This window comes from Pseudomonas sp. PDM15 (genome assembly GCF_014851565.1).
Taxonomy (GTDB): domain Bacteria; phylum Pseudomonadota; class Gammaproteobacteria; order Pseudomonadales; family Pseudomonadaceae; genus Aquipseudomonas.
In genome coordinates this window covers 669,736-725,836 of sequence record NZ_JACVAA010000002.1, presented here as the reverse complement: position 1 = coordinate 725,836, position 56,101 = coordinate 669,736, and the positions used below count along the sequence as shown (strand labels likewise).

The 56,101-nt window shown below is 65.4% G+C and carries 49 protein-coding genes (2 of these 49 running past the window's edge); 27 read left to right on the top strand and 22 right to left on the bottom strand.

The features are described 5' to 3' along the window. Nucleotides 1–172: the 3' portion of a putative signal transducing protein gene (locus tag IB232_RS07540; RefSeq protein WP_043308586.1), read on the top strand. 89 nt of this gene lie to the left of the window's left edge; the window shows 172 of its 261 coding nt (coding positions 90–261); its start codon lies off the left edge, out of view; the stop codon is at nucleotides 170–172. 42 nt (nucleotides 173–214) lie between these two features. Next, the gene (locus IB232_RS07535) at nucleotides 215–832 is read left to right on the top strand and encodes an SOS response-associated peptidase (RefSeq protein ID WP_192397888.1); all 618 of its coding nucleotides are present in this window, start codon (nucleotides 215–217) and stop codon (nucleotides 830–832) included. Between the two features lie 57 nt (nucleotides 833–889). Here the strand turns inward: IB232_RS07535 and IB232_RS07530 are convergent, their stop codons facing one another. After that, the gene (locus tag IB232_RS07530; protein WP_192397887.1) at nucleotides 890–1,798 is read right to left on the bottom strand and encodes a LysR substrate-binding domain-containing protein; all 909 of its coding nucleotides are present in this window, start codon (nucleotides 1,796–1,798) and stop codon (nucleotides 890–892) included. Between the two features lie 103 nt (nucleotides 1,799–1,901). On the opposite strand from IB232_RS07530, the gene IB232_RS07525 reads away from it, so the two are divergent. The 9 genes from IB232_RS07525 to rpoS all read left to right on the top strand — a co-directional run bounded on the left by IB232_RS07525 (nucleotide 1,902) and on the right by rpoS (nucleotide 9,451). Next, a complete protein-coding gene (locus IB232_RS07525; RefSeq protein WP_192397886.1) occupies nucleotides 1,902–3,014 on the top strand; it encodes an S-(hydroxymethyl)glutathione dehydrogenase/class III alcohol dehydrogenase in 1,113 nt (370 codons plus the stop codon). Between the two features lie 97 nt (nucleotides 3,015–3,111). Next, nucleotides 3,112–3,954 carry an S-formylglutathione hydrolase gene (fghA, locus tag IB232_RS07520; RefSeq protein WP_192397885.1) on the top strand — a complete coding sequence of 281 codons (843 nt, stop codon included), beginning with the start codon at nucleotides 3,112–3,114 and terminating at the stop codon, nucleotides 3,952–3,954. Next, nucleotides 3,954–4,205, top strand: a complete 252-nt coding sequence (locus IB232_RS07515; protein WP_192397884.1) for a hypothetical protein — start codon at nucleotides 3,954–3,956, stop codon at nucleotides 4,203–4,205. The genes fghA and IB232_RS07515 overlap by 1 nt, the downstream gene beginning before the upstream one ends. A 90-nt stretch (nucleotides 4,206–4,295) precedes the next feature. Beyond that, entirely contained in the window at nucleotides 4,296–4,769 is a 474-nt protein-coding gene (gene ispF, locus IB232_RS07510; RefSeq protein ID WP_192397883.1) for a 2-C-methyl-D-erythritol 2,4-cyclodiphosphate synthase, read from the top strand. Continuing rightward, the gene (gene truD, locus IB232_RS07505) at nucleotides 4,766–5,824 is read left to right on the top strand and encodes a tRNA pseudouridine(13) synthase TruD (protein ID WP_192397882.1); all 1,059 of its coding nucleotides are present in this window, start codon (nucleotides 4,766–4,768) and stop codon (nucleotides 5,822–5,824) included. Before ispF ends, truD begins: the two co-directional genes overlap by 4 nt. Then, nucleotides 5,812–6,561, top strand: coding sequence for a 5'/3'-nucleotidase SurE (gene surE, locus IB232_RS07500; RefSeq protein WP_192397881.1), 750 nt, complete (start codon nucleotides 5,812–5,814; stop codon nucleotides 6,559–6,561). The genes truD and surE overlap by 13 nt, the downstream gene beginning before the upstream one ends. 38 nt (nucleotides 6,562–6,599) lie before the next feature. Continuing rightward, a complete protein-coding gene (locus tag IB232_RS07495) occupies nucleotides 6,600–7,235 on the top strand; it encodes a protein-L-isoaspartate(D-aspartate) O-methyltransferase (protein WP_192397990.1) in 636 nt (211 codons plus the stop codon). Nucleotides 7,236–7,346: 111 nt separating this feature from the next. Continuing rightward, nucleotides 7,347–8,249, top strand: coding sequence for a peptidoglycan DD-metalloendopeptidase family protein (locus IB232_RS07490; RefSeq protein ID WP_412547718.1), 903 nt, complete (start codon nucleotides 7,347–7,349; stop codon nucleotides 8,247–8,249). A 197-nt stretch (nucleotides 8,250–8,446) separates the two neighbouring features. Beyond that, on the top strand, nucleotides 8,447–9,451 hold the full coding sequence (gene rpoS, locus IB232_RS07485; RefSeq protein ID WP_137971233.1) for an RNA polymerase sigma factor RpoS: 1,005 nt from the start codon (nucleotides 8,447–8,449) through the stop codon (nucleotides 9,449–9,451). A gap of 451 nt (nucleotides 9,452–9,902) precedes the next feature. Here the strand turns inward: rpoS and fdxA are convergent, their stop codons facing one another. Together fdxA and mutS are read right to left on the bottom strand one after the other, a co-directional pair. Then, on the bottom strand, nucleotides 9,903–10,226 hold the full coding sequence (gene fdxA / locus IB232_RS07480) for a ferredoxin FdxA (protein ID WP_137971234.1): 324 nt from the start codon (nucleotides 10,224–10,226) through the stop codon (nucleotides 9,903–9,905). A gap of 136 nt (nucleotides 10,227–10,362) precedes the next feature. Beyond that, complete coding sequence (gene mutS / locus IB232_RS07475) at nucleotides 10,363–12,930, bottom strand: DNA mismatch repair protein MutS (RefSeq protein ID WP_192397880.1); 2,568 nt, start codon at nucleotides 12,928–12,930, stop codon at nucleotides 10,363–10,365. Nucleotides 12,931–13,006: 76 nt separating this feature from the next. On the opposite strand from mutS, the gene IB232_RS07470 reads away from it, so the two are divergent. From IB232_RS07470 to recX, 3 genes are all read left to right on the top strand, one after another. Then, nucleotides 13,007–13,507 (top strand): CinA family protein, encoded by a 501-nt coding sequence (locus IB232_RS07470; RefSeq protein WP_192397879.1) that lies wholly within the window; start codon nucleotides 13,007–13,009, stop codon nucleotides 13,505–13,507. 87 nt (nucleotides 13,508–13,594) lie between these two features. Continuing rightward, complete coding sequence (gene recA / locus IB232_RS07465) at nucleotides 13,595–14,641, top strand: recombinase RecA (RefSeq protein ID WP_043308566.1); 1,047 nt, start codon at nucleotides 13,595–13,597, stop codon at nucleotides 14,639–14,641. 38 nt (nucleotides 14,642–14,679) lie between these two features. After that, entirely contained in the window at nucleotides 14,680–15,135 is a 456-nt protein-coding gene (gene recX, locus IB232_RS07460; protein WP_412547717.1) for a recombination regulator RecX, read from the top strand. A 49-nt stretch (nucleotides 15,136–15,184) separates the two neighbouring features. On the opposite strand, the gene IB232_RS07455 is transcribed toward recX, so the two are convergent. Beyond that, nucleotides 15,185–16,264 (bottom strand): LOG family protein, encoded by a 1,080-nt coding sequence (locus tag IB232_RS07455; protein ID WP_192397877.1) that lies wholly within the window; start codon nucleotides 16,262–16,264, stop codon nucleotides 15,185–15,187. Between the two features lie 206 nt (nucleotides 16,265–16,470). On the opposite strand from IB232_RS07455, the gene IB232_RS07450 reads away from it, so the two are divergent. Then, nucleotides 16,471–16,662, top strand: coding sequence for a hypothetical protein (locus IB232_RS07450; RefSeq protein ID WP_137971239.1), 192 nt, complete (start codon nucleotides 16,471–16,473; stop codon nucleotides 16,660–16,662). A 2-nt stretch (nucleotides 16,663–16,664) separates the two neighbouring features. Here IB232_RS07450 and IB232_RS07445 read toward each other — a convergent pair whose 3' ends face one another. Then, complete coding sequence (locus IB232_RS07445) at nucleotides 16,665–17,066, bottom strand: quorum-sensing-regulated virulence factor family protein (RefSeq protein ID WP_137971240.1); 402 nt, start codon at nucleotides 17,064–17,066, stop codon at nucleotides 16,665–16,667. 122 nt (nucleotides 17,067–17,188) lie between these two features. On the opposite strand from IB232_RS07445, the gene IB232_RS07440 reads away from it, so the two are divergent. Beyond that, complete coding sequence (locus IB232_RS07440; protein WP_192397876.1) at nucleotides 17,189–17,902, top strand: tRNA-uridine aminocarboxypropyltransferase; 714 nt, start codon at nucleotides 17,189–17,191, stop codon at nucleotides 17,900–17,902. A gap of 144 nt (nucleotides 17,903–18,046) precedes the next feature. On the opposite strand, the gene IB232_RS07435 is transcribed toward IB232_RS07440, so the two are convergent. Next, nucleotides 18,047–18,928, bottom strand: coding sequence for a DMT family transporter (locus IB232_RS07435; RefSeq protein ID WP_192397875.1), 882 nt, complete (start codon nucleotides 18,926–18,928; stop codon nucleotides 18,047–18,049). Nucleotides 18,929–19,052: 124 nt separating this feature from the next. Between IB232_RS07435 and erdR the strand changes: the two genes are divergently transcribed. Both erdR and IB232_RS07425 read left to right on the top strand, forming a co-directional pair. Further along, nucleotides 19,053–19,703 (top strand): response regulator transcription factor ErdR, encoded by a 651-nt coding sequence (gene erdR, locus IB232_RS07430; RefSeq protein ID WP_192397874.1) that lies wholly within the window; start codon nucleotides 19,053–19,055, stop codon nucleotides 19,701–19,703. Between the two features lie 69 nt (nucleotides 19,704–19,772). After that, complete coding sequence (locus tag IB232_RS07425; RefSeq protein WP_192397873.1) at nucleotides 19,773–20,138, top strand: diacylglycerol kinase; 366 nt, start codon at nucleotides 19,773–19,775, stop codon at nucleotides 20,136–20,138. 24 nt (nucleotides 20,139–20,162) lie between these two features. On the opposite strand, the gene IB232_RS07420 is transcribed toward IB232_RS07425, so the two are convergent. The 7 genes from IB232_RS07420 to IB232_RS07390 form a co-directional block, all read right to left on the bottom strand. Continuing rightward, nucleotides 20,163–21,494, bottom strand: coding sequence for a DUF58 domain-containing protein (locus IB232_RS07420; protein WP_192397872.1), 1,332 nt, complete (start codon nucleotides 21,492–21,494; stop codon nucleotides 20,163–20,165). A 10-nt stretch (nucleotides 21,495–21,504) separates the two neighbouring features. Further along, complete coding sequence (locus IB232_RS07415; protein WP_192397871.1) at nucleotides 21,505–22,575, bottom strand: AAA family ATPase; 1,071 nt, start codon at nucleotides 22,573–22,575, stop codon at nucleotides 21,505–21,507. Continuing rightward, complete coding sequence (locus IB232_RS07410; protein ID WP_192397870.1) at nucleotides 22,572–23,876, bottom strand: DUF4350 domain-containing protein; 1,305 nt, start codon at nucleotides 23,874–23,876, stop codon at nucleotides 22,572–22,574. Before IB232_RS07410 ends, IB232_RS07415 begins: the two co-directional genes overlap by 4 nt. Continuing rightward, entirely contained in the window at nucleotides 23,873–25,459 is a 1,587-nt protein-coding gene (locus IB232_RS07405) for a DUF4129 domain-containing protein (RefSeq protein ID WP_192397869.1), read from the bottom strand. The genes IB232_RS07410 and IB232_RS07405 overlap by 4 nt, the downstream gene beginning before the upstream one ends. After that, nucleotides 25,446–26,426: a stage II sporulation protein M gene (locus tag IB232_RS07400; RefSeq protein ID WP_192397868.1), complete on the bottom strand. Its 981-nt coding sequence runs from the start codon at nucleotides 26,424–26,426 to the stop codon at nucleotides 25,446–25,448. Before IB232_RS07400 ends, IB232_RS07405 begins: the two co-directional genes overlap by 14 nt. Then, nucleotides 26,423–27,145 carry an RDD family protein gene (locus tag IB232_RS07395; protein WP_192397867.1) on the bottom strand — a complete coding sequence of 241 codons (723 nt, stop codon included), beginning with the start codon at nucleotides 27,143–27,145 and terminating at the stop codon, nucleotides 26,423–26,425. Before IB232_RS07395 ends, IB232_RS07400 begins: the two co-directional genes overlap by 4 nt. 93 nt (nucleotides 27,146–27,238) lie before the next feature. Then, nucleotides 27,239–27,994 carry a hypothetical protein gene (locus tag IB232_RS07390; protein ID WP_192397866.1) on the bottom strand — a complete coding sequence of 252 codons (756 nt, stop codon included), beginning with the start codon at nucleotides 27,992–27,994 and terminating at the stop codon, nucleotides 27,239–27,241. Nucleotides 27,995–28,156: 162 nt separating this feature from the next. Here IB232_RS07390 and sbcB point away from each other — a divergent pair, with 162 nt between their 5' ends. Then, entirely contained in the window at nucleotides 28,157–29,596 is a 1,440-nt protein-coding gene (gene sbcB, locus IB232_RS07385) for an exodeoxyribonuclease I (RefSeq protein ID WP_192397988.1), read from the top strand. Between the two features lie 60 nt (nucleotides 29,597–29,656). Here sbcB and mvaT read toward each other — a convergent pair whose 3' ends face one another. Continuing rightward, a complete protein-coding gene (mvaT, locus tag IB232_RS07380) occupies nucleotides 29,657–30,034 on the bottom strand; it encodes a histone-like nucleoid-structuring protein MvaT (protein WP_192397865.1) in 378 nt (125 codons plus the stop codon). 314 nt (nucleotides 30,035–30,348) lie between these two features. Here mvaT and purU point away from each other — a divergent pair, with 314 nt between their 5' ends. Both purU and IB232_RS07370 read left to right on the top strand, forming a co-directional pair. After that, the gene (gene purU / locus IB232_RS07375; RefSeq protein WP_192397864.1) at nucleotides 30,349–31,200 is read left to right on the top strand and encodes a formyltetrahydrofolate deformylase; all 852 of its coding nucleotides are present in this window, start codon (nucleotides 30,349–30,351) and stop codon (nucleotides 31,198–31,200) included. A 16-nt stretch (nucleotides 31,201–31,216) separates the two neighbouring features. After that, the gene (locus tag IB232_RS07370) at nucleotides 31,217–31,402 is read left to right on the top strand and encodes a hypothetical protein (RefSeq protein ID WP_192397863.1); all 186 of its coding nucleotides are present in this window, start codon (nucleotides 31,217–31,219) and stop codon (nucleotides 31,400–31,402) included. Here IB232_RS07370 and IB232_RS07365 read toward each other — a convergent pair whose 3' ends face one another. Beyond that, on the bottom strand, nucleotides 31,403–33,277 hold the full coding sequence (locus IB232_RS07365) for a methyl-accepting chemotaxis protein (protein ID WP_192397862.1): 1,875 nt from the start codon (nucleotides 33,275–33,277) through the stop codon (nucleotides 31,403–31,405). 127 nt (nucleotides 33,278–33,404) lie between these two features. Between IB232_RS07365 and IB232_RS07360 the strand changes: the two genes are divergently transcribed. Continuing rightward, the gene (locus IB232_RS07360) at nucleotides 33,405–34,901 is read left to right on the top strand and encodes a helicase HerA-like domain-containing protein (RefSeq protein WP_192397861.1); all 1,497 of its coding nucleotides are present in this window, start codon (nucleotides 33,405–33,407) and stop codon (nucleotides 34,899–34,901) included. A gap of 45 nt (nucleotides 34,902–34,946) precedes the next feature. On the opposite strand, the gene IB232_RS07355 is transcribed toward IB232_RS07360, so the two are convergent. Next, nucleotides 34,947–35,141, bottom strand: coding sequence for a hypothetical protein (locus tag IB232_RS07355; RefSeq protein ID WP_192397860.1), 195 nt, complete (start codon nucleotides 35,139–35,141; stop codon nucleotides 34,947–34,949). A 252-nt stretch (nucleotides 35,142–35,393) separates the two neighbouring features. Here IB232_RS07355 and IB232_RS07350 point away from each other — a divergent pair, with 252 nt between their 5' ends. Continuing rightward, entirely contained in the window at nucleotides 35,394–35,558 is a 165-nt protein-coding gene (locus tag IB232_RS07350) for a rubredoxin (RefSeq protein WP_192397859.1), read from the top strand. Between the two features lie 33 nt (nucleotides 35,559–35,591). On the opposite strand, the gene cysN is transcribed toward IB232_RS07350, so the two are convergent. The 6 genes from cysN to IB232_RS07320 form a co-directional block, all read right to left on the bottom strand. Then, nucleotides 35,592–37,493, bottom strand: coding sequence for a sulfate adenylyltransferase subunit CysN (cysN, locus tag IB232_RS07345; RefSeq protein WP_192397858.1), 1,902 nt, complete (start codon nucleotides 37,491–37,493; stop codon nucleotides 35,592–35,594). Continuing rightward, on the bottom strand, nucleotides 37,493–38,392 hold the full coding sequence (gene cysD, locus IB232_RS07340) for a sulfate adenylyltransferase subunit CysD (protein WP_192397857.1): 900 nt from the start codon (nucleotides 38,390–38,392) through the stop codon (nucleotides 37,493–37,495). Before cysD ends, cysN begins: the two co-directional genes overlap by 1 nt. A gap of 142 nt (nucleotides 38,393–38,534) precedes the next feature. Further along, on the bottom strand, nucleotides 38,535–39,431 hold the full coding sequence (locus IB232_RS07335) for an alpha/beta hydrolase family esterase (protein WP_192397856.1): 897 nt from the start codon (nucleotides 39,429–39,431) through the stop codon (nucleotides 38,535–38,537). A 13-nt stretch (nucleotides 39,432–39,444) separates the two neighbouring features. Continuing rightward, complete coding sequence (locus tag IB232_RS07330; protein WP_192397855.1) at nucleotides 39,445–39,831, bottom strand: hypothetical protein; 387 nt, start codon at nucleotides 39,829–39,831, stop codon at nucleotides 39,445–39,447. 12 nt (nucleotides 39,832–39,843) lie between these two features. Beyond that, nucleotides 39,844–40,755 (bottom strand): sulfotransferase family protein, encoded by a 912-nt coding sequence (locus IB232_RS07325; protein ID WP_192397854.1) that lies wholly within the window; start codon nucleotides 40,753–40,755, stop codon nucleotides 39,844–39,846. Further along, nucleotides 40,755–41,591 carry a sulfatase-like hydrolase/transferase gene (locus IB232_RS07320; protein ID WP_192397853.1) on the bottom strand — a complete coding sequence of 279 codons (837 nt, stop codon included), beginning with the start codon at nucleotides 41,589–41,591 and terminating at the stop codon, nucleotides 40,755–40,757. Before IB232_RS07320 ends, IB232_RS07325 begins: the two co-directional genes overlap by 1 nt. A gap of 723 nt (nucleotides 41,592–42,314) precedes the next feature. Here IB232_RS07320 and IB232_RS07315 point away from each other — a divergent pair. The 4 genes in view from IB232_RS07315 to IB232_RS07300 are tightly spaced (each overlapping or abutting the next) and all read left to right on the top strand, a layout consistent with a single transcriptional unit that may run on beyond the window. Next, nucleotides 42,315–50,489, top strand: coding sequence for a type I polyketide synthase (locus IB232_RS07315; RefSeq protein WP_192397852.1), 8,175 nt, complete (start codon nucleotides 42,315–42,317; stop codon nucleotides 50,487–50,489). Then, nucleotides 50,489–55,075: a type I polyketide synthase gene (locus IB232_RS07310; RefSeq protein ID WP_192397851.1), complete on the top strand. Its 4,587-nt coding sequence runs from the start codon at nucleotides 50,489–50,491 to the stop codon at nucleotides 55,073–55,075. Before IB232_RS07315 ends, IB232_RS07310 begins: the two co-directional genes overlap by 1 nt. Beyond that, entirely contained in the window at nucleotides 55,068–55,364 is a 297-nt protein-coding gene (locus tag IB232_RS07305) for an acyl carrier protein (protein ID WP_192321644.1), read from the top strand. Before IB232_RS07310 ends, IB232_RS07305 begins: the two co-directional genes overlap by 8 nt. Next, nucleotides 55,361–56,101, top strand: partial view of an alkaline phosphatase family protein gene (locus tag IB232_RS07300; protein WP_192397850.1) — the start only. Its footprint extends 870 nt past the window's final position; the window shows 741 of its 1,611 coding nt (coding positions 1–741); the start codon lies at nucleotides 55,361–55,363; its stop codon lies beyond the right edge, outside the window. The genes IB232_RS07305 and IB232_RS07300 overlap by 4 nt, the downstream gene beginning before the upstream one ends.

Genomic DNA, 56,101 nt, shown 5'->3' with positions numbered 1-56,101 from the left:
CGGGCGGCATTTGCTCGGTGCGGTGGGGGAGCTGCCGGCGCTGGGCCTGCTGGGGCTGCTGGTGGAGGACGACGATGCTGAGCACGCGCGTCGGCTGATCGCCGCGTACAATGCCGCCGCGCCACTGCCGGGTGAAGAGCCCGAGGGTTTTCCCGGCGTGCTGCTCTGCTGACTGTTCCGTCGCCTTCTTCTGTTACTGGAAACACCGCTACCCATGAGTGGACGCTACGCCCTGTTTCGTTGGCCCCAGGCCGTGTCGAGCCTGCCGGGCTTTCCCGAAAGCTTTCCGCAGCGCTGGAATCTGTCGCCCGGCGCTCAGGTGCTGTTCATTCATCAGCCTGAAGGTGAGCTGCAGGCGGCGGCCGGGCGCTGGGGGCTGACGCCGGCCTGGCTCGATGACTTCAGCAAGGCGCCGGCCCATGCTCGCGCCGAGACGCTGGCCGAGCAGCCGATGTTCCGCGAGGCCTTCCGTCAGCGTCGCTGCCTGCTGCCGGCCAACGGCTTCTATGAATGGCGCGGGCAGGCCAACCACAAGCGTCCGTACTGGATGAGCAGCGAAGGGCTACTGTACTTCGCCGGTCTGTGGGAGGCCTACCCGACGGCGGGGCAAACCTACCTCAGCGTGGCGATGGTCACCTCGCCGGCCAATTACCTGCGCCGCCCGGTGTTGCTCGACCAGGCCGCTACCCGTGTCTGGCTCGATCCGCAGGCATCGATCGAGCAGCTGCAGGCAGTGTTGGTGGCGCCGCAGCCGCAGCTGCGCGAGCGGGGGCTGAGTACGCTGATCAACGATCCTGCCTTCGAGGGGCCGGAGTGTCTTACTCCGGGTTAGGCGGGATCGGCACCAGGGAGTGGATGGTGGACTGTTCGCTACGCTCCTGAGTCCAGCCTACGGGGTGGGGGCGCTGGCTTCGTGGTATTCCGGGCGTTGGGCCAGGCCTTCCTTTAATAGCTCCACCAGCAGGCGCACCTTGGGCGAGAGGTGGCGCTGCTGTGGGTACAGCGCCCATACGGCGGTGTGTGGTGGGCGCTGTTGCGGCAGTAGGTCGGCCAGCGCGCCGCTGCGCAGGTACGGTTGCACGTAGTAGTCCGGCAGCTGGCACAGGCCGAAGCCGCGTAGTGCGGCGTCGAGTACCGCCTCGCCGCTGTTGCAGCGCCAGTTGCCCTGCACCCGTTGGCTCAACTCGCGGCCGTCCTGCTGGAAACTCCACTGATCGCTGCTGCCAACCAGGCAGTTGTGCCGGCCCAGTTCGGACAGCGAGTGCGGCCGGCCATAGCGTTCGAGGTAGGCGGGCGCCGCGCACAGGTGCATGACCCGTGGTGCCAGGCGGGTAGCGACCAGTCGCGAGTCCTGCAGGCGGCCGAGGCGAATCGCCAGGTCCATGCTGCTGTGCAGCAGGTCGAGGGTCTGGTTGCTAAGTTCGATTTCCACGCGCAGCTGCGGGTGGCGCGCCATGAACTGGTTGACCAGCGGCACGATGAAGCGCTCGCCATAGGCCACCGCACAGGTCATGCGCAGCAGGCCCTTGGGCTCGTCGTTGAGGTCGCCGATGGCGCGCAGGGCTTCCTCGCGGGCGTCCTGCAGGCGCTGGCAGTGCTGCAGAAAGGTCTGCCCGGCCTCGGTCAGCGTCACCTTGCGCGTACTGCGGTAGAACAGGCGGGTCTGCAGGCGTTCCTCGAGGCGCGCCACCTGGCGGCTGACCTGCGAGGTAGATAGCCCCAGACGCTGCGCGGCGGCGGCGAAACGGCCGCATTCGGCGACGGCGACGAACTCGTCCAGGCCTTCCCAGTTGCTCATCGATTATCCCTAGTTGGCAATAATGTTTTGCTGATTGCCTGGATTATCCAGAAAAACGCGGGGGTCTACACTCTCGGCACTTTTTACTCGCTGGAGAGCGCCCATGATCAAGTCCCGTGCCGCCGTCGCGTTCGGCCCCAACCAGCCGCTGCAGATCGTTGAAGTGGACGTTGCTCCGCCTAAGGCCGGCGAGGTGCTGGTACGCATCGTCGCCACCGGTGTGTGCCACACCGACGCCTACACCCTGTCCGGTGCCGACTCCGAAGGCGTGTTCCCATCGATCCTCGGCCATGAAGGCGGCGGCATCGTCGAGGCAGTGGGTGAGGGCGTGACCTCGGTGCAGGTCGGCGACCACGTGATCCCGCTGTACACGGCCGAGTGCCGCGAGTGCAAATTCTGCAAATCCGGCAAGACCAACCTGTGCCAGAAGGTGCGCGCCACCCAGGGCAAAGGCCTGATGCCGGATGGCACCAGCCGCTTCAGCTACAACGGCGAGCCGATCTACCACTACATGGGCTGCTCGACCTTCTCCGAGTACACCGTGCTGCCGGAAATCTCTCTGGCGGTGATCCCGAAAGACGCGCCGCTGGAGAAGGTCTGCCTGCTCGGCTGCGGCGTCACCACCGGCATCGGCGCCGTGCTCAAAACCGCCAAGGTGGAAGAGGGCGCCACCGTGGCCATCTTCGGCCTGGGTGGCATCGGCCTGGCGGCGATCATCGGCGCCAAGATGGCCAAGGCCTCGCGCATCATCGCCATCGACATCAACCCGGCCAAGTTCGACGTGGCCCGCGAGCTGGGCGCGACCGATTTCGTCAATCCGAAGGACCATGCCAAGCCGATTCAGGACGTGATCGTCGAGATGACCGATGGCGGCGTCGACTACAGCTTCGAGTGCGTCGGCAATGTGCAGCTGATGCGCGCGGCGCTGGAGTGCGCGCACAAGGGCTGGGGCGAGAGCGTGATCATCGGCGTGGCCGGTGCCGGCGAGGACATCAGCACACGCCCGTTCCAGCTGGTGACCGGGCGCGTCTGGCGCGGTTCGGCGTTCGGCGGCGTCAAGGGCCGTACCGAGCTGCCGAGCTATGTGGAGAAGTCGCAGAAGGGCGAGATCCCGCTGGACACCTTCATCACCCACACCATGGGCCTGGACGAGATCAATACCGCCTTCGATCTGATGCACGAAGGCAAGAGCATCCGCACCGTTATCCACTACTGAGTCGTAGGGTGGACAACGCGGCCGTCCCGGTCGCTTGTCCACCTTGGCTGGTGGAAAACGCTTCGCGGTTTTCCACCCTACGTGGGGAGGAGTTCACTTGACCTTGGAAATCGTTTCCAGCAATAAAAGCTGCGGCGGCTGGCACAAGCGCTACCGCCACCGTTCCACTGCGCTCAACTGCGACATGGTGTTCGCCGTGTACCTGCCGCCGCAGGCGGAGCAGGGCGCCAAGCTGCCGGTGCTGTACTGGCTGAGCGGCCTGACCTGCACCGACGAGAACTTCATGCAGAAGGCCGGCGCGCAGAAGCTGGCCGCCGAGCTCGGCCTGATCATCATCGCCCCGGACACCAGCCCGCGTGGCGAAGGCGTGCCGGATGATGTGAACAAGGCCTGGGACTTCGGCCTCGGTGCCGGCTTCTACCTCAACGCCACCCAGGAACCCTGGGCGCGCCACTACCGCATGTACGACTACGTGGTGCAGGAGTTGCCGGCGCTGATTGAGGCCAACTTCCCGATCACCGACAAGCGCGGCATCGCCGGCCACTCCATGGGTGGCCACGGTGCGCTGATCTGCGCGCTGAAGAATCCGGGGCGCTACCAGTCGGTTTCGGCGTTCTCGCCGATCACCAACCCGCTCAACTGTCCTTGGGGCGAGAAGGCGTTCTCCAACTACCTGGGCGATGACCGTTCGCGCTGGCGCGAGTGGGATGCCTGCGTGCTGCTGGCCGAGGCCACGGAGAAGCTGCCGATCCTGGTGGACCAGGGCGACCGCGACGACTTCCTCGAAGTCCAGCTCAAGCCCCAGGCCCTGCAGGCCGCGGCCAAGGCAGCCGAGCATCCGCTGACCTTGCGTATGCAGCCGGGCTACGACCACAGCTACTACTTCATCGCCAGTTTCATCGATGACCATCTGCGCCATCACGCGGCGGCGCTGGCCTGATGAATCTGCGTGAAGGCCTAGGCCTGGTTCTGCTGCTGGCCGGAGTGGCGTTACTGCCCTTTGCCTGGTGGCTGAGTCGGGGCTGGCTTTTCGTCATCCTGGTGCTGATCGGCGTCGGCGGGCCGCTGTTCTTCACTGCGCGCCGGGCACGGCGCGTGGCGCAGACGGATGATCACTCGGGGCCGCTGGTGCTGGGTGAGGCGAAGGGCTTTGCCGGGTACCGTGCCTTCGACGATTCCGCCGACGACTGAGGGCTGGATGAGAAGGGTTCGCGGGGTGCCGGCCTGCGGTAGAATCGCGCCCTGATTTTTCTCTAGGCCCGGTTTTTCATGAGCAGCCCTATGCGTATCGGTCACGGCTACGACGTTCATCGCTTCGGCGAGGGCGACTTCATCACCCTCGGCGGCGTGCGCATCCCGCACGAGTTCGGCCTGGTCGCTCACTCTGACGGTGATGTGCTGCTGCATGCCTTGAGCGATGCGCTGCTCGGTGCCTGCGCGCTGGGCGATATTGGCAAGCACTTCCCCGATACCGACCCGACCTTCAAGGGCGCCGACAGCCGCGCGTTACTGCGCCATGTGGTCGGCTTGGTTCAGGCCAAGGGCTATGTGGTCGGCAACGTCGACGCCACCATCGTCGCCCAGGCGCCGAAGATGGCGCCGCACATCGACACCATGCGCGGGTTGATCGCCGAGGACCTGCAGGTGGACCTGGATGCGGTCAACGTCAAAGCCACCACCACCGAGAAGCTTGGTTTCACCGGCCGCGAGGAAGGCATCGCGGTTCACGCCGTGGCCCTGCTGGTAAAAGCATGACCGAGCTGGAACTGCTGGGCCCACGTGCCCATGGAGATGCCTGCGGCCAGGCCGTGCTCAAGGCTACCGCCGAGGACTTCCAGGTCGACGAGGTGCTGGACATTCCGTTGTCCGGCACTGGTGAGCATCTGTGGCTGTGGGTGGAGAAGCGTGGCCTCAATACCGAGGAGGCGGCGCGCCGTCTGGCCCGTGCGGCCGGGGTGTCGCAGCGCAGTATCAGCTACGCCGGACTTAAGGACCGCCAGGCGCTGACCCGCCAGTGGTTCAGCCTGCACCTGCCGGGCAAGGCCGATCCCGACCTGTCCGCCGCCGAGGGCGAGACCCTGGTCATCCTCAAGAGGGTTCGTCACTCGCGCAAATTGCAGCGCGGTGCTCACTCGGCCAACGGCTTCACCCTGCGCCTGACCGGCCTGCATGCCGACCGTGAGGCGCTGGAGCAACGCCTGCAGCGCATTCGCGAGCAGGGTGTGCCCAACTACTACGGCCTGCAGCGCTTTGGCTGGCAGGGCGGCAACGTCGGCGATGCACGTGCCTTCGCCGAGCGCAGCGAGTTGCCAGAGCAACGCAATACCCGTTCGCGCCTGCTCTCGTCGGCGCGCAGCTACCTGTTCAACCGGGCCCTAGCGGCGCGCGTGGCCGACGGCAGCTGGAACCAGGTGCGGGTCGGCGACCTGCTGGCCTTCACCGACAGCCGTAGCTTCTTTATGGCTGGGGAGAGCGAATGCAGCGACCCGCGCCTGGCGATTCTCGACCTGCATCCGACCGGCCCGCTGTGGGGCGAAGGCGTATCGTCGGCCGAGGGCGCCGCGCAGGCGTTGGAGCAGAAACTGGCCGCCGCCGAACCGGCGTTGGTCGCCTGGCTGGCGAAGGCGGGCATGGCGCACGAACGGCGCATCCTGCGCCTCCCCATCGCCGGGCTGACGTGGCATTATCCGGAGCCTGAGATAGTGCAACTGCAATTCGTCCTGCCGGCCGGATGCTTCGCCACCGCGGTGGTGCGCGAACTGGTCGATCTGCTGCCGGCGGGGCACACGGACTCCCCATGCGAATTCTGATCTCCAACGACGACGGGGTGATGGCACCCGGTATCGCCGCGCTGCATGGCGCGCTGCAGGACTATGCCGAGTGCACCATCGTCGCGCCCACCGAAGACAAAAGCGGTGCCAGCAGCTCGCTGACCCTGGACCGCCCGCTGCATCCGGCGACCATGCCCAACGGCTATATCGGCCTCAACGGCACGCCGACCGATTGCGTGCACCTGGGCCTCAACGGCCTGCTGGAGCAGGTGCCGGACATGGTGGTGTCGGGCATCAACCTGGGCGCCAACCTGGGTGACGACGTGCTGTATTCCGGCACCGTCGCCGCCGCGCTGGAAGGGCGTTTCCTGGCCAAGCCTGCGTTCGCCTTCTCGCTGGTGTCGCGGCGTACCGACAACCTAGCTACCGCCGCTTACTTCGCGCTCAAGCTGGTGGAGGCGCACGAACGGCTCGACCTGCCGCCGCGCACCGTGCTCAACGTCAACGTGCCCAACCTGCCGCTGGAACATATCCGTGGCATCCAGCTGACTCGTCTTGGTCATCGCGCCCGCGCCGCCGCGCCGGTGAAGATGGTCAATCCGCGAGGCAAGGAAGGCTACTGGATCTCCGTCTCCGGCGATGCCGAGGACGGTGGGCCGGGTACCGATTTCCATGCGGTGATGCAGGGCTATGTGTCGATCACCCCGCTGCAGCTCGATCGCACCCTGCACGAGGCGTTCGAGGGTATCGGCGGTTGGCTGGAGGGACTGGTCTGATGCGCGGCCAGGATCATCTGCAGCGCCAGGGCGTCGGCATGACCTCGCAGCGCACTCGCGAACGCCTGATCGAGCGGCTGTACGAGGAAGGTCTGTCCAACCCGCACGTGCTGGAAGTCATCCGCCGTACGCCGCGCCACCTGTTCGTTGACGAGGCTCTGGCGCACCGCGCCTACGAAGACACCGCGCTGCCCATCGGCCACAACCAGACGATTTCCCAACCTTATATAGTCGGGCGCATGACCGAGCTGCTGCTGGCCGGTGGCCCGCTGGACAAGGTGCTGGAGATCGGCACCGGCTCCGGCTACCAGACCGCCGTACTGGCGCAGCTGGTGGAGCGGGTATTCTCGGTGGAGCGCATTCAGTCCCTGCAGGACCGCGCCAAGGAGCGCCTCGTCGAGCTCAAGCTGCGCAACGTGGTGTTCCGCTGGGGCGATGGCTGGGAAGGCTGGAACGCCCTCGGCCCTTACAACGGCATCATCGTGACCGCCGCTGCCGCCGAGGTGCCGCAGGCGCTGCTGGATCAGCTGGCCGTTGGCGGCCGCCTGGTCATTCCGGTGGGCGCCGGGGAAACCCAGGAACTGCTGTTGATCGTGCGCGAAGAGGACGGTTATTCCCGCCACGTACTCGATCTGGTGCGCTTCGTACCGCTGCTCAACGGCCTTCTGGCCTGAGGCTCGGCGCGTTGTTGCGGCACAGTGCCAGCGCGAACACTGGCGATGCCGGATAATTCCGGCACAATGCGCGGCATCTATCTACAAGAAACACCGGCAGGGGAGCACGGGGTGAGTCTCACGAGCGGACAGCAGCGAAAGCGCCTGGCAGGCCTCGGCCTGGGGGCAGCAGTCTTCGCAGCAATACTGTCGGGCTGCAGCAGCTCGCCTTCTACATCGCCGCAGGTGGTGGACCGCACCCACGGGGGCGGCAGCACCGTACCGGCGCGCCCGCAGACCACTGCTGGTCAGTATGTGGTGCAGCGTGGCGACACTCTCTACTCGATCGCCTTCCGCTTTGGCTGGGACTGGAAAGCCCTGGCCGCGCGCAACAATATTCCCCCGCCCTACACCATTCGCCCGGGGCAGCGCGTGCGTTTCGATCTGCCGCAGCAGGGCAGTGCGCCAGTGGTGGCGCAGCCGAGCCGGCCACCGGTAACCCGCGTGCCGAACACTCCAGCGCAGACCGCTTCGCGTCCGCCGGTTACCACGCAACCTCCGGTGGTGATCGCGTCTCCGCCGCAGCAGCCTGTCAGCCAGCCACCCGTAGCCACCAGCGGCACACCGGCAACACCCGGCAAAGTGCAGCAGGTACCGCGTTCGGCGAAGGGCTGGGCCTGGCCTTCTGCGGGCGTGCTGATCGGCAAATTCTCGTCAAACGGGAGTTTGAATAAAGGAATTGATATCGCTGGGGAATTGGGCCAGCCTGTTTTAGCTGCGTCTGATGGTTCCGTGGTGTACGCCGGAAGTGGTTTACGGGGCTACGGCGAACTGGTGATCATCAAGCACAGCGATGCCTACGTAAGCGCCTACGGACATAACCGCAGGTTGCTGGTGCGGGAGGGACAGCAGGTCAAAGTCGGACAGCATATCGCCGAGATGGGATCCACGGGCACTGATCGGGTGAAGCTCCATTTCGAGATTCGCCGCCAGGGCAAACCGGTAGACCCCCTGCAATATCTGCCTCGTCGTTGACTCTGCCACCATCCTGTTCCATGCGTGGGAGGAGCGGGCTTTGGTGTTGCCAGGGAGTCATCCAGCTATTCATCAGGTGCGCCATGAATCGGCGGCAGGTCAGCTTTGTGCTGACTTGGGGGGCCGGTTCTCCCTGATGCGGAACTGGATTGGGTGCCGCCAAGGCTTGTTGTCGAACTCAGCACAGGACAACAACAATGGCACTCAGCAAAGAAGCGCCGGAGTTTGACGTCGACGATGAGGTTCTCCTGATGGAGCCCGGCATCGTCCTGGAAGACATGACAGAGGAAGCCGAGCTGTCTCTTTCCAGCGCCAAATCCAAGAACTCGACCACTACTCTCAAACAGCACAAGTACATCGATTACACCCGGGCGCTCGACGCGACCCAGCTGTACCTCAACGAGATAGGTTTCTCCCCCCTGCTGACCCCTCAGGAAGAAGTGCACTTCGCGCGCCTAGCGCAGAAGGGCGACCCTGCCGGGCGCAAGCGCATGATCGAAAGCAACCTGCGCCTGGTGGTGAAAATCGCCCGACGCTACGTCAATCGCGGACTTTCCCTGCTGGATTTGATCGAAGAGGGCAATCTCGGCCTGATCCGCGCCGTAGAGAAGTTCGATCCCGAGCGCGGCTTCCGTTTCTCCACCTACGCCACCTGGTGGATTCGTCAGACCATCGAGCGGGCGATCATGAACCAGACCCGCACGATTCGTCTGCCGATTCATGTGGTGAAGGAGCTCAACGTCTACCTGCGCGCCGCTCGCGAGCTGACTCAGAAACTGGATCACGAGCCTTCGGCCGAAGAGATCGCCAATCTGCTGGAGAAACCGGTGGATGAGGTCAAGCGCATGCTCGGCCTCAACGAGCGAGTCACTTCGGTGGATGTGTCCCTCGGCCCGGACTCTGATAAGACTCTGCTCGATACCCTCACCGATGACCGCCCCAGCGATCCTTGCGATCTGCTGCAGGACGATGATCTGTCCGAAAGCATCGATCAGTGGCTATCCGAGCTGACCGACAAGCAGCGCGAAGTGGTGGTGCGGCGTTTCGGCCTGCGCGGCCATGAGAGCTGCACGCTGGAGGAAGTCGGCCAGGAGATCGGCCTGACTCGCGAGCGGGTACGGCAGATACAGGTCGAGGCTCTCAAGCGCTTGCGCGAAATCCTGGAAAAGAATGGCCTGTCCAGCGACGCTTTGTTCCAATAGTTCAGCGAAGCGGATTCCCTGCACCAACAAGCCCGGCACCAGCCGGGCTTTTTATTGCTTGCCCATGTAAGTCATTGCTTACATGGCGTGTAAGAGATAGCAGGAAAAATGCATTGGTTGCGATGCATTCTTATCTGTGGATTCTGGCTAAGCTACTGATTTTAAAGCGTTTAAAATTTTATTCTGAGCTATGGCGAGGGTGTTTGCTGGCCGAGGGAGGCCTTGCTCGGCTGCGGTGAAACGCTAATATGAAGCCGTGCCTAGGGAGAAGGCACGGGAGCCAGGACGGCGACCAGGGAGCCACTGCAGGATGCAGTTCATCAGGATGATGAAAGGATTCTCAGGGAGTAGGGAAGAAAGAGCGGGCGGCTAATCACCGCCCCTTTTTTTGCCTGTAGAAAAGGCAGAAACGAAAAGGCCCGCATGCAGCGGGCCTTTTGCGTTCTGGGGCTTAGCGCTCCAGTTGCGGCAGCTTGTCCTTCACGCCATCCCATTCCTCGGCGTCCGGCAGCGCTTCCTTTCTCTCGGTGATGTTCGGCCAGACTTCCGCCAGCTCGGCGTTGAGCTCGATGAACTCCTGCATGTTCTCCGGTACCTCGTCCTCGGAGAAGATGGCCTGGGCCGGGCATTCCGGCTCGCACAAGGCGCAGTCGATGCACTCGTCCGGATGGATCACCAGAAAGTTCGGGCCTTCATAGAAGCAGTCTACCGGGCAGACTTCCACGCAGTCGGTGTATTTGCACTTGATGCAGTTGTCGGTAACGACGAAGGTCATCTCTGATTCTCTCCTCGGGCGGCGGCCTGACCCAATCTGTGCGGGTTTGCAGGCGCTCGGTATTGGCCGCGGCTCAGGCTGTAAACCGGGCAGTCGTAAAAATGCGCGCGATTCTAACAGCTTGAGCCGGCGGGCGTTAGCTGCGCGTCTTCCATGTATATATCAGCTCCAGGGCGCGGCGCGGTGTCAGATCATCGGGATTGATCTTGCCCAATTCCTCCAGAACCGGGTGGGGTAGGGCGGCGAACATGTCGCTCTGCATCGGTGCGCCTGGTTGGCCGGGTTCGCTGCGTGGTAATTCGTGGGGCAGGCTGGTGGTCTCCAGACGAGCCAGATGCTGGCGGGCGCGCTGGATCACAGGGCCGGGTACGCCGGCCAGTTGTGCCACTGCCAGGCCGTAGCTCTGGCTGGCCGGGCCAGGCAGTACGTGGTGGAGGAAGACGATGCGCTCGTTGTGCTCGGTGGCGTTCAGATGCACGTTGGCCACCACCGGCTCGCTTTCCGGCAGTACGGTCAGCTCGAAGTAGTGGGTGGCGAACAGCGTCCAGGCGCGCAGCTTGGCCAGGTGCTCGGCGGCCGACCAAGCCAGCGACAGGCCGTCGAAGGTACTGGTGCCGCGGCCCACTTCGTCCATCAGCACCAGGCTGCGGTCTGTGGCGTTGTGCAGGATGTTGGCAGTCTCGCTCATCTCCACCATGAAGGTGGAGCGTCCACCGGCCAGGTCGTCGCTGGAGCCGATACGGGTGAAGATGCGGTCCACCAGCGACAGCTCGCAAGCGGCCGCCGGCACGTAGCTGCCGATATGGGCCAGCAGTACGATCAGGGCGGTCTGGCGCATGTAGGTGGACTTACCGCCCATGTTCGGGCCAGTGATGATCAGCATGCGGGTGCCGTCGTCGAGGCCGAGGTCGTTGGCGACGAACGGCGTCTCCAGCACCTGCTCGACCACCGGGTGACGGCCCTGGTCGATGCGCATGCAGGGCTCATCGACGAAGCGTGGGCGATTGAGGTCGAGATTCAGGGCGCGCTCTGCCAGGTTGGCCAGCACATCCAGTTCGGCCAGTGCGCCGGCGGTGTCCTGCAGCGGCGCCAGTTGGGCGATCAGCAGCTCCAGCAGCTCCTCGTACAGCTGCTTCTCGCGGGCCAGGGCGCGGCTCTTGGCCGACAGCGCCTTGTCCTCGAAGGTCTTCAGCTCCGGGGTGATGAAGCGCTCGGCGCCCTTCAGAGTCTGGCGGCGGATGTAGTCGGCCGGGGCCGACTCGGCCTGCTTGCTGGGCAGCTCGATGAAGTAGCCGTGCACGCGGTTGTAGCCGACCTTGAGGTTGGCCAGGCCGGTGCGCTCCTTCTCGCGCGCCTCCAGGTCCATCAGATACTGGCCGGCGTTCTCGCTGATCGACTGCAGCTCGTCCAGCTCGGCGTCGTAGCCGGTCTTGAGCACGCCGCCGTCGCGGATCACCGCCGGCGGGTTGTCGATGATGGCGCGGGCCAGCAGGTCGGCCAGTTCCGGGTAGGTGCGGATGTTCACCGCCAGCTCGGTCAGGTGCGGGGCATCCAGTTCGGCCATCGCGCTTTGCAGTTGCGGCAGCGCAGCGAGGGCGTCACGTAGACGTGCCAGGTCGCGTGGGCGGGCGTTGCGCAGGCCGATGCGGGCTAGGATGCGCTCGACGTCACCGATGTCCTTGAGTTGCGGCTGCAGCAGTTCGAAGCGATAGCGGTCGAGCAAGCAGGCGATAGCTTCCTGACGCGCTTCCAGCACGTAACGGTCGCGAAGCGGACGATTCAGCCAGCGGGTCAGCAGGCGCGAGCCCATGGCGGTCTGGCAGCGATCGACCACCGACTGCAGGGTATTGTCGCGGCCACCGGCGAGGTTGGTGTCCAGCTCCAGGTTGCGCCGGCTGGCGCCGTCGAGGATGACGGTATCGTCCAGACGCTCATGGCGCAGGTTGCGCAGGTGTGGCAGGGCGGTGCGCTGGGTCTCCTTGGCGTAGACCAGCAGGCAGCCGGCGGCGCCGATGGCCAGGGTCAGGCCTTCGCAACCGAAGCCCTTGAGGTCCTGCACTCCGAACTGTTGGCACAGGCTCTTGCGCGCGCTGTCACGCTCGAAGTCCCAGGGCGCACGACGGCGTACGCCGCGACGCTTCTCGATCGGCAGGCCCTGGGGCCAGTCGTCGGGGATCAGCAGCTCGGCCGGGCTCAGGCGCTCCAGTTCGGCCAGCAGGTTCTCCCAGCCTTTCATCTCCTGCACGCTGAAACGGCCGCTGGTGATGTCCAGCACGGCCAGGCCGAACAGCTTCTCGTCGCCGAGGATGGCGCCGACCAGGTTGTCGCGGCGCTCGTCGAGGAAGGCCTCGTCGCTGATGGTGCCGGGGGTGATGATGCGCACCACCTGGCGTTCAACCGGCCCCTTGCTGGCGGCTGGGTCGCCGATCTGCTCACAGATCGCCACCGCCTCGCCGAACTTCACCAGACGAGCCAGGTAGCCTTCGGCCGAGTGGAAGGGGATGCCAGCCATGGGGATCGCCTGGCCGGCCGACTGGCCGCGGGCGGTGAGGGTGATGTCGAGCAGGGCCGCGGCCTTCTTGGCGTCCTCGTAGAACAGCTCGTAGAAGTCGCCCATGCGGTAGAACATCAGCATGTCCGGGTGCTGGTTCTTCAGCTTCCAGTATTGCTGCATCATCGGTGTGTGGGCTGACAAATCGCTCATGCTGTTCGGTCCGGCTGAAATCGCAAAAGCGCGTAGTGTAGGGTATCGCCCTTGCCCGTTTCACCCCGGAGAACATATGGATTCCATCACGCAGTTGGCCGAGCGGCTGGGCGCAGCGCTGCAAGGGCTGAGAGCTCAAGTGAGCACCGCCGAGTCCTGTACCGGTGGCGGCATCGCCGAGGCTATCACCCGCATTGCCGGCAGCTCGGCCTGGTTCGAGGCCGGCTACATCACCTATTCCAATACGCAGAAGACCGCGCAGCTGGGCGTCTCGCCGGAGTTGTTCGTGCGCGTTGGCGCGGTAAGCCGCGAAGTGGTGGAGGCCATGGCCGCTGGCGCCCGGCAGCGCAGCGGTGCGCGTTTTGCGGTGGCGGTCAGCGGTGTTGCCGGCCCCGGTGGCGGTTCGCCGGAGAAACCGGTCGGTACCGTGTGGCTGGCCTGGGCCGATGGTGAACGGTGCTTCGCCGAGCGCTGCCAGTTCACCGGTGACCGCGAGTCCGTGAGGCGGCAGACGGTGCAATGGGCCCTGGAGGGATTGCTCCGACTGGCGGCAGGAGAAAATCCCGAGCGGGGGTAGGCGAGCGACTTGCCTTATGGAATACTACTGTCTACTTATACAGTTGTTGGCGAGCGAACGGCTCCCTTTGATCACGTGAGGATGGAAATGGACGAGAACAAGAAGCGCGCGTTGGCGGCAGCCCTGGGTCAGATCGAGAAGCAGTTCGGCAAGGGTGCCGTGATGCGCATGGGCGACCACGAGCGCCAGGCGATTCCAGCCATTTCCACCGGCTCCCTCGGCCTGGACATCGCGCTCGGCATCGGCGGTCTGCCGAAGGGCCGTATCGTCGAGATCTACGGTCCGGAATCCTCGGGTAAGACCACACTGACCCTGTCGGTCATCGCCGAGGCCCAGAAGGCCGGCGCCACCTGCGCCTTCGTCGACGCCGAACACGCGCTGGACCCGGACTACGCCGGCAAGCTGGGCGTCAATGTCGACGACCTGCTGGTCTCGCAGCCGGACACCGGCGAGCAGGCTCTGGAAATCACCGACATGCTGGTGCGCTCCAACGCGGTTGACGTGATCATCGTCGACTCCGTGGCTGCCCTGGTGCCCAAGGCCGAGATCGAAGGCGAGATGGGCGATGCCCACGTCGGCCTGCAGGCCCGCCTGATGAGCCAGGCGCTGCGCAAGATCACCGGCAACATCAAGAACGCCAACTGCCTGGTCATCTTCATCAACCAGATCCGCATGAAGATCGGTGTGATGTTCGGCAACCCGGAAACCACCACCGGCGGTAACGCCCTGAAGTTCTACGCCTCCGTGCGCCTGGATATCCGCCGTACCGGCGCGGTGAAGGAAGGCGACGAGGTGGTCGGCAGCGAGACTCGCGTCAAAGTGGTGAAGAACAAGGTGGCTCCGCCGTTCCGTCAGGCCGAATTCCAGATCATGTACGGCAAGGGCATCTACCGCACCGGCGAGATCATCGACCTGGGCGTGCAGCTCGGTCTGGTGGAGAAGTCCGGTGCCTGGTACAGCTACCAGGGCAACAAGATTGGCCAGGGCAAGGCCAATGCCGCCAAGTACCTGGAAGACAATCCGGAAGTGGGCGGCGCCATCGAGAAGATCATCCGCGAGAAGCTGCTGGTCGATTCCGCCGCCCGTGGCGCGGTCGAGGCGGATGCCGACGAAACGGCTGACCTGGACGCCTGATCAGGCTCGTCTGAGTCATGGAACGCTCCGTGAGTGGCATGCTCGATAACCCGGTCGCCGTGCGCCGGGTCGCCATGGACCTGCTGGCCCGCCGGGAGCATGGGCGGGTCGAGCTGGTGCGCAAGTTGCGCCAGCGCGGCGCGCCGCAGGAGCTGATCGACAGCGCCCTCGACCGTCTGACGGAGGAGGGATTGCTGTCAGAGGCCCGCTATCTGGAGAGTTTCGTCGCCAGCCGTGGCCGCGCCGGTTACGGCCCACTGCGCATCCGCGAGGAGCTGGCTCAGCGCGGCCTGCCCAGGCCCGATATCGAGCAGGCGCTGAGCGAGACCGGTGTCGATTGGGGCGAGCAGCTGCGTGAGCTGTGGCAGCGCAAGTTCGCCGGCCAACTGCCGGTGGATATGCGCGAGAAGGCCAAGCAGGCGCGCTTTCTCGCCTACCGTGGTTTCTCCCAGGAACAGATTGGTCGCCTGCTACGCGGCGCCAGTCTCGACTGACTTCCCCTTGAGCCCGGAGTTTTCCCCTCTCCGGGCTCCGTTTTTTCGTTCAGCCGTTCTGGGCCCAGTTCTGTGGCAGGTTGATGAAGTCCACCAGCTCGCGCAGGCGCCCATGGTCGCGGGCGTTGAAGTGGAACGCCAGGCGGCGCAGGTCGAACAGTTCCGGCTCGTCGCGCTCCTTCTCACTGGCCGTCTGCTGCTGGTAATCACCACTTAGGCACAGATCGGCGAACTCCTTGTTCAGCACCCGCATGGCGGCTTCGCTAAGTGGGTGGTTCATGCGGATCACGAACTGGCCCTTGAGCCAGCGCGAGGAGTGATAGTTGCGGTAGAAACGGGCGATCTCCTGGCCGGCCTCTTCGGCGCTGTGCACCAGGCGCACCAGATGCATGTCGCTGGGCAGGATGTAGTGGCGCTCCTGCAGCTGGTCGCGGATGACGCGCAGCAGCTCGCCCCAGTAATTGCTGTCCGGCTCGTCGAGCAGAACGATGGGCACCAGCGGGCTCTTGCCGGTCTGCACCAGGGTCATCACTTCCAGCGCTTCGTCCAAAGTGCCGAAGCCGCCGGGGCAGAGCACCAGGGCGTCGGCTTCCTTGACGAAGAACAGCTTGCGCAGGAAGAAGAAGTGGAACGACAGCAGGTTGCCGGTGCCATGCACGGTGGCGTTGGCGCCCTGCTCGAACGGCAGGGTGATGTTGAAGCCCAGGCTGTTTTCCAGCCCGGCGCCTTCATGGGCGGCGGCCATCACGCCGCCACCGGCACCGGTGACCACCATCAGGTCGAGGCGTGCCAGGGTGCGGCCCAGATCGCGGGCCAGGGTGTAGACGGGGTGGTCGGTCGGTGTGCGGGCCGAGCCGAAGACCGTGACCTTGCGGCGGCGCTTGAACTGTTCGAGGGTGCTGAAGGCCAGCTCCATCTCGCGCAGGGTCTGCAGCATGATCTTGGCGTCCCATCTATTGCGATCGGCCTGGGCCATGCGGATCACGGTGGTGAGCATCTCCTGGTAGAGGGGCAGGTTGGGACTGTTCGCGGGAACCACGAGGGCGGCCAGCTCCTCCACTTTGCTGGTCAGGTCGATACCGCTGGTATGGAAGTGCCGGGACAGGTAGTCATCCGGTTCATAAGGCATAGACATCTCCTTCTGCTGAGGCAGGCCCGCTGCTACTCCCTGTGGCGCAAGGCCCTGCTGAGAGTATGGCCCGTGGCATGACGCTTTGACGGGCAAAGCGCGTGGCGCCGTTCGTCCGTTGAGAGTGAGCGGCGATGCGCCTCTGATTTACTTGCAGGTAGCGATGCATGCGCCGGGTACGGCGCCTGGAAAGGGGAGAGGCAGGTATGCCCAAGCTGACGCTGGAGGTGGATCTGGAGCTGTACCGCATGCTGGTGCGGGCGGCGCAAACCAACGATCTGAGCCTGGAGGAGGAATGCTTGCGACGACTGGAGGGCGGTGTGCGCCGCTCCAGCTATATGCAGGCGCTGTTGGCCGAGCTCAGGGCCGACGGCGAGCAGCGGCGCAGCAAGGGCTGAGGTTACTGCAGGCCGCAGTCGGCCTTGGCGAAACGCTCGACGGCGACCGGGCGGTTGCTCTTGTATTCGCTGAACTGGTAGCGCAGGACCGCACCACTGCCCAGCAGGCGCAGGTAGCCCTGGTTGTTGCACACGCTGGCTGCCAGTTGCTGGCGCACCGTGTCCGGATTCGCGCGCATCTGCTGGGCGTGGCCCTGGCGCACGCTGAGATGGTTGACCAGTTCGTTGCCTTCCACCGTATAGCCCTGGTCGAGGATGTCCTCGTTGATCGCCCGTGGCGTGCCGGCGCTGCTCTCTTTGGCCACCTGCTCGAGCATCTTGGTCAGCTCGTGTTCCTGCAGCGAGGCGGCTTGGGCGGCGGGCAGGAAAGCGGCGAGGGCGAACAGGGCGATAAGGCGGGGCATGGTGATCTCCAGATAAACGATGCTGCCTTCGACCGGCGCTCCTTGCCCCGGTTCAGCAGGCGCCCATCTTACCCCGTGCCGACGGCGAGAGTAGACTGCGCGCCTTTCCCGTGGAGTCCGTCATGAGCCATGCCGTCGCCCGCCTGCGCGCCGAGCGCCTGGCGCGAAGCCTCAAGCCCTTCGTGTCCCGTGGCTCGCGCTCCGAGCGTTGCCCCGGCTGCCGGGTGATCCCCAGCTACTGCCTGTGTGCCTGGCGGCCCAAGGTCGAGGTGCAGGCCGGTGTGTGCCTGTTGATGTACGACGTGGAGGCGTTGAAGCCGAGCAATACCGGCTGGCTGATAGCCGATCTGGTGGCCGACACTCATGCTTTTGGCTGGCAGCGCACCGCGGTCGATCCGCGTCTGCTGGCGTTGCTGGACGATCCGCAGTACGCACCCTGCGTGGTGTTTCCCGGCGAGTACGCCGAACCCGAGCGGGTGATCGAGGAGTTGCCGCCGCTGGCGACAGGCAAGCGGCCGCTGTTCATCCTGCTCGACGCCACCTGGACCGAGGCGCGCAAGATGTTCCGCAAGAGTCCCTACCTGAACCGTTTCCCGGTGCTCAGCCTGAGGCCGGAACAGCTGTCGCGCTATCGCCTGCGCCGCTCCAAGCGCGAGGAGCACCTGTGCACCGCCGAGGTGGCCGCGCTGTGTCTGGAACTCGCCGGCGAGCCGCAGGCAGCGGTGGCGCTGGATTCCTGGCTGGACCTGTTTACCGAGCACTACCTGGGTGCCAAGCACCGCCGCGTGCTGGACGAGCAGAGCCCGGCACACCAGGCGCTCAAGCCCTTCCTGTAGAACCCTCGGACCTGTAAGGCCTCGCGAGCTAGAGCCAGGCTAGGTGGAGAAGGGACGAGGACGCGGAGTTTACATAGGGTAAACGAGCGCCCGAGCCATTCTCCAACAACGCATGGCCGACGCGCAGCAGGCCTTGGAAGGTTCTCAGGCCCTTTTTGGCCACAGCTGGGCGAGCAGCATGCCGGCGAACATCAGCGCGCAGCCGAAGTAGCCCTTCAGCGCCAGCGCCTCGCCGAGCAGCAGGGCGCCGGCGATGGCGGCGAACACTGCCTCCAGCGAGAGGATGATGGCGGCGTGGGAGGCGATCGCGTGCTTCTGCGCCACCACCTGCAGGGTGAAGCCGACGGCCACGCCGAGCAGGCCGCCATAGAGGATGGCCGGGCCGGCGGCGAGAATCGCGTCCAGGCGGATTTCCTCGAACACCACCGCCAGGATCAGACTGAGTACCGCGCAGGTGGCGAACTGCAGCAGGGCCAGGCGCAGCGAGTCATGCCGACTGGCGAAGAAGCTCACCAGCAGTACGTGCACACCCCAGACGAAGGCGCCGGCCAGTTGCAGCCAGTCGCCGGAAGCCACCTGGAAACCTTCGCCGACGCTGAGCAGAAACATGCCCGCCACCGCCAGGCCGGCCCCCAGCCAGGTACCGGTGCCGGTGCGATGGCCGATGAACAGACCGAGCAGCGGCACCACGATGACGTAGAGTCCGGTGATGAAGCCGGAATTGGTGACGCTGGTGAACAGCAGGCCGACCTGCTGCAGGTTGATCCCCAGCGACAGCGCCAGGCCCATGGCCAGGCCGCCGAGCAGCAGGCCTCGATTGAGCGGGGCGGGCTTGTGGGCGCTATCGCGGCTGCCCAGCCAGAGCACCAGCGGCAGCAGGGCCAGGGTGGCGAGGGTGAAGCGCAGGCCGGTATAGAGGAAGGGGCCGATGGCATCCATGCCCAGGCGCTGGGCGACGAAGGCGGAGCCCCAGATCATCGCGGTCAGCAGCATCAACAGATCGGCGCGCAGGGCTTGGCTTCGCATGGTGCATCTCGGCAGGAAAAGCTGGCGACTTTGCCGCAAAGCACGGAACTTGACCACCCCGTCACGGCTCGGCATGCTGGGCGCCGCCTCGCTAGCCCGCTCGACAACAACAACAGGAAAGCACATGGCCGCTTACGAGATTCTCATCGCCGACGACCATCCCCTGTTTCGCAGCGCCCTGCAGCAGGCGCTGACCCTGGGCCTTGGTCCCGAGGTACGTCTGGTCGAGGCGGCCAGCATCGCCGAACTGGAAGCCTGCCTGGGTGAGAAGAGCGACTGGGACCTGGTCCTGCTCGATCTGAACATGCCGGGCGCCTACGGCTTTTCCGGGCTGGTGCTGCTGCGTGGCCAGTACCCGCAGATCCCGGTGGTGATGATCTCGGCCCAGGAAGAAGCGGCCGTGGTGGCGCGCTCCCGCGAGTTCGGCGCCAGTGGCTTCATCCCCAAGTCGAGTTCGCTGGAGACCATTCAGCAGGCCGTGCGCCAGGTGCTCAACGGCGATGCCTGGTGGCCGCCGCAGGCGTTCGCCGCGGTCAGCGTGTCGGCGGAGGCCAAGGCGGCCAGCGCCGGCCTGGCCAGCCTGACGCCGCAGCAGTTCCGCGTACTGACCATGGTCTGCGAGGGGCTGCTGAACAAGCAGATCGCCTTCGAGCTGAGCGTGTCGGAGGCCACCATCAAGGCTCACGTCACCGCCATCTTCCGCAAGCTGGGCGTACGTACCCGCACCCAGGCGGCGCTGTTGCTGCAGCAGATGGAATCGATTCCCGGGCAATAGCCCTTCACGCATTTTTGACGGCGCGGCCTCTAAGGTGCCGACCTTCATTGCACAGGACAGTAGTTCTTCATGTCGCCATTCAAGGGCCAGACCGGCCTAAAACGTATCCTCAACGCCGCCGGCTATTCCTTCGACGGCCTGCGCGCGGCCTTCATCGGCGAAGCCGCCTTCCGCCAGCTGGTACTGCTCAACGTGGTACTGGTGCCGCTGGCCTTCTGGCTCGACGTGAGCCCCGTGGAACGGGCGCTGATGGTGGCGGTGAGCATGCTCTCGCTGATCGTCGAGCTGCTCAATTCGGCGATCGAGGCGGCTATCGACCGCATCTCCCTGGACCGCCATCCGTTGTCTAAGAACGCCAAGGACATGGGTAGCGCCGCGCAGCTCACCTCCCTGGCGGTGATCACCCTGGTCTGGGCGATCATTCTGATCGGCTGAGGCCGATCTCCGCCCTGGTCCGGGCTACAGAACCCCGGCCTTCTTCCAGGCCAGATAACGCCCGACCAGTTCCGGCCCCAGCTCGTTCGGCCTGGCATCCAGCACCGGCACGCCGTGAGCCAGCAGGCGCTCGTGCAGGCCGGCGCGGGCATTCAGGTAATCGATCGTGCCGCAGTAGGCCAAGGCCTGCTCGTAGTCCTGCACCTGGGTGTGGCGCAGGCGATCCAGCACTTCTTCGCGCAGGCTGGCGATCAGCACGCGATGCTGGCGGCCCAGGCGCTTGACTGCACCGAGCAGCTCCTCATCGTCCTCGTCGCGCAGGTTGGTCACCAGCACTACAAGGGCGCGGCGGCGCTGGCGGGCGAGCAGGGCGTTGATCGCCGCCGCGTAGTCGGCCGGGCGTCGGGTGCTATCGAGGGCGTACACGGCGTTGAGCAGGCTGCTGATATGGGCCTGACCCTTGACCGGTGCGACGTACTGGTCCTGATCGCCGGCAAAGGTCGCCAGACCCACCGCGTGGCCCTGGCGTAGGGCCACGTAGCTGAGCAGCAGGCAGGCGTTGAGGGCGTGGTCGAAGTGCGACAGCTCGTCGTCCTGGCTACGCATGCGCCGGCCGCAGTCGATCAGGAAGACGATCTGCTGGTCGCGCTCGTCCTGATACTCGCGGGCGATTGGTGTGCGCTTGCGCGCGGTGGCTTTCCAGTCGATCTGGCGCAGGGTGTCGCCATCACGGAATTCGCGCAGTTGATGGAACTCCAGGCCGAGGCCACGGCGCTGGCGCTGGCGCACGCCCATCTGGCTGAGCCAGTCGTCCACCGCCATCAGCTGGGCGCCGTAGAGACGGGCGAAGTCCGGGTAGACGCGGGTCTCGCTGACCTGGTCGATGAAGCGGCGCGACTGCCACAGGCGCAACGGGCTGGGTAGCAGCAGTTCGCAGCGCGGGAAGCGGAAGTGCCCGCGCTTGAGCGGGCGTACCCGGTAACCGAACTCGGTCTGCTCGCCCGGATGCAGCTCCACCTGCTGTGGCAGGAACTCGAAGTCCATGTGCTCGGGCAAATGATCGAAGGCCTGCACGGCCAGCGGCTGGCGATAGTCGTGGTGCAGGGTCAGGCGCACCTCGCTCCAGCGGCCCAGTGGCAGGTTACCGGGCAGCTGGCGCTCCAGGCGCGGCGACGGTAGGCGGCGCAGCCAGGCGGCGTCCAGGCCGGCGATCAGCAGCAGCGCCAGCAGCAGGCCCCACCACAGCGGCTGCAGGGTCTGCGGCAGCTTGATGCTGAGCTGTGGCAGGCTGCCGAGGACAATGGCCAGGGCCAGCAGGGCGCCGAGCAGGCCGAGGAACAGGCGGGATGGCTTCATGCGTGAGCGATCACAGGCGCGGCGCCGGAACCTGGTCGAGCAGTTGCTGCAGCACCTGATCCAGCGACAGTCCCTCGATGTCCAGCTCCGGCGCCAGGCGCACGCGGTGGCGCAGCACGGCTAGGGCGCAGGCCTTGACGTCGTCCGGGACCACGAAGTCGCCGCCGCGCAGCAGGGCGCGGGCGCGGCCACCGCGTACCAGAGCGATCGAGGCGCGTGGGCCGGCGCCCATGGCCAGGCCTGGCCAGCTGCGGGTGGCGCGGGCCAGGCGTACGGCGTAGTCGAGCACCTGGTCGTCGATCGGCAGATCGCTGGCGATCTTCTGCAGGGCCAGCACGTCCTTGGCCGACAGCAGGGTACGCAATGGCGCCACTTCGAGCATGTCGGCCTTGGCCGAGCGGGTCACCTGGCGTACCAGGCTCAGCTCCTCGTCGGCCTGCGGATAGTCCATGCGCAGCTTGAGCATGAAGCGGTCCAGCTCGGCTTCCGGCAGCGGGTAGGTGCCTTCCTGCTCGATGGGGTTCTGCGTGGCCAGCACCAGGAACGGCTGGGGCACCGGCATGGCGCGGCCCTCCAGAGTGATCTGGCGCTCCTGCATCACTTCCAGCAGGGCGGCCTGGGTCTTGGCCGGCGCGCGGTTGATCTCGTCCGCCAGCAGCAGGTTGGTGAAGGCTGGGCCCTTGCGCAGCTTGAACTGCTCGCTCTGCAGGTCGTACACGGCGTGGCCGGTGACGTCGCTTGGCATCAGGTCGGGGGTGAACTGGATGCGTGCGAACTCGCCACCGAAGCACTTGGCCAGGGCGCGCACCAGCAGGGTCTTGCCCAGGCCGGGCACGCCCTCGACCAGCACGTGGCCGCCGGCGATCAGCGCGGTGAGCACGTCGTCCACCACCGCGCGCTGGCCAACCACGGCCTTCTGCAGCTCCAGGCGCAGGGCCTGGAGCATCTGGCTGGCGCGCTGGCGCTGCTGGCCGGCAGAGTTGGCGGGAGCCGCGGCGGCTACGGCCGGTGTGACAGGGGCCTCGACCGGAGCGGCGGGGGCTTCGGGATTGGTGCTGGGTTGCTGCGGAATTTCGCTCATAGGGCATTCCTGAGAGTTTGCAGGTTGGCGACCTGGCGGGTGAAGTCGGCGGCGGACAGGCGCTGTGTCGGCAGCGGGCGCATGGCTGCGCTGATGGCGCCGCTAGGTAGACGGGTGAGACGACCGAGCACCTGCCACTGTTCGGCGACGGGCAGGCGTTCGAAGCTGGGATGGCGATGGCGCGCGCGGCGCAGGATGTCGCGTTGCAAGTTGCTCAGCAGGTGTTGCTGGCCGGCGCGTCGCAGCAGGAAGTCGGCGGCGGCGCGCAGGTGTTCTTCGAGCTGGCGGCGGGTATGGGTGGGGGCAGCCAGCAGCGGGCCATGGCGCATGCCGACATGCCACAGCAGCAGGGCGATCAGCAGGGCCAGGGCGGCGAGGGTGGCGGGGTAGTGCTTGAGCAACTGGCTGAACAGGTCGGCGCGCTCGGTACTGTAGACCAGGGTCACGGCGCTGTCCTGGCTCAGGTACCAGAGCAGCCAGGCGTTGTCGTAGTCGCCGATGCTGTGGTTCTGCCACAGCCAGGCATCCGTCACCACGGTGACCAGGCCCTCACCATGCTCCAGTTGCAGCATGTGGGTGGCGTCGCCACTGTTGGCCCAGGCATAGGCGCGGTTCTCGGTGTCCAGCAGGTGGAAGCTGCTGTCGAACTCGACGTAGGCCGGCGCTTCCTCGTTCTCCAGGTAGATCTTGGTCAGCTCGGGGTAGCGATTTTCCTCGGTCTCTTCTTCGCGGGCTTCGGACTGTTCGGACTGCTCGTCATCGGCGGCATCGACATCGTTTTCCAGTTCGACTTCGGCGTCGGCTTCGACATCCAGTTCCTCGTCGTCGACAGAAGCTTCATCGCTGGCTTCGGCGTCCTCGCTGTCCTCGTCTTCCTCTTCTTCGTAGGTGCTGCTCTGCTGCACACCGAGGCTGTCCAGCAGCAGGTCGCCACTGCGACCCTCTTCCTCGTCCCAGACTTCCTCGGCGACGAACACCAGGTGACCGCCCTTGGCCGCCCAGTCCAGCACCAGCTTGGTCTGGCGTGGCGTCATGTTGTGGCGTGGGCCGAGCAGCATCAGGGTCTGCCCGGCCGAGGGCAGGCCGTTGAGCGCATCCAGGCCGTCGGCGCGTTTGACGCTGATCTTCTGCTGGCGCAGGAACATCTCCGCGGCCAGGTAATCGTTGGCGCGGGCCTCGGGAGCGGGGCCGTGTTCGAGGGTTTCCTCGTAGGGCTGCAGTTGCTGCACGGCGAGCAGGGCGAGCCAGCCGAGTGCGATCAGCAGGATGCCACCGAGGGCAATCTTCAGCGGGCGGCTCATGCGGCGGCCCTCTGGGCGAACAGGCGGCGCCAGCCCTCGCAGAGGCCGCGCTTGAGATTCTCCGGCGGCAGGCGGTGACCGTAGGCGAGGTTTTGCCAGTGGCGGGTCAGTACCTGGCTGAAACGGCTCAGCTCCTCGCGCTCCAGGCGCTCGACCAGTTGCAGCACTTCGCCCTCGGTGTGCGAGCCCTTCAGCGGCAGGCGGAAATCATGCAACAGGCGGCTGAGCAGGGCACGGTAGAGCAGGCCGAGGGCCTCGCGCGGTTGTTCAGCCCAGAGTCGCTCGGCCTCGCCGGCCACATCGTCGGGCAGGCTTTCCGGGGCGAGCTCCAGGCCGAACAGCTGGCTGGGCATCTCGCGCACGCGGCGCTGCGGCAGGCCGAGGCGGCCGACGAAGGTTTCCAGCCACTCGCGGTAGCGCCACAGTAGCAGGGCAATGGCCAGGACCAGCAGGGCCCAGAGCACGACCTCGAAGGCCAGGGCGACCACGTCGAGCTTGCGCCACCATTCGCCGAGCTTGAACAGCTTCTTGATCAGCTCGGCGAAGCTCTTCGCGTCTTCCTCTGAAGGCTCCTCGGCCTTCTTCTCGTCGCCGAAGCGCCAGCGAGTAACGGTCTCGCGGTTCTCGAAGGGGGCAGCGTCCAGCAGCTTGGTGATGCTGTCCCGGGCGGCCTGGCTGCTCAGCGGCTGATTGAGCAGGCGTTCGGCGTCGGGGCCCATGGGGTCGTCGAAGGGCACCGGGCAGGTGCCGGTGGGCTCGTCGGCCAGGGCATCCCCGGCCGGCAGCATCAGGGTCAGGGTGGCGCAGGCCAGCAACAGGGCGTAGGCGCTGCCGATCAGGCGCTGGCGCAGGCGGCGGAAGGTCAGCTCGATGTCCCAGGCTTCCAGGTCGGTGCGCCGGTTGAGGTAGAGGGTGAAGCCGCAGGCGACGTAGATCGGTTCCCAGAACACCAGAATCAGGGCGTAGACCAGGTTGGAGACATGCTCCAGCCACAGCCATTTGCCGCTGCTGGCCTGGATCAGGGTGTCCCAGTCCAGCTGGGTCTCAATCTGTTGCGGCACCATGAGCCAGATCAGCGTGGCCATGCCCATCCACAACAGCATCTCCAGATGGACGCCGAGGATGGTCAGCCAGGCGGCACCGCCCGAGTGGCGCTGGCCGAGCACGGTCAGGCGCTTGCTGCGGGCATCGCCGCCGAGGCCTTCGAGTTGCAGTACCGGCAGATCGAAGCTGCGGGTCGGGCTGAAGCGGCGCCAGGTCAGGCTGGCGAGCAGCTGGGGCTTGAGCAGGCGCGGCAGGGCTTTGAGCGACTCCTTCAGAGTCGGTGTGTCGCCGAACAGCGAGCGCGACAGGATATGCAGCGGCAGGCGCTCCCAGGCCGGCTTCAGCCACCAGAACAGCAAGGCGGCGATGGTCGGGTACTGCCAGAGCAGGGCGGTGAGCAGGACGAACAGCGGCAGGGTCACGGCGGCCCAGCTGGCCATCAGCAGGCCGGCATGGCGACGAGCCAGGAGCACGCCGAGGTCGATGGCCTCCCAGGCAGTACGCGGGCGGATGGCGACGCTGGCGTCAGTCAGGCGCATGGCGGGTCCGTCCGGCGAACAGGAAGTAGGCGATCACCAGCGACCATAAACCGGCCCCGACCCCGTATTTGGTGGCGGGCGTGGCGTAGGTCATGGACGACCAGTAGGCCTCGACGAAGGCGGCGATCAGCAGGAACAGTATGACCCCGGCGACCAGCTGGATGGCCTTGCCGGCGGCCTGACGCAGGGCTTCGCCGCGGCCGAGACGGCCGGGGGCGAGCAGGGCCCAGCCGAGCTTGAGGCCGGCGGCGCCGGCGAAGGCGATCGCGGTGAGCTCGAAGGCACCGTGGCCGATGACGAAGGACCAGAAGGTCTCGCTGTAGCCGATGCGGGTCAGGTGGCCGGCAACGGCGCCGATCACCAGGCCGTTGTAGAGCAGGAAGAACAGGCTGCCGAGGCCGAAGATCAGGCCACTGGCGAAGGTCTGAAAGGCGATGCCGATGTTGTTCATGATGTAGAAGCCGAACATCATCCAGTCGTCGCCGGAGTCGCGTTCGGCGAAGCGGCCGATGCGCCGGGCGGCCGGGTCGTACATCTTCTCCATCTCCCGCACCTGCTCGGGATCCATCACGCTATAGATCATGTCCGGGAACAGCCAGGTGAGCAGGCCCATGCCGATCAGCGCGCCGAAGAACAGCAGGGCGCCGGCCAGCACGGCGCGCCATTCGCGGCGTACCAGCTGCGGAAAACCGGCGATGACGAAACCGATGATCTGCGCGCCCAAGTGGCTGCGGTGACGGTAGAACTGCTGGTGGCCGCGCATGGCCAACTGCTGCAGCTGGTCGATCAGATGGCTGCTGTAGCCGCGCTCCTGGGCGAGGGCCAGGTGCTGGCATAGATGGCGATAGTCGGCGGCGAAGCTCTCGCAATCCTGACGCTCGACCTTGCCTTTTTCCAGACTGCTCAGACGCGCCTCGAAGCGTTGCCAGTCGCCGTTATGGCGTTGTTCGAACAGGTGCTGTTTCATGTCGAGCCCACCAGGCCGCGGGCGATGCCGTGCAGGCGCGTTTCGGCATGTTCCGGCAGGCTTTCCAGGGGCTCAGCGAGGATGCCGGCCAGTTCGGCGCGGCGCGCGCTGGAGAGGCTGGCGCGGCGCTCGGCGAAGTCCAGCACGGCGCGTTGCTCCGCCAGGTTGAGGGGGAAGGGAGCACGCTCGGCATCCGCCTCGGGAATCTGTGGGCGTTTCAGTTCCTCGTCGCGGTAGACCACCAGGGTGCCGGCGGCGAGGTCGCCAAGACGCTTGAAGCTCGGATGGCTGAGGCTGCTGACGGCGCCGACGCAATAGGCGAACGGCAACATGTCCACGGCTCGTAGCAAGTTGCGGGTCAGCGATGCCGCCCAGCCAACCGGGGTGCCGTCGTCGTGCACCACGCGCAGGCCCATGGCTTTCTTGCCGGGGGTGCGGCCCTGATTCAGCACTTCGAACAGCACCGGGTACCACCAATTGACCAGGAAATAAAGGATGGTGCCCAGGCCCGCGCCGAATTGGCCGAGGATACCGAGAATGACGAAGGCGGCCACCAGAATGGCGCCGCGGATCAGCAGGTCGATGCCGAAGGCCAGGGCACGCGGCATCAGGCCGGCGGGTCGGAGGATCAAATCGATGCCTTCCGGCGTTTCCACCAGGCGGCGGGTATCCAGAAGGGGGAAGTCGGGGAGTTCCGGCTGGGGGCGATTAGGCTGCATCGGTCGACTGCATCGAAGAAAGCCTGATGCTAGCCAGCAGCAGGACGCTAAAGCAATCGGGCCGCCAGAGGCGGCCCGAACTTCTGGACTGGATCAGTTGGCCGGCGGCAGTACGCCGAAGATGGTGCGGTACAGCACGCCCATGCTGATGATGAACAGCGGGATGGTCCAGATCAGGCCGATGCCGACCGGGATCATGCTCAGGCCCATGATGATGCCGAGCAGCAGGAACAGGCCGAAGACCTTGAACCAGTGCTGGCTGATGGCCTTGCGCGAGGTTTCCAGTGCCTGCCAGGGCGACAGGCCGCGCTCAACCACCAGGGGGATGGCCAGCATGTAGGCGACGCTCAGGTAGATGCCGGGGATGATCAGCAGGAGCATGCCGACGTAGACCAGAATCATCATCACGACGGCAGTGATCAGCAGCGGCACCAGGCGACCGAAGTGGCTGAAGATCTCGTTGAAGCTGACCGGCTGGTCGGCAGCTCGGCGGATGCCGACCATGTTGAGACCGGCTAGGAACGGATAGGACAGAGCTGAGGCCAGTACGGTGATGATCAGCTGGGCGATGATGATGCCGGCGATGTTGTCTTCGCTCGCCAGGCCACCAAAGATGAAGCCGAGTACCGCGGTGGCGGCGAACAGGGCAACGTAGAAGACGATGAAACCGCCGATGATGATGCCTTTGGTGCCTTTGACACGCTGCCAGGCTTCGCTGAGCAGATCGCCGATATTGAAGTCATAGCCACGGCTGAGCGCTTCGGCGATGGTCGGCACCTGACCGCTGTGAGCTTCCTGCAGGTTGCTGCTCGGCGCGGCGTAGGGGTTGGGAGCGGTGGATTCACTCATGACTACTGTCCTTGTGGGTGGGAAATTCCTGATCCGGTCATCCTATAGGCGCACCGGGTCAGCGACAAGTCGGGCAGCGTGAGCGATTTCAAGCTTTCGCGGCGGCTGGTTGGATTCGGACGGATGCTAGACTGCCGCGGCGATATTTCCGGGGAAAGCATCTTGTCTTCGAGCATCTTCTGGTACGACTACGAAACCACCGGTATCAACCCGCGCTGTGATCGCCCTCTACAGGTGGCGGGCATCCGTACCGATGAGCAGCTCAATGAAGTCGGCGAGCCGCTCAATATCTATTGCAGGCCATCTGATGACATCCTGCCGCACCCGGCGGCTTGCCGTATTACCGGAATCACTCCACAGATACTGGCCGAAAAAGGCCTGGTGGAAGCGGAGTTCATGGCCCGGGTGCATGCCGAGCTGGCGCTGCCTGGAACCTGCGGCGCGGGCTACAACAGTCTGCGTTTCGATGATGAGGTGACCCGCTACAGCCTATACCGCAACTTCTACGACCCCTATGCCCGTGAGTGGCAAGGCGGCAACAGTCGCTGGGATCTGATAGATCTGGTGCGGGCGGCGTATGCTTTGCGTCCGGAGGGCATTGAGTGGCCGCAGGACGAAGAGGGTAGGGTCTCGCTCAAGCTGGAGCGGCTCACTGTGGCCAATGGCATCGCTCATGGCCAGGCTCACGACGCGTTGTCCGACGTGCGTGCGACCATAGGTCTGGCACGCCTGCTCAGAGACAGGCAGCCGCGCCTATACGACTTCCTCTATCAGCTGCGCAGCAAGGCCAAGGTGGCCGAGCAGATTCGTCTGTTGCAACCGCTGGTGCATGTTTCCGGGCGCTTTGCCGGCAGTCGGCATTACCTGGCAGTGGTGCTACCGCTGGCCTGGCATCCGCGCAATCGCAATGCGCTGATCGTCTGCGATCTGCAGTCCGATCCGCAGCCTCTGTTCGACCTGGATGCCGATGGCTTGCGCAGACGCCTTTACACCCGGCGTGACGAGTTGGCCGAGGGTGAGCTGCCGGTGCCGCTCAAGCTTCTGCATATCAACAAGTGCCCAGTAGTGGCGCCGCTTAAGGTGCTACGCCCTGCCGACATCGAACGCCTGCAGATCGACTTGGCGCAATGCGAGCAGCGGACTTCCGCACTTGGTGAGCAGCAGGCGTTGTGGCAGAACAAGTTGGCCGATCTGTATGCGGCGGACGACTTCGAGCCGCTGCATGACCCGGAACAGCAACTGTACGCGGGTTTTCTCGGTGATCGCGATCGTCGACTGTGCGAGCAAGTACGCCACTCCTCTGCTGAGCAATTGGCCCGGGATAACTGGGCATTCAGTGATGAGCGATTGCCCGAGTTGCTGTTTCGCTATCGCGCGCGGAATTTCCCGGTCTCATTGACTAGTGCCGAGCAGCAGCGCTGGCGAGAGTTCTGTCGTGATCGGTTGAGCAATAGCGCGATGGGTGCACCGAATACCTTGGCCAACTTCGAACTGGCGTTGCAAGCGGAGTTGCCATTGTCGTCGCCAGCACAGCAACAGGTGCTGCAGGCCTGGCAGGAACATGCCCGGCTGCTGGGTGAGCGCTATTGCGTTGTGGGCTAGAAAAAGAGAGAGGAATAAAAAATGCCGGCAATTGCCGGCATTTTTTGGTTTTCGTCGAAATTAACCGAGCAGGGTGGCCCAGCTTTCAACGGTGTCGGCGCCCCACTTGGCTTTCCACTCTTTCAGAGTCTTGTGGTTGCCACCTTTGGTTTCGATCACTTCACCGGTGTTCGGGTTCTTGTATTGCTTGACCTTGCGGGCGCGTTTGCCGCCAGTCGGCTTGGCTGGGCGAGCGGTCTTGCCGCCTTTGGCACCCTCCGGATCGAGCAGGGCGATGATGTCGCGCAGGGACTTCTGGTATTCGCCCATCAGAGTGCGCAGTTTGCCTTCGAACTCCAGCTCTTTCTTCAGCTTGTCGTCTTGCGACAGATTCTTCAGACGCTCTTGCAGCTCTTTGATGGCTTCTTCAGTAGCGCGGTATTCGTTGATCAGAGACATGTTGTTTTCCCAATGGCCAGTTGCAGTAGTCAGTAGGGCAATAATAGACAGCGGTAATGGGCAAGTAAACAAGTCGGAAAAGTTTTGCGGGAATTATCTGCGGGTATCTATTCGATCAATGTGCTGCAGCGGCAAATAACGCTAGTTTGTTTCATCATTTGTGCAGCCACGTGACCATCAACATGGCGCCCGGCAATAGTGACCGCTGCGCAAGTTATGGCTCAGTCGACTGGTGCTATGCCGGCGAGGTAAGTACTGAAAGTTCACCCGGCTGCGGCTAGAATGGCGCCTCGCAAAGTTCTGGAGTTCCCCACATGCGCACTTTTCGGCTGGTGATCGCCTGCCCGGACCGCGTTGGCATCGTCGCCAAGGTCAGTAATTTTCTGGCTACCTACAATGGCTGGATCACCGAAGCCAGCCACCACTCGGATAACCAGAGTGGTTGGTTCTTCATGCGTCACGAGATTCGCGCCGACTCTCTGCCTTTCGACCTGGAAGGTTTTCGTCAGGCATTCGGTCCCATCGCCCGTGAATTCTCCATGGAGTGGCGGATCACCGATTCCGCGCAGAAGAAACGCGTGGTGCTGATGGCCAGTCGCGAGTCGCACTGCCTGGCCGACCTCCTGCACCGCTGGCACAGCGATGAGCTGGACTGCGAGATTCCCTGCGTGATCTCCAACCACAACGACCTGCGCAGCATGGTCGAGTGGCATGGCATTCCTTTCCACCATGTGCCGGTCGATCCCAGGGACAAGGCCCCCGCCTTTGCCGAGGTCTCGCGCCTGGTCGGCGAGTACCGGGCCGACGTGGTGGTGCTTGCCCGCTACATGCAGATTCTGCCGCCGCAGCTGTGCCAGGAATACGCCGGGAGGGTAATCAACATCCACCACAGCTTCCTGCCGTCCTTCGTCGGCGCCAAGCCTTACCACCAGGCCTCGCTGCGTGGCGTCAAGCTGATCGGCGCCACCTGTCACTATGTCACCGAAGAGCTGGATGCCGGCCCTATCATCGAGCAGGACGTGGTGCGGGTGACCCATCGCGACAGCATCGAAGACATGGTGCGCCTGGGCAAGGACGTGGAGAAGATGGCGCTTGCCCGTGGCCTGCGTTATCACCTGGAAGACCGGGTGCTGGTGCATGACAACAAGACGGTAGTCTTCGACTGACCGTCAGGAGGCAAGGATGAAACGAGGTACGGCTACGCCGCCGCCCACCTTGGGGGAGGGCTGTCTGCAGCGTTACGATCCCGATGCCTTGAGAGAAACCGACGGCACCGAGTTTCCCGATGCCGCCGAACTCTGGCAGCGCCTGCAACAGGCGCCGGAGGGTGAAGATGAATCGGCGCAGGAGATTCCCGCGCCGGACTGATCAGATACGGAAGCTGTCGACAAGCTGCTTCAGGCGCGAGGCCTGTTGCTCCAGGTCGCCGCAGGCGCGCAGGGTGGCCTGCAGGTTCTCCACACCTTCCTGGTTGAGGGTGTTGATCTCGGTAATGTCCATGTTCAGCGAGTCGACCACGGCTGTCTGCTCCTCGGTGGCGGTGGCCACTGACTGGTTCATGCCGTCGATCTCGCCGATGCGCTGGGTCACGCTGCCCAGGCGCTCGCCGGCCTGATTGGCGATGGTAACGCTCTCCTCGCTGTAGCGCTGGCTCTCGGTCATGGTCGACACCGAGTCGCGGGCGTCCACCTGCAGGCCTTCGATCATCTTCTGGATTTCCTGGGCCGACTCCTGGGTGCGATGGGCCAGGTTACGCACCTCGTCCGCCACCACGGCGAAGCCACGCCCGGCCTCGCCGGCACGTGCGGCCTCGATGGCGGCATTGAGCGCCAGCAGGTTGGTCTGCTCGGAGATGCTCTTGATCACTTCGAGGATCTGGCCGATATCCACTGTCTTGCTGTTCAGCGTCTCGATGTTGCGGCAGGAGGCGCTGATTTTTTCCGACAGCTCGTTCATCGCCACGATGGTCTTCTGCAGTACCTGGCTGCCGTCCTCGGCCAGATGGCGGGCATCGGAGGCCTGGTGCGAGGCGTCGGCGGCGTTGCGCGCGATCTCCTGGGCGGCGGCGCCCAGCTCGTTGATCGCCGCGGCCACGCTGTTGGTGCGGCTGGCCTGCTCGTCGGAGTTGGCCATCGAAGAGTTGGAGGCGTTGACCACCAGCTTGGCCACTTCGTTGAGCTGCTGGGTGGCCGAGGACACCTCGCGGATCGAGCCATGAATGCGCTCGACGAACTGGTTGAAGGAGGTGGCCAGCTCGCCGAATTCGTCGCGACTCTGCACGCTCAGGCGTTTGGTCAGGTCTCCCTCGCCCTGGGCGATATCGCGCATGGCCTTGCCCATCACCAGCAGCGGCTGCATCAGCACGCGGATCAGCATGCCCAGCAGGAACATGATGATGACCACGGCGATGATGGTGGCGATGATCGCCGAGGCGCGGAATTCGTGCAGGGTGGCGTAGGCCTTGTCCTTGTCGATGGACAGGCCGACGTACCAGGTCACCGAGGGCAGGCCCTTGACCTGGGTGAAGGTGAGCAGGCGCTCGACGCCGTCCAGTTCGGCCTCGGACAGCTCGCTGCGGATCTGCGGGGTGTTCTGCGGATAGACCTCGCGCAGGGTCTTCATCACCAGGTCTTTGTTGGAGTGGACCAGGATCTTGCCGTCGGCGCTGACCAGGAAGGCATAGCCCAGGCCGCCGAAGTCCAGCGAGTTGATGATCTGCACCAGGGTATCCAGGCTCAGGTCGCCGCCGACCACGCCACTGCTGCCCGCCGGGGTTGCGATGGTCATGATCAGCTTGCCGGTGGCGGCGTCCATGTAGGGTTCGGTCAGGGTCGAACCGCCAGCAGTCATGGCGTCCTTGTACCAGGGGCGGGTGCGCGGGTCGTAGTCGGCCGGCATCTCGCTTTCCGGGCGCATGGTGAAGGTGCCGTCTGCCGAGCCCAGGTAGGTGAAGTCGAAAGTCGCGGCCGGCGCCTTGCGTTCCAGGGTACGGGCCAGCGTCTCGGGAGTGTCGTCCTGCACGCTCTGGGCGACGTTCTCCACCAGCAGGATGCGACCGGACAGCCAGTTCTGAATGTTGCTTGCCGTCACTTCGCCCAGGCTACGCAACTCGTCTTCCAGGTCCGCGCGGATGGCATTGCGTTGCAAGTAGTCGTTGTACAGGGTGAACAGGGAGAAGGCGGCAATCACCACCAGTGAGGCGGCAAGCAGGATCTTGTGGCTGAACTTCAGATTCTGGGTCATGGTCACTTGCGTCCGGTAATGTCTGGCAGCAGTCTTATTGGGTGGCTGTGCGAAGACGCACGAGCGCTTAGTTACACCACCTATAGCGACATAACTGCAGTAAAGCTTTAGCCCGAGGGATGGCAAGATGCCGGTAGTCGATTCTTTTGTTCTTGGCGCGGACCCTCAGGGCCAGCCGATTGCCCAGGCGCTGCGCCTGGCCAACCGTCACGGCCTAGTCGCAGGCGCGACGGGTACCGGCAAGACGGTGACCCTGCAACGCCTGGCCGAGGCGTTCAGCGATGCCGGTGTGGCGGTGTTCGCTGCCGATATAAAAGGCGATCTGTGTGGTCTAGGGGCGCCGGGCAACCCCCAAGGCAAGGTGGCCGAGCGAATCGCCGGCATGCCCTGGCTGAACCACAGCCCCCGGTCCTACCCGGTGACCCTGTGGGACGTGGCGGGCAAGAGCGGCCATCCCCTGCGCACCACCCTGAGCGAGATGGGGCCGCTGTTGCTGGGCAACCTGCTGGAGCTGACCGACAGCCAGCAGGCTGCCCTGTATGCTGCCTTCCAGGTGGCCGATCGCGAAGGCCTGCTGCTGCTCGACCTGAAAGATCTCAAGGCCCTGCTCAATCACCTCAAAGACCATCCCGAGATGCTCGGCGAGGATCGCGCGCTGTTTGCCGGCGCTTCCTCCCAGGCGCTGTTGCGCCGCCTGGCGACCCTCGAGCAGCAAGGCGCCGAGGCGTTGTTTGGCGAGCCGGCGCTGCAGCTGGAAGACATACTGCATCCCGATCGCGACGGCCGTGGGCGCATCCATCTGCTGGACGCCAGCCGTCTGGTGCATGAGGCGCCCAAGGTCTACGCGACCTTCCTGTTGTGGCTGCTGGCCGAGCTGTTCGAGCAGTTGCCGGAGCGTGGCGATGCCGACAAACCGGTGCTGGCGCTGTTCTTCGACGAGGCGCACCTGCTCTTCGCCGATACGCCCAAGGCCTTGCAGGAGCGCCTGGAACAGGTGGTACGCCTGATTCGCTCCAAGGGCGTCGGCGTCTACTTCGTCACCCAGTCGCCCAGCGATCTGCCGGATCAGGTGCTGGCCCAGCTCGGCCTGCGCATCCAGCACGGCCTGCGCGCCTTCACCGCCAAGGAGCAAAAATCCCTGCGTGCCGTGGCCGACGGCTTCCGCCCCAACCCGGCGTTCGACAGCCTGAGCGTGCTCACCGAGCTGGGCATCGGCGAGGCGCTGGTCGGAACTCTGGAAGAGAAGGGCACGCCGGCCGTGGTCCAGCGTGTGGCCATCGCTCCGCCGCAATCGCGTATCGGCCCGCTGAACGAGCCCGAACGGGCAGAGCTGTTGCGCACCTCGCCCCAGGCGGGTCGCTATGATCGGCCGATGGATCGCGAGTCGGCTTATGAGCTGCTTATGGCCCGTGCCGCCCAGGCGCCAGCAGAGGCCCCTGTCGGTAAAGCCGGCAAGGAGACCCAGGTGGAGGAGGGCGGGTTGGGTGGCATGGCTGGAGAGCTGCTGGGCAGTCTTGCCAGCCAGGTAATGAAAACCGCGGTACGCCAGGCTGCCAATCAGATCGGCCGGCAACTGGTGCGCGGTTTGATGGGGTCCCTGTTGGGTGGGAGTCGACGTCGCTGAATAGTGGCGCCGCCGTTCAGGCTTAGTCTGAACGGCGGATATCGCTTATTCCGCTTCGCGGGCCCGCTCGATCTTTTGCAGTTCCTGTTGGAACGCCTGATCCAGCAGGCTCTGTTTCTTGCGCCAGGGCTTGCGCTCGGGGTCCGGTTGGGCCGCGTAGGTAATCACCTCGCCGCCATAAACATCCTTGTAACGTTGCGCCTGGCGCTCCAGTTCGGTGCGCAGTTCGTCTTTCGTCACATGTTCACCAGATATGAGGCTGCGGAATTCTATTCGCAGCTTTAAGTATTAGTACTGAAGTTGAATAAGTAAAAGCGCGGGCGATTATAGCGACTGGTTCTATCAATTCCAGAGCATCACTATCGCTTGTCCTCTTTTTTGGAGGACAGGTCGCACGCTGAGTTCAGGGAATATTCTTCTCCTCTATCGCCAACTTTTTCCGCCGATTTATCTCGGTAACTTTCTATGCTGAGAGAGCGGCGGGAGGCTGATATGAAGAAATGGCAATGCGTCATCTGCGGCTTCATCTATGACGAAGCCCTGGGCTGGCCGGACGACGGCATCGCACCCGGGATTCGCTGGGAGGACGTTCCGGTGGACTGGCTTTGCCCCGACTGCGGTGCGACCAAGGCCGATTTCGAGATGATCGAACTGTGAGATGACCGGGGCGAGGATGCCCCGGCCTGCTCATCAAACCACCAGGCCCAGTTCGCGTAGCTGCGCGACAACCAGGTCGGCGGCCTCTTCGGCACCGTGCTTGAGCGTCTCGATATGAATTTCCGGGCTCTCCGGTGCCTCGTAGGGCGAGTCGATGCCGGTGAAGTTCTTCAGTTCGCCGCGCCTGGCCTTCTTGTACAGGCCCTTGGGGTCGCGCTTCTCCACTTCTGCCAGCGGCGTGTCGACGAACACCTCGATGAACTCGCCCTCGGCCACCAGATCACGGGCTAGCTGGCGTTCCGAGCGGAACGGCGAGATGAAGGCGGTGACCACCATCAGGCCGGCGTCCACCATCAGCTTGGAGACTTCTCCGATGCGGCGGATGTTCTCGACTCGGTCGGCCGCGGTGAAGCCCAAGTCCTTGTTCAGACCGTGGCGCACGTTATCGCCATCCAGCAGATAGGTGTGTACGCCCAGAGCATGCAGGCGCCGCTCCAGCAGGTTGGCGATGGTCGACTTGCCCGCGCCAGACAGGCCGGTCAACCAGATCACGCAGGGCTTGTGGCCATTCAGGCGAGTACGTGCAGCCTTGTCTACTTCCACGGCCTGCCAGTGGATGTTTTGCGAGCGCCGCAGGGCGAAGTGCAGCATGCCTGCGCCAACCGTCTGGTGCGTATAGCGGTCGATGACGATGAAGCTGCCCATGTCGCGGTTGTCGGCATAGGCATCGAACGGTACGGGGCGATCCAGGCTCAGGGTGCAAACGCCGATTTCGTTGAGTCCCAGCGTCTTGGCCGGCAACTGGTCGAGGCTGTTGACGTCGATCTGGTACTTGGGCTGACCGAGAGCACCACCGGTGCTGCTGGCGCCCAGCTTGATCAGGTAGGGGCGGCTGGGAAGCATGGCTTCCTCGCTCATCCACACCAGCGTGGCCTCGAACTGGTCGGCCACCGCTGGCGGCGCATCAGCCGCCGCGATCACGTCGCCGCGGCTGATGTCGATCTCGTCGCTCAGGGTCAGGGTCACCGACTGGCCGGTGACCGCCTGCGCCAGATCGCCGCCCAGGGTGACGATGCGCTCGACCTTGCTGGTCTTGCCGGAGGGCAGCACGCGGATCGCATCGCCGGGGCGCACGCTGCCGCCAAGGATGCGCCCGGAAAAGCCACGGAAGTCCAGGTTCGGGCGATTCACCCACTGCACCGGCATGCGCAGCGGCGCGTCCTCGCGCATCTGTTCCAGCTCCACCGTCTCAAGGAACTGCATGAGGCTCGGCCCCTGGTACCAAGGGGTGTTCGGGCTGGGCTCGGTGATATTGTCGCCGCGCAGGGCCGACAGCGGGATGCTCTGGATATGCTCGATGCCGAGTTTGCTGGCGAAGGCACGGTAGTCGGCGTCGATCTGCTCGAACACCTCCTGCGAGTAATCAACCATGTCCAGTTTGTTGATCGCCAGCACCACCTGGCGGATGCCGATCAGCGACACCAGATAGCTGTGCCGGCGGGTCTGGGTCAGCATGCCCTTGCGTGCGTCGATCAGGATCACCGCCACGTCTGCAGTGGAGGCACCGGTGATCATGTTGCGGGTGTACTGCTCGTGGCCGGGAGTGTCGGCGACGATGAACTTGCGTTTCTCGGTGGCGAAGAAGCGGTAGGCCACATCGATGGTGATGCCCTGTTCGCGCTCGGCGGACAGGCCGTCTACCAGCAGGGCGAAGTCCAGCTCGCCGCCTTGAGTGCCGTGTTTCTTCGAGTCCGACTCCAGGGCGCTGAGCTGGTCTTCGAGCAGGGCCTTGGCCTCGTACAGCAGGCGGCCGATCAGCGTGCTCTTGCCGTCGTCGACACTGCCGCAGGTGATGAAACGCAGCAGAGTCTTGTGCTGGTGCGCCTTGAGGTACTGCTCGATATCCTCTTCGATGAGCTGGGTATGAGCGTTCATCAGAAGTACCCCTCGACTTTCTTCTTCTCCATTGAACCGGCGCTGTCGTGATCGATCACCCGACCCTGGCGCTCGCTGGTGGTGGACAGGAGCATCTCGCGAATGATCGCCGGCAGGCTGTCGGCCTCGGATTCCACCGCGCCCGTCAACGGATAGCAGCCCAGGGTGCGGAAGCGCACGCTCTTCAGTTCGGGTGTCTCGTCCGCGCGCAGCGGCATACGCTCGTCGTCGACCATGATCAGCACGCCGTCGCGCTGTACCACGGGGCGCTTCTCGGCGAAGTACAGCGGCACGATCGGGATCTGCTCCAGATAGATGTACTGCCAGATATCCAGCTCGGTCCAGTTGGACAGGGGGAAGGCGCGGATGCTCTCGCCGGGCAGCTTGCGCGCGTTGTACAGGCGCCACAGCTCGGGGCGCTGGGCCTTGGGTTCCCAGCGGTGCTGGGCGCTGCGGAAGGAGAACACGCGCTCCTTGGCCCGCGACTTTTCTTCATCGCGGCGGGCACCGCCGAACGCCAGATCGAAGCCGTATTTGTCCAGGGCCTGCTTCAGCCCCTCGGTCTTCCACAGATCGGTGTGCAGGGCCGAGCCGTGGGTGAAGGGGTTGATGCCGCGCGCCAGCGCGTCCTGGTTGTGGTGGATCAGCAGTTCCATGCCGGACTCGCGCGCCATGCGCTCGCGCATGTCGTACATGGCGCGGAACTTCCAGGTGGTGTCCACGTGCAGCAGCGGGAAGGGCGGGCGCGAGGGAAAGAAGGCCTTGCGCGCCAGGTGCAGCATTACCGCGCTGTCCTTGCCGATGGAGTAGAGCATCACCGGGTTTTCCGCCTCGGAAACCGCTTCGCGGAAGATGTCGATGCTTTCCGCTTCCAGGCGTTCTAGATGGGTAAGGGGCATTTTCGAGTGCCTCGTCGATAACGGTACTGCAGGTCAATGGTGCGCAGCTTATCGGCCGCCGGGATAAGGCGACAGGGCCGCGGTCGGAGGCAGTACTGCGTAAGGGCGGCAAATGCCGCCGCTGTTTCTCGTCCTGGTGGGCTCAGTTGCTCTTCTTGAACTGCTTGGCGAAATCCCAGGCCGCCTGGCTGGCGGAGAAATCACCGCCGTACAGTTTGCGGTTGCGCCGGCTGTCGCCGCCGGGCCAGACATGCTCGCCATTGGGGATCAGGCGTAGCTGCAGCGGCGCCTTGCCCTGGCAGTTCCAGCTGGTCAGCTCGGAACCGTCGGGCAGGTCCTTCTCGCTGGAGCCGGCGGCGCAGCCGTGGGCGTTGGCGATCATCTGCATGGTATCGGGTACCGAGCGATGGGCCACCCCGGCGATGGCGTTCTCGCCCATGCCGCCGTTGTAGGGCACGTTGCTGTCCTTGCCGCCGTGGATGTGCAGCACGGGTACGCTCTTGGCCCCGGGGCAGTTATTGAGCGCCAGGGTGCCGGAGATCGGGACTATCGCGGCGATGTCGTTTGGCAGCTCGCAGGCCAGGCGGTAGGCCATCATCGCACCGTTGGAGATACCGGTGGCGTAGACGCGTGAGCGATCCACCTGATGATGGGCAGCGATATCGGTGAGCATCGCATGGATGAAGCCGACGTCGTCGATCTGGCGTTCCACGGCCTGGCCGCAGCACTTGCCGGCGTTCCAGGTGCGCCGATTCTTCATCAGGCGCGCCCCGGTGCCGTTGGGGTAGACCACCAGAAACTGGTTGGCCTGGGCCACCTTGTTCATGCCGGTGGTGCGTTCCGTCTCGTCGGCATTGCCCAGCCCGCCGTGCATCACGATCATCAGTGGCAGCGGGCCATCCGCGGCTCCGTTCGGCACGAACAGCTTGTAGCTGCGCTCGCTACCGCCGGCGTTCATCTGGTACAGCTGGCCTTCGGCGGCCAGGGCGTTTCCGGCGAACAGCGTCAGGCCAAGGGCGATAAGGGAAGTGAGGCGCATGCTGGCTTTCTCCTTAATAGTCTTCTTCCGCGCGCTGGACATGGGCCACGTCCATGGCCGCATCCTCCAGCTCGCGGACCACGCAGAGGTCACTGCGTAGCTCGATCAGTACCGCTTCCAGCCACTGGATATCGGTCTCGATCTTTCGCCGAAACTTGACGATTTCCCTGAGGCTGAGATTCTCCGCGGGCCGACCCTGGCCATCGAACAGCAGGCGCACGCTGGCGGCTATTTCGCGATTGCCGCTGAGGTGCGACAGCTCGCGGTCCAGGTAATGACGCACGCGGCTGGCCTGCACGCGCCGCTGCAGGTCGTCGCGCAGGACTTGCAGGTGCGGAGGCAGCTCGGGGAGCAAGTCGCTCGGCGTACTGATGTTGCCCAGCCGGTCGCGGGTTGGCATGGCTCTTCTCGCTCAATGTGAGTAGCCGAATTCCAGCGCCAGGCGCTGTACTTCGGGTTTCAGGCAGGCACCATCCATGCGCCAGGGTAACGGGGCGCGCAGCGGTGGTTGCTTGGGTTGGTGCGGCTCGAACACGGGGTCGCGCAGGTAGTTTGGGTCGTTGCCGAACAGGGCGTTGATCGGCCCGACGGTGGCGAAGGGCGACAGCTCGGGGTGCAGCATGTCCTCCAGCGCCTCGAAGTCGTCGCGCAGGCCCAGCCAGCGGCAGATGCGTGGCAGGCACTGCAGCGGTTCGGCCATCACATCCTCGCCGCGCACGTGCATCTTCTGCCGGGCGGGGATCTTCTCCAGCAGTTCCATGATGTTCAGGTTGATGTCGTGCCAGGCGATCTGCGGGTCGATGACGGCTTCGCCGTCGCAATAGTCGATGGAGTTGACCGACAGCGCATAGCCGCCATCCTGGATCTTCATCACCGAATTGCCCTGGTTGGTCGGGTGACGGGTCAGGTGCAGATAGAAGGCGTCCGGGTAGGCCTCGTAGATGCGTTGCAGGTACACCGGGCTGACCACATGCGCCGGGCTCTTGTCGATGGCCATCAGCGGCGACACCGCGTCGACTATCTCGCGAAATACCTGCATGCCGCTGCGGTTCTGCCGCGCGGCCACCCAGTGATTAGCCATCACCACCGCGCTGCTGCTCTGCTCGCCGGCATAGATCTCCGCCACCGCGCGCAGGATGCCGTGGCGCTGAAAGCGAGACATCTCGGTCTTGTTCTCGCCGTCCTGCCACATCTCGATCAGGTGCTCGACCGTGAAGAGGTTCAGCTCCGGCAGACCATAGGCCTGCGGATGCTGGCCGAGCATGCCGGCGATCAGCGAGGTGTAGGACCGCGGCAGCGCCAGGATGAACAGCGGCTGGCGCATCAGGCCTTGCCTGCGAAGCCTTCGACGAAAGGCACCTCGAAGCACTTCTCGTGCATGATCGGGCCGTGGCCGAAGTAGCCATCCTCGCCAAATAGCTCGCCGTGGTCGGCGGTGATGATGAACCAGGTATTTTCCGGTGCTTTCTCCATCAGCTTGCCGATCAGACCATCGACGTACTCTACGCAACGGACCTGTTGCTGGCGCAGCATCTCCATCTGCTCCTGGTCGAAGAACGCGTCGCTGTCCGCGGCGTTGTGCTGGGCCTCGCCGCCGAGGCTCTTGAATACCCCGTGCACGCCGGAAATCCGCGGCAGGTTCTCGTCCTTGAGCATGTAGGGGTAGTGGGTCTCGCCCAGGTTGAGGAAGTAGTAGTGCGGCTCGTCCTCGGGGAAGGTCATCTCCGCGACCATGCCGGCGAAGTCGTTGTGGTTGTCCATCAGCTTGTAGTCATCGAAGTGCTGATTGATCGCTGTCTGCTGGTTGAGCACCGGCATCGACACCCTTGCCACGGTGCGATAGCCCAGCTGGCCCAGGACCTTGGGCAGCGACAGTTCCGGGATGAAGTCGCGGAACGACACGTCGGCGATGCCGGTTCGCTCCACCCACTGGACGAACTCTTCCTTGTACACCTCGGAGGCATACACCTCGCGCGGCGTGCTGTGCGGCAGCATGCCCATGGTGAAGGCGTAGTGCGACGGCGCGGTCCAGGAGGCATAGGAATAACGCTTCTCCACCTGGCCGACGCGCTCGATGTTCGGCGTGCTGGCTGCCATGCAGGAGTCGTAGCGGCAGCTGTCCATGATGATGAAGACGATGTGGTTGATGGGCGCACTCATGGGGTTGTCCTCTCTGGAGCGATGCAAAGGGTTGATGGTCAGCGGCAGTCGCCGCCACAAGCGGACGAGACAGGAGTGGGCTAGGCAACCACCTGGCGGGCCAGGGGACGGTTGTACGGCGGTCGGGCATCCATACCTTGCTCCTTGGTCGGGACGGTCTTGGTGCTAGCCTGGAGCCGAGCAATCGACTCCCGACAGGCTGCATCAACCGTGCCGATGTTCGTGGCGGGACTGAGTGTCCCTGTTGTTATTTCCCCGCACCCCCTCCCAGTGGTGGGGGCCAAAACACTCCAGTACTGATTTCATCGCCGATGTAATTTTGACGATTGAATATTGCTGTTGTGCTCCGAGATGTAATTTTGACATTATTCAGTGGTTGGTAGTAAATAGCCATCACAAGAGTTTCTGTTTCGTTGCGGTGCGGCGTGCACTGTACCGGTTCAGATTTGCGATAATTTCTATAAATAAAAATCTGTGTTCATGCCTTCGCGTCACGCTTCTGTCACGGCGTGCTGCTGGAGTGACGCTCGTCCATGAGCGTGGCGAGGCTGAATGCAAAGGATTGCAGGGTAGGGACAGTCGAGCCGTCAAAGTGCCTTTTCGGGTTTTCGCCCGCTTCTTGCATCCGATGCTCAACAGGTAGTCGCTGCTAGCTAATTGGCCCCCGAGCGTGAGCGGACCATCCGCCGCACGGGGTTTCTTGGCCTCGTAAAGGGCTACGTCATGCAAGGCATCCTCGATCGCGCCGGTCTGCGCAAACTGCTGCTGTCTCCTGCTGGTCTGGAGCATCCTGCATTGGCGATTGCCGCCTCCCGTGCCGGTGGCCTCGGGGTGCTGGATCTGGAGCTGAGCGCTGCACCGGCCATCGGGCAGCTGGAGCTGCTGAGCCGTCATGCTGGCGAGCATGGCTTCGGCGTACGCCTGGGGGGCTTCGATGCGGCCCTGGCCGAGCATCTCCTCGCACACGCCGGCAACGGTCTGCGCCTGCTGATTCTTGGTCGCGAGCAGTGGGTCGCCTGGCAGGCCTGGTTGGCGGATTTGTCAGCCGATGGCCCGGCCCTGCTGCTCGAGCTGAGCGACAACGACCCCCTCGAATCCGCCATCGCTTCGCGTATCGATGGCCTCCTGCTCAAGGGCTACGAGGCCGCCGGCTTCGTCGGCGAGAGCAGCAGCTTCATCCTCGCCCAGCATTGGCGTACTCACAGCGATCTGCCGCTGTACCTGCGCGGTGGCATCACCCCGCACACCGCTGCTGCCGCTGCCCTGGCCGGTTTCGCTGGCGTGGCGCTGGATAGCCAGGTCCTGCTGCTGCAGGAGTCGCCGGTCGCTGCAGACCTGCAACCGCATCTGCGCAACCTGTCCGGCAGCGAGACGGTCGCCGCCGGCAATGGTGAGTTCGGCTGCTACTGCCGCATCCTTTCGCGCCCGGGCTTCGCGCGCGCCAGGGCCTTCGTCGCCGATGCCGAATCCCTTGCGCCCGCGCAGCTGCGCGAGCGCCTGCTGGCCGAGGTGGAGTGGCGCAACCCATCCGCCGGCCTGCTGCCCTTGGGGCAGGACGTGGCCTTCGCCGCCGCCTGGCAGAAGCAGTACGGCAGCGTCGCCCAGTTGTTCCAGGCCATGGATTCGGCTGTGCGGCACAATCCGCAGATCGCCCTGAGCGCTCGCGCCATGCGCAGCCAGCAGGCGCCGCTGGCCGAGGCCCTGGGCCTGCCGCTGCCGCTGGTGCAGGGGCCGATGAGTCGGGTCTCTGACAAGGCCGAATTCGCTGCCGCGGTGGCCGAGGGTGGTGCGCTGCCGATGCTCGCCCTGGCTCTGCTCAAGGGCAAGCCGCTGGCTGGCCTGCTGGAGAAGACCGCCGAGCTGCTGGCTGGTCGGCCCTGGGGTATCGGCCTGCTCGGCTTCGCCCCGCAGACCCTGCTGGACGAACAGATCGCCGCCGCCAAGCCGCACCAGCCGAGTTACGCCATCATTGCCGGTGGGCGCCCGGACCAGGCGGTGCGCCTGGAACAGTCGGGCATCCCGTCCTTCCTCCACGTTCCTTCGTCCAACCTGATCCCGATGTTTCTCAAGGAAGGCGCCCGTCGCTTCATCTTCGAGGGCCGCGAGTGTGGTGGTCACGTCGGTCCGCTAAGCAGCTTCGTGCTGTGGAGCAGCATGATCGACCGCCTGCTGGAGGAGATCGGCCTGGGCGTGCCGGCAGAGGAAATCCAGGTGCTGTTCGCCGGCGGCATTCACGATGCACGCTCGTCGGCGATGGTCCAGACCATGGCGGCGCCATTGCTGGCCAAGGGCGTCAAGGTCGGCATGCTGATGGGCAGTGCCTACCTGTTCACCCGCGAAATCGTCGGTGCCGGCGCCATCGTCGAGGGCTTCCAGCAGCAGGCCATCGAGTGCGCGCGCACGGTCAACCTGGAATCGGGTACCGGCCATGCCAGCCGCTGCGCCTACACGCCCTTTGCCGCCGCCTTCTTCGCGCGGCGCAATGAACTCAAGCAGCAGGCGGTGCCGGCCGACGAGGCCCGCGAGCAGCTCGACGACCTGATCCTCGGTCGCCTGCGCCTGGCCTCCAAGGGCAGCATGCGGGTGGGCGAGGAGGGCACGCTCAAGGAGTTTTCTGTCGCCGAGCAGGTGGCCGACGGCATGTACATGATCGGTCAGGTCGCTACCCTGCGTGACGCCATCACCGACGTCGCCAGCCTGCACCGCAGTGTCACCGAGGACTCCCTGGCCCTGCTGGAGGACTACCAGCAGGCCCAGCTCGAAACAGCTGTCGAGCCTAGCGAGCCGGCCGACATCGCCATCATCGGCATGGGCTCGATCCTGCCCGGCTCCAGCACTACCCGCGAGTACTGGCAGAACATCCTGGCCAAGGTCGACGCGATCACCGAGATCCCCTCGCACCGCTGGGACTGGCGCCTGTACTTCGACGAAAACCGCAGCGCGCCGGACAAGATCTACTCGCGCTGGGGCGGCTTCCTCGACGACCTGGTGTTCGACCCGACCCGCTACGGCATGCCGCCCAAGTCCATCGAGTCGGTCGACCCGATGCAGCTGATGGCCCTGGATATCGCCCGCCAGACCCTGGCCGACGCCGGTTACGAGCAGCGCGGCTTCAACCGCGAGAAGGCCTCTGTGATCATCGGTGCCAGCGGTGGCGCCGGCGACGTCGGCATGCAGTACGGCCTGCGCTCGGAGCTGCCGCGCTTCAAGGGCGACCTGCCGGGCGAGATCGCCGGGCGCCTGCCGCAATGGACCGAAGACACCTTCGCCGGCATCCTCATCAACGTGATGGCCGGGCGCATCGCCAACCGGCTGGACTTCGGCGGCGTCAACTTCGCCACCGATGCGGCCTGCGCCTCGTCCCTGGCGGCCATCTACCAGGGCATCAACGAGCTGCTCTCCGGGCGCAGCGACCTGGTCATCGCCGGCGGCGTGGATACCGTGCAAGGCCCATTCGGCTACCTGTGCTTCAGCAAGACCCAGGCCCTGTCGCCGCGCGGCCGCTGCCGCACCTTCGACGAATCGGCCGATGGCATCGTGATTTCCGAAGGCATCGCCATGCTGGCGCTCAAGCGTCTGAGCGATGCCGAGCGCGATGGCGACCGCGTCTACGCGGTGATCAAGGGCATGGCCGGCAGCAGCGATGGCAAGGCCAAGGGCCTTACCGCGCCACTGCCCGCTGGTCAGTTGCGCGCTATGCGCCGTGCCTACCAACAGGCTGGTTTCGGTCCGGACAGCGTCGGCCTGTTCGAGGCCCACGGCACCGGTACCGTGGCAGGCGACACCGCCGAGCTGGACAGCACCACCTCGCTGCTGCGCGAGGTTGGCAGCCGGCCGTCCCAGGCAGTGGTCGGCTCGGTGAAGACCATGATCGGCCACACCAAGGCAACCGCCGGCGTAGCCGGCATGATCAAGGCGGCTCTGGCGCTGCACCACAAGGTGCTGCCGCCGCACCTGGGCGTGCAGTCGCCCAACGCCGTGCTGAAAAAGGACGACAGCCCGCTCTGCGTACTCGACGAGGCGCAGCCCTGGCTGGCCGTCGCTCAGCAGCCGCGCCGTGCCGCAGTCAGTGCCTTTGGCTTCGGCGGCACCAACTTCCATGCGGTGCTTGAGGAGTATGCCGGCGAGTACCGCCCCTGGCTGACCCAGAGTGTCAGCGACGCCTGGAGCGCCGAGCTGCTGCTGTGGCGTGCCGGTACCCGTGAACAATTGCAGAGCCAGGTGGCCCAGCTGCAGGCGCAGCTGGCGGCGCCGGGCAAGGTGGCGTTGCGCGATATCGCCTGCTACCTGAGCGACAACCTCGGCCAGGGCGAGCACAGCCTGGCGCTGGTGGTCGGCAGCCTGGACGAGCTGGCCGACAAACTGGCCAAGGCCCAGCAGCGTCTGGCCGGCGAGGTGCTGATCGATCCGACCATCGTCCTCGGCGACAGCCGCGTTGAACCGGGCCAGGTAGCCCTGCTGTTCCCTGGCCAGGGCTCGCAGAACATCAACATGCTGCGCGAGCTGGCCGTGCTCTTCCCGGTCGTCGCCGACACCCTGGCCGAGGCCGACAGCCTGCTGGCCGCCGGCACCGAGCGTTTCGCCAGCAAGCCGCTGAGCCAGTTCATCCACCCGCGCGCCTGCTATGACGAAGCTTCCCGCCAGGCGGCGAGCGCCGCGCTGACCAGCACCGACGTGGCCCAACCGGCCCTCGGTGCAGTAGAAGCCGGCCTGCTGCGCCTGCTGGGTGAGCTGGGTGTGTCCGGCGATATGCTTGCCGGCCATAGCTACGGCGAGTTCGTCGCCCTGTTCGCGGCCGGGCAGATCGACTTCGCGACCTTGATGAGCCTGTCCGAGGCTCGTGGCCGCTTCATCGTCGAGGCCGCCGCCAGCGCCGGTAGCGAGCTGGGCAGCATGGCCATGGTCCAGGCGCCGCGCGCCCAGGTCGAGCAGGCCATCGCCGCCATTCCGCAACTGCTGGTGGCTAATCACAATGCGCCGGAGCAGAGCATCATCAGCGGCTCCAGCGCCGGCATCGCCCAGGCCTTGGAAGTGCTGCAGCAGGCCGGCATCAATGCCAGCCCGATTCCGGTAGCCGCTGCCTTCCATTCGCCCTTCGTTGCCCCGGCCCAGGGCCTGCTGGCTGCCGCCATCGAGGCCGCGCCCTGGCAGGCCGGGCGCCTGCCGGTCTACTCCAACGCCAGCGCCGCTTTGCATGCCGCCGAGCCGGCACGCGTCAAGCAGGCCATGGCCGAGCACTTGGTCAAGCCGGTGGAGTTCGTCGCTCAGATCGAGGCCATGTATGCGGCTGGTGCCCGGGTATTCGTCGAGGTCGGGCCCAAGGCCGTGCTCAGTCGCCTGGTCGGTCGCATTCTCGATGGTAAACCGCACCAGGCCGTGGCCTTGGACGAGCGCGGTGGTGGCCTCGCCAGCCTGCTGCTGGCCCTGGCGCGTCTGCATGGCCTCGGCGTGGCTTTCCAGCCCCAGCGTCTGTTCGCCGGTCGCGCCTGCCAACCCAGCGCCAACGGCCGTCTCGAAGGATTGTGGCGCGACGCCAGCCTGCCCAAGCAGGCCTGGCTGCTCAATGGCAGCGGCGCCCGCCGTGCCAGCGAGGCGCCGCGGCAGATCGGCGTGCTGCAAGGCGAGGTACTGCCCGTTTCCAGTTCCGTCACGGAGCTACACCCGGTGGTGGTTCCGCTCAATCGCAATCCCGCAACCCTGTCCCATAGCGCAGCCCCGGCTGCACCGCGACACAAGGAGAGGCTGGTCATGTCCGAACCCACGGCAATCCAAGGTGACGAAATGTCATCGGTGATGGCGGAATACTTCGCCACCATGCGCCAGTTCCTGGAAACCCAGGAGCGCGTGCTCAACGCCTTTATGGCCGGCGGTGCTCTGCCGGCTGCCATGCCGCGCAGCATGCCTGCCGCTGCACCGGCGCCGCGCCGTCCGGTGGCTGCCGCGCCCGCCGCTCGTGTGGCTCCGGCCCCTGTTGCCGCGCCAGCGCCGGTTGCTGTTGCACCGGCACCTGTTGCAGCTCCGGTGGTTGCCGCTGCAGCACCCGTTGCCGCGCCGGCCCCTGCGGCTGCGCCGGCGGCCCAGGTGGATGGCGGCAAGATCAAGGACATCCTGCTGTCCATCGTCGAGGAACGCACCGGCTACCCGAGCGACATGGTCGGCCTGGAGCAGAATCTGGAAGCCGATCTCGGCATCGACTCGATCAAGCGCGTGGAAATCGTCGGTGCCCTGCTGCAGACCCTGCCGCCGGCCTACGGCAGCGCCCTGGGCGAGGCCCGCAGCCAGCTCAATACCCGAGCGACCCTGGCCGACATGCTGAAGATGCTCGAAGGTCTCAAGGTCGGTGAGGTAGCCGTCCCTTTTGAGTCTGCCGAGGCGAGCCTGAAGACTGTGCCGGTTGCGGCCAGCCACTCGCCTCGGCATATCGTGGTACCTGAGGAGGAAGCCATCCCCGAGCAGGCCCTGCGCCAGTTCGAGCCTGGCTACTTCATTCTCACCGCCGACGACCACGGCCTGGCCCTGCGCCTGCAGGAATGGCTGGAGCAGCGCGGCTGCACGGTGTCCCTGCTGAGCCCCGGCCTGCTGGCCGACGAGGCGGCGCTGGCCAGCTGGTGTCGCGAGACGGCAGCCAACCCGGACAAGCAGGTCGCCGGTATCGTCCACCTGGCTGCCTTGGGCGCCCAGGCCCTGGCGCTGGACGCCGGGCTGGAGGCCTGGCAGCGCGAGCTGCTGGTCAACGAGAAGTCGTTGTACCTGATCCTTCACTCGCTCGCCGCGCAGCTGCGCAGTGATGCCCATGTGGTCGCCCTCAGCGCCCTCGGCGGGTTGTTCGCCCGTGGCGCCAATGAACAACGGCAGAGCCTCAGCCTGCAGGGTGGTGGCAGCGGCCTGGTCAAGTCGATACGCGAGGAGCGGCCAGCCCTGCGCACCCGCGCAATCGACCTGGACCCGACGCTGAGCGACGCCGAACAGCTGGCCATCATCACCTCCGAGCTGCAGCTGGTCGGCGGGCGCCAGGAGGTTGGCTATCCGGCCGGCCGCCGTACCGTGTTCCGCACCCAGGCCGAGCAGGTGCCCGCCGAAAGCCTGCTGCCCAACCTGGAAAACGCCGTGGTGCTGGCCACCGGTGGTGCCCGCGGCATCACCGCCGAGGTGCTGCGCGAAATCGCCCGCACCGGCAATGTGCTGGTGCTGACCGGGCGCAGCCCGTTGCAGGAAGAGAGCGCCGACACCTCGGCATTGCAGGGCGAGCAACAGCTGCGCCAGCACTTCATCGGCGAGGTGCGCGCCGGCCGCCTCAAGCTGACCCCAGCCGAGATGCAGCGCCGGATCACTGCGCTGATCGGCCTGCGCGAGATGCACAGCAATATCGCCGACCTGCGCGCCCGTGGCGCGACGGTCGAGTACCTGGCGGTGGACGCCACTGACGAGGCAGCCCTGGCTGCCGCCATCGACGGCATCCGCCAGCGTCATGGCAAGCTCAGTGGCGTGGTGCACGGCGCCGGGGTGATCGAAGACAAACTGCTGGAAGACAAGACCCCCGACAGCTGGATGCGCGTGGTCGGCACCAAGGTGCTGGGCATGCTCCTGCTGCAGAAGCTGGTGCGCGTCGAAGAACTGCAGTTCTTCTGCGTGTTCAGTTCGGTGGCCGGGCGCTACGGCAACAGCGGTCAGCTCGACTACGCCACCGCCAACGAGCTGATGAGCCGCCTGTGCAGTCAGCTGCAGAGCCTGTGGGACAACCAGGTCAAGCTGCTGTCGCTGAACTGGGGCCCCTGGGGGCCGACCCTGTTCGGCGCCGGCATGGTCACTGCCGAGACCGAGAAGAAATTCGCCGACAAGGGCGTGGCCCTGGTCGGTGCTGCTCAGGGCCGTCGCCTGTTCGACGAGGCCTTGCGTCTGAAGGCCGGGCACGCGGTGGAAGTGGTGGCCGGCGACGGTCCCTGGGAGCGCCACGAGGCGGAGGTCGGCCGCTGGCAGGAAGATGCCGGCGCCGCCCTGCAGACCGCCCGCCAACCGCTGCTGACCCAGTGCCGCATCGAGGATGGCGAGAAGGGCACTCAGGTCCTGCACTTCAAACTGGACGCGAGCCACGGTTACCTGCAGGAGCACTGCATCGATGGCATCCCGGTACTGCCGGCCGCCGTGGCTCTGGAGATCATCGCCGAAGCTGCCACCCTGATGTGGCCGGGCTGGATAGTCGCCGAAGTGGCCGAGCTGCGCCTGCTCAAGGGTGTGCAGCTGAGTGAGCCGACCCAGGCCCTGTCGCTGCTGATCAACCCGCCGACCTATGCCAGCAGCGAAGGCTTCGACGCCAGTTTCAGCATTCGTTCTGGCAGCGGCAAGCAGCAGCGCATGCACTACCGCGCCGCAGTGAAGATGGCCCAGCAGCTGCCCGATGCACCGCGCCACTCGATCGGCGAGTACCGCGAGCGCGAGCTGCCGGTGGCCAAGGCCTACCAGGAGTGGCTGTTCCACGGCCCGCGCTTCCAGGTCATCCGTGGCATCAGCGGCCTGTCCAGCCAGGGTGCGGCGGCGCTGATGTGCCCCAGCTCGCCGCAGCAGTGGCTGGCCGGCGGGCGCGCCGAACAACAGTGGATCATCGACCCGGCGGTGCTCGACGCCGCGCCGCAGATGGCCCTGCTCTGGGCCCGCACCTTCCACGACGGATCGGCGCTGCCGGCCCAGTTCGGCCGGGTGATTCGCTACGTCGAGCAGTTGCCCGAGCGCTTCCACATGGACTTCCAGTGCCTGCCCGGCGAAGCCCAGCAGGTGCGCGCCAACGTGTTCTTCAGCGACGACGAGGGCCGCCTGCTGCTGCTGATCGAAGACCTGCAATGCATCGTCGATGCGCGCCTCAATCGCCTGGGTGGCACCCACCTGCGCAAGGAAACCGAGTGATGAGCAACGCGCCTATCGCCATCATCGGCATGGCCTGCATCTTCCCGCAGGCCCCGGACCTGGCCGGCTTCTGGCGCAACATCCTGGCCGGCCTTGATGCCGTCGGCGAGCCGCAGAACGAGTGGGAGGCGCAGCGCTACCTGGACTCGGGGCGCATCAACACCCAACACGGCGGCTACCTGAACGACCTGTACCGCTTCGACCCGCGCGAGTTCGGCATCATGCCCAACTCGGTGGACGGCGGTGAGCCGGACCAGTTCCTCGCCCTCAAGGTGGCCTTCGATGCCCTGCAGGATGCCGGCTATGCGGACGACGGCGTTGACCATCGCGACACCGGCATCATCCTCGGCCACAGCACCTACCTGCACCGTGGCCAGGTCAGCCACATCCAGAATCACATCGTTCTCGACCAGACCCTGGAGCTGCTCAAAGCCGCCCAGCCGAGCCTGGGCGCGGACGACCTGGCGCGCCTGCGCGCTGCGCTGCAAAAACAGCTGCCGCCGTCCAACACCGACATTGCCCCGGGCCTGGTGCCCAACGTGATGACCGGGCGCATCGCCAACCGCCTCAATCTCAAGGGGCCGAACTACATAGTCGACGCCGCCTGTTCGTCCTCGCTGCTGGCGGTCAACGCCGCCATGGACGAGCTGCGCAGCGGGCGCAGCCGTCTGATGATCGCCGGCGGGGTCAACGCCTCGCTGCCGGCCGAGGTGTCGGTGATCTTCACCCAGCTCGGCGCCCTCAGTGGTCGTGGCAAGGTGCGCCCGTTCGAGCAGGGCAGCGACGGCACCCTGCTCGGCGAAGGCCTGGGCATGGTGGTACTCAAGCGCCTGGATGACGCCCTGGCCGACGGCGACCGCATCTATGCCGTGCTGCGTGGCATCGGCCAGGCCAGCGATGGCCGCGGCACCGGCCTGCTGGCACCGAGCGAGGAGGGCGAGGCCCTGTCGATCCGCCGTGCCTATGAGAGCAGCGGTGTAGATCCGGCCAGCATCTCTCTTATCGAAGCCCACGGCACCGGTATCCCGCTCGGCGACAAGACCGAAATCGCCGCCCTGCGCAGCGTGCTCGGCGAGCGCCAGGGCCTGCTCGGCAGCGTGGCCATCGGCTCGGTGAAGTCGATGATCAGCCACTGCATCCCCGCCGCCGGCATCGCCGGCCTGATCAAGACCAGCCTGGCCCTGCACCACAAGGTGCTGCCGCCGACCCTGTGCGGCACGGTCAATCCGGCCCTGGGCATCGATGCCACGCCGCTTTACGTCAACACCGCCAGCAAGCCCTGGATCGCCAAGCCGCAGAATCCGCGCCGCGCTGGCATCAACTCGTTCGGCTTCGGCGGCATCAATACCCACGCGGTGGTGGAAGAGGCGCCAGCCGCCGCCCAGCGCCCATTGAGCTTCGCCCGCCGCGAGTGCGAACTGTGCGTGTTCGCCGCCGCCGACGAGGCTGCACTGCTGGCCCAGTTGCAGCAGGTACAGGGTTATATAGAGAACAATCCCGGCGTGGCGCTGCTGGATCTGGCCGCCACCCTGGCCGCCCGTGACAGCGCCGAAAAGCCGGTGCGCCTGGCCGTGCTGGCCGGCGATGTGGCCGAGCTGGCGAAGAAGCTGCAACAAGCGGCGAAGAAGATTGCCGAGGCCAAGAGCCCGCGCTGGATGACCCGCACCGGGCTGGTATTCAGCAGCCAGCCGCTGCAGGGCAAGCTGGCCTTCCTGTTCCCCGGCGAAGGCTCGCAATACCTGAACATGCTGGCCGACCTGGCCCAGCAGTTCCCCGAAGTGCGCGAGTGGTTCGACTTCTGGCAGGGCCTGTACGACGAACAACCTGGCTCGACCCGCACCGACATGCTGTTCCCGCCGGCCAGCGAGCTGGATGACGAGCTGCGCCAGCGCCTGGAGGCGCGCCTGTTCGACATGGACGTGGGCTCCGAGGCGGTGTTCGTCGCCAGTCAGGCCCTGTTCAGTTTGCTCGGCGCCCTGGGCGTGGAGCCGGATGCCATGCTCGGCCACAGCACCGGCGAGTCCTCGGCCCTGGCCGCCAGCGGTGCCATCGCCTTCACCAATAGAGAGCAACTGGCCGATTTCATCCGCGAACTGAACAAGGTCTACCGCGGCGTGCTGGACGGCGGTGGCATTGCCACCGGCGCGCTGCTTACCGTCGGCGCGCTCAAGCGCGAGGTGGTGGATCGCCATATCGCCGCCCGCAGCGAACCGGTGGTGGTGGCCATGGACAACTGCCAGAACCAGCTGGTGCTGTTCTCCGACCGCGCCACCATCGAGTCCCTGCTGCAGCTGCTCGGCGAAGAGGGTGGCATCTGCTCGATCCTGCCGTTCGACCGCGCCTACCACACGCCGCTGTTCGCCGCGGTGACCACGGCCTTCCATCGCTACTACCAGGATGTCGGCCTGCAGGTGCCGAAGACCGCGCTGTATTCCTGCGCCAGCGCCGACCTGTTCCCGGCCGACCCGGCGGCGGTGTGCGAGCTGGCCGCGGCGCAGTGGTCGAACACCGTGCGCTTCCGCGAAACCATCGCCAACATGCATCGCGATGGTGTGCGCTACTTCGTCGAGGTCGGCCCTTCGGGCAACCTGACCGGCTTCGTCAACGACATCCTCGGCGGCGAGGAGTACCTGGCCATCGCCTCCAACGCACGCAAGCGCAGCGGCGTGGAGCAGCTGTTCAACCTGCTTGGCAGCCTGTTCGCCAACGGCAAGGCAGTGGACCTCGGCAAGCTCTATCGCGGCATCGCCTGCCGCGTGCTCGACCTCGACCAGCCGTTGCCGCAGCCCAAGCGCGGCATGCTGGTGAAGAACACCATGCCGGTGGTGCATGTGAACGAAGCGCTCGGCGAGTTGCTGCGAGAACTGTTCCAGCCGGCCGTGCCTGCGCAACCGCTGGCTGCGAGCCCGATGGCGCCGCTGCTGGTGGATATCCAGCGCCAGGGCGAGCGGCTCAGCGCCCAGTGCCCCCTGTGGTCCACCGACCGCTTCCTCTCCGACCACGTGCTGTCCGGCCCCAGTTCCTACCATCAGTCCGAGCTGCGGGGCCTGGCCTGCGTGGCGATGATGGCCAGTCTGGAGATCATGGCCGAGGCCTGCGCGCTGCTGGCCGGCAGCGTGGCGATCAACCTGATCGAGAACGTGCGCGCCTTCGACTGGGTGGCTCTGGATCGCGGCGAGCTGACCTTGCAGGTGCAGGCCGAACGCGTCGCCGACAACCACTACCGGGCCGAGCTGCACAACGCCGGCAGCCTGGTGATGAGCGCCGAGTTCCGCTTTGCCGCAGCGCTCACCGGCACCCCGCTGGCCGAGCTGCAGGGCGGCATCGGCTACCGCTGGCCGGACCACGAGCTGTACAGCACCGGCATGTTCCACGGCCCGCTGTTCCAGAGCATTGCCGGTATCCATGCCTGGGCGGAGGAGGGCATCGACGCCCAGCTCGCCAACTGCTCGCTGGACGGCTTCGTACATGACGGCGAGCCCTGTGCCCTGGTACTCAACCCGGTTCTGCTGGACGCCCTCGGCCAGCTGGCCGCCTATTGGCTGGCGCAGCAGGTTGGTACCGATTTCAACAGCTTCCCCTCGCATATCGCCCGTATCGAACTGCACGCGCCGGCCCCGGCCGACCTGTCCGGCGCCTGGCTGCGTGGTCGCCAGCGCCCGGTCGATGCGGCCAACGCCGGCCTGGATGCACCGCGCACCTGGACTTTCGACTGCCTGCACGAGGGCCGCCTGCTGCTGCATGCCAGCGGTTTCGCCAACCTGTTCTTCCCGGTGCCCAACGCCTTCTACCAGCTGCGTCGCGAGCCCATGAACGGCTGGCTCGGCGCGCCGCTGGCCACTAGCGCGCCCGGGGTTCTGCTGTGGCAGCTGGAGCAGCTGCCCGAGGACTTCTGCAAGCAGTCGGCGGCGATCTTCCTGCGCATTCTCGCCCACGCCGTGCTGGCCTTGGACGAGCGCGAGGAGTGGGAAGCCGTACGCCAGACCCGCCGTGCCCGCGAGTGGCTGCATGGTCGCCTGTGCCTGAAGGAAGCGACCCGCTACTTCATCTACCAGCAGACCGGCGAGCTGCTCTGTCCGGCGGATGTGAGCGTGCATCACGACGCGCTGGGCGCGCCGTTCGTTGACGGCTGGTGGAACGGCCCCTGGCTGGCTGCGCCGGCCGTGTCGCTGAGCCACGACCGCGATGTTTGCCTGGCCGCCCTGCTGCCGGTCGGCGCCGTGGGCGTGGACGCCGAGCGCCTGGGTCGCCTGCAACACCCGGAGTTGGTGGCCGGCTCGTTCACCGCTTACGAGCAGCAAGTGCTGGCCGCGGTCGATCCGGCCTGGCAGGGCGAGCTGACCCTGCGTACCTGGTGCGCCAAGGAGGCTGCCGCCAAGTACCTGGGCTGTGGTCTGCGCGGTGCGCCGCAGGATTTCGAGGTGCAGTTCGCCGAGACCGGTGACCTGGCCGAAGTGAGTTTCGCCGGAGACGCCAGCCTGGCGCCGGCATGTGTGAGTGTGGTCTTCGAGGTACACGGCGATCGGCTGATCGCCCTGGCCGGGGCCGAACTAGAAGTAGCGGAATACGGAGTGGCCAATGGCTGAGAGCAAGAGCGCAATCGAGCAAACCCTGATCCACATCGCTGCCGACCTGACCCAGGACTGGGGTATCGAGCTGGACGCGCCGCTGAGTGCCGAGACCCGGCTGGTGGCGGACATGGAGTTCGCCTCGGTCGACATCATCCAGCTGATCGTCGCCATCGAAGAGCACTACAACCGCCCGAAAATGGGCTTCCAGGATCTGCTGATGAACGACGGCAGTTACGTCGACGATCTCTCCATCGGGCAGCTGATCGATTTCGTCCACGAAAAACTCACAGGAGTGCCGGCATGACCACTCGTACCCTCTTCATCGGCATGGATGGCTGCACCTTCACCATCCTCGATGACCTCTGCGTGGAGAAGGACGGCCAGCCGGCCGTGATGCCCTTCCTCGGCGGCCTCATGGCCCGCGGTACCCGCGCCAAGCTGCGCTCGACGCCCAACCCGCTGACCCCGCCGGCCTGGGTCTCGCTGATGACCGGGCGCAGCCCGGGCAACCACGGCCTGCTGGATTTCATCCGCGCCGAGGAGAAGAACGGGGACGTGTTCTTCACCCTCTACGATTCGCGTGACAACCGCGCCGAGACCATCTGGTCGATCGCCAGCCGCCAGGATCGCCGCGTCGCCGTGCTCAACCTGCCGTTCACCGCGCCGCCACCCAAGGACCTCAACGGTTTCATGGTGCCGGGCTTCATCCCGTGGCGGCACCTGCGTCGCAACACCGTGCCGGCCAACTTCTATGACCGCCTCAAGCAGGACCTGCCGGGCTTCGATCCCAAGGAACTGGCCTGGGACTTCGAGCAGGAGAAGCAGGCGGTCAACGACCTCACCGACGAAGATCGCGAGAACTGGGTGCGCTACCACCTGCCGCGCGAGAAGCAGTGGTTCGAGATCGCCAAGTTCCTGCTCAAGGAAGAGGCGCCCGAGCTGATGGCGGTGATGTTCGACGGTGTCGACAAGCTGCAGCACCAGGCCTGGCTGTTCCTCGACCCGGCCCTGCAGCACGACGGTGTCAGCGACTACCACAAG

What these genes read in the sequence shown, in the direction of transcription:
- IB232_RS07515 (WP_192397884.1), top strand. Translation starts at nt 3,954, where the DNA reads ATGAATCTGCGTGAAGGCCTAGGCCTGGTTCTGCTGCTGGCCGGAGTG.
- IB232_RS07390 (WP_192397866.1), bottom strand. Translation starts at nt 27,994, where the DNA reads ATGAGTGAATCCACCGCTCCCAACCCCTACGCCGCGCCGAGCAGCAAC.
- IB232_RS07315 (WP_192397852.1), top strand. Translation starts at nt 42,315, where the DNA reads ATGCAAGGCATCCTCGATCGCGCCGGTCTGCGCAAACTGCTGCTGTCT.
- IB232_RS07450 (WP_137971239.1), top strand. Translation starts at nt 16,471, where the DNA reads ATGCCCAAGCTGACGCTGGAGGTGGATCTGGAGCTGTACCGCATGCTG.
- IB232_RS07470 (WP_192397879.1), top strand. Translation starts at nt 13,007, where the DNA reads ATGGATTCCATCACGCAGTTGGCCGAGCGGCTGGGCGCAGCGCTGCAA.
- IB232_RS07535 (WP_192397888.1), top strand. Translation starts at nt 215, where the DNA reads ATGAGTGGACGCTACGCCCTGTTTCGTTGGCCCCAGGCCGTGTCGAGC.
- surE (WP_192397881.1), top strand. Translation starts at nt 5,812, where the DNA reads ATGCGAATTCTGATCTCCAACGACGACGGGGTGATGGCACCCGGTATC.
- erdR (WP_192397874.1), top strand. Translation starts at nt 19,053, where the DNA reads ATGGCCGCTTACGAGATTCTCATCGCCGACGACCATCCCCTGTTTCGC.
- IB232_RS07320 (WP_192397853.1), bottom strand. Translation starts at nt 41,591, where the DNA reads ATGAGTGCGCCCATCAACCACATCGTCTTCATCATCATGGACAGCTGC.
- IB232_RS07410 (WP_192397870.1), bottom strand. Translation starts at nt 23,876, where the DNA reads ATGAGCCGCCCGCTGAAGATTGCCCTCGGTGGCATCCTGCTGATCGCA.
- recA (WP_043308566.1), top strand. Translation starts at nt 13,595, where the DNA reads ATGGACGAGAACAAGAAGCGCGCGTTGGCGGCAGCCCTGGGTCAGATC.
- mvaT (WP_192397865.1), bottom strand. Translation starts at nt 30,034, where the DNA reads ATGTCTCTGATCAACGAATACCGCGCTACTGAAGAAGCCATCAAAGAG.
- IB232_RS07495 (WP_192397990.1), top strand. Translation starts at nt 6,600, where the DNA reads ATGACCTCGCAGCGCACTCGCGAACGCCTGATCGAGCGGCTGTACGAG.
- IB232_RS07335 (WP_192397856.1), bottom strand. Translation starts at nt 39,431, where the DNA reads ATGCGCCTCACTTCCCTTATCGCCCTTGGCCTGACGCTGTTCGCCGGA.
- IB232_RS07330 (WP_192397855.1), bottom strand. Translation starts at nt 39,831, where the DNA reads ATGCCAACCCGCGACCGGCTGGGCAACATCAGTACGCCGAGCGACTTG.
- cysD (WP_192397857.1), bottom strand. Translation starts at nt 38,392, where the DNA reads ATGCCCCTTACCCATCTAGAACGCCTGGAAGCGGAAAGCATCGACATC.
- IB232_RS07440 (WP_192397876.1), top strand. Translation starts at nt 17,189, where the DNA reads ATGAGCCATGCCGTCGCCCGCCTGCGCGCCGAGCGCCTGGCGCGAAGC.
- IB232_RS07395 (WP_192397867.1), bottom strand. Translation starts at nt 27,145, where the DNA reads ATGCAGCCTAATCGCCCCCAGCCGGAACTCCCCGACTTCCCCCTTCTG.
- IB232_RS07350 (WP_192397859.1), top strand. Translation starts at nt 35,394, where the DNA reads ATGAAGAAATGGCAATGCGTCATCTGCGGCTTCATCTATGACGAAGCC.
- IB232_RS07310 (WP_192397851.1), top strand. Translation starts at nt 50,489, where the DNA reads ATGAGCAACGCGCCTATCGCCATCATCGGCATGGCCTGCATCTTCCCG.
- IB232_RS07400 (WP_192397868.1), bottom strand. Translation starts at nt 26,426, where the DNA reads ATGAAACAGCACCTGTTCGAACAACGCCATAACGGCGACTGGCAACGC.
- recX (WP_412547717.1), top strand. Translation starts at nt 14,680, where the DNA reads ATGCTCGATAACCCGGTCGCCGTGCGCCGGGTCGCCATGGACCTGCTG.
- IB232_RS07305 (WP_192321644.1), top strand. Translation starts at nt 55,068, where the DNA reads ATGGCTGAGAGCAAGAGCGCAATCGAGCAAACCCTGATCCACATCGCT.
- IB232_RS07530 (WP_192397887.1), bottom strand. Translation starts at nt 1,798, where the DNA reads ATGAGCAACTGGGAAGGCCTGGACGAGTTCGTCGCCGTCGCCGAATGC.
- IB232_RS07435 (WP_192397875.1), bottom strand. Translation starts at nt 18,928, where the DNA reads ATGCGAAGCCAAGCCCTGCGCGCCGATCTGTTGATGCTGCTGACCGCG.
- IB232_RS07365 (WP_192397862.1), bottom strand. Translation starts at nt 33,277, where the DNA reads ATGACCCAGAATCTGAAGTTCAGCCACAAGATCCTGCTTGCCGCCTCA.
- IB232_RS07445 (WP_137971240.1), bottom strand. Translation starts at nt 17,066, where the DNA reads ATGCCCCGCCTTATCGCCCTGTTCGCCCTCGCCGCTTTCCTGCCCGCC.
- IB232_RS07415 (WP_192397871.1), bottom strand. Translation starts at nt 22,575, where the DNA reads ATGAGCGAAATTCCGCAGCAACCCAGCACCAATCCCGAAGCCCCCGCC.
- mutS (WP_192397880.1), bottom strand. Translation starts at nt 12,930, where the DNA reads ATGAGCGATTTGTCAGCCCACACACCGATGATGCAGCAATACTGGAAG.
- ispF (WP_192397883.1), top strand. Translation starts at nt 4,296, where the DNA reads ATGCGTATCGGTCACGGCTACGACGTTCATCGCTTCGGCGAGGGCGAC.
- rpoS (WP_137971233.1), top strand. Translation starts at nt 8,447, where the DNA reads ATGGCACTCAGCAAAGAAGCGCCGGAGTTTGACGTCGACGATGAGGTT.
- IB232_RS07370 (WP_192397863.1), top strand. Translation starts at nt 31,217, where the DNA reads ATGAAACGAGGTACGGCTACGCCGCCGCCCACCTTGGGGGAGGGCTGT.
- IB232_RS07405 (WP_192397869.1), bottom strand. Translation starts at nt 25,459, where the DNA reads ATGCGCCTGACTGACGCCAGCGTCGCCATCCGCCCGCGTACTGCCTGG.
- IB232_RS07360 (WP_192397861.1), top strand. Translation starts at nt 33,405, where the DNA reads ATGCCGGTAGTCGATTCTTTTGTTCTTGGCGCGGACCCTCAGGGCCAG.
- purU (WP_192397864.1), top strand. Translation starts at nt 30,349, where the DNA reads ATGCGCACTTTTCGGCTGGTGATCGCCTGCCCGGACCGCGTTGGCATC.
- cysN (WP_192397858.1), bottom strand. Translation starts at nt 37,493, where the DNA reads ATGAACGCTCATACCCAGCTCATCGAAGAGGATATCGAGCAGTACCTC.
- IB232_RS07325 (WP_192397854.1), bottom strand. Translation starts at nt 40,755, where the DNA reads ATGCGCCAGCCGCTGTTCATCCTGGCGCTGCCGCGGTCCTACACCTCG.
- fdxA (WP_137971234.1), bottom strand. Translation starts at nt 10,226, where the DNA reads ATGACCTTCGTCGTTACCGACAACTGCATCAAGTGCAAATACACCGAC.
- IB232_RS07420 (WP_192397872.1), bottom strand. Translation starts at nt 21,494, where the DNA reads ATGAAGCCATCCCGCCTGTTCCTCGGCCTGCTCGGCGCCCTGCTGGCC.
- IB232_RS07455 (WP_192397877.1), bottom strand. Translation starts at nt 16,264, where the DNA reads ATGCCTTATGAACCGGATGACTACCTGTCCCGGCACTTCCATACCAGC.
- truD (WP_192397882.1), top strand. Translation starts at nt 4,766, where the DNA reads ATGACCGAGCTGGAACTGCTGGGCCCACGTGCCCATGGAGATGCCTGC.
- IB232_RS07525 (WP_192397886.1), top strand. Translation starts at nt 1,902, where the DNA reads ATGATCAAGTCCCGTGCCGCCGTCGCGTTCGGCCCCAACCAGCCGCTG.
- IB232_RS07425 (WP_192397873.1), top strand. Translation starts at nt 19,773, where the DNA reads ATGTCGCCATTCAAGGGCCAGACCGGCCTAAAACGTATCCTCAACGCC.